The 57671-nt window shown below is 73.1% G+C and carries 46 protein-coding genes (1 of these 46 cut by a window edge); 18 read left to right on the forward strand and 28 right to left on the reverse strand.

Translation table 11 applies throughout. The features are described 5' to 3' along the window. The first annotated feature begins 178 nt into the window (after positions 1 to 178). The 4 genes from ACIA6B_RS03975 to ACIA6B_RS03990 all read left to right on the forward strand — a co-directional run bounded on the left by ACIA6B_RS03975 (position 179) and on the right by ACIA6B_RS03990 (position 6558). The gene (locus tag ACIA6B_RS03975; RefSeq protein WP_396770727.1) at positions 179 to 1756 is read left to right on the forward strand and encodes a glycosyltransferase family 4 protein; all 1578 of its coding nucleotides are present in this window, start codon (positions 179 to 181) and stop codon (positions 1754 to 1756) included. Continuing rightward, on the forward strand, positions 1753 to 3321 hold the full coding sequence (locus ACIA6B_RS03980) for a glycosyltransferase (protein WP_396770729.1): 1569 nt from the start codon (positions 1753 to 1755) through the stop codon (positions 3319 to 3321). The genes ACIA6B_RS03975 and ACIA6B_RS03980 overlap by 4 nt, the downstream gene beginning before the upstream one ends. A 3-nt stretch (positions 3322 to 3324) precedes the next feature. Next, positions 3325 to 4608, forward strand: coding sequence for a nucleotide sugar dehydrogenase (locus ACIA6B_RS03985; RefSeq protein ID WP_396770731.1), 1284 nt, complete (start codon positions 3325 to 3327; stop codon positions 4606 to 4608). A gap of 201 nt (positions 4609 to 4809) precedes the next feature. Continuing rightward, the gene (locus ACIA6B_RS03990) at positions 4810 to 6558 is read left to right on the forward strand and encodes a CDP-glycerol glycerophosphotransferase family protein (protein ID WP_396770733.1); all 1749 of its coding nucleotides are present in this window, start codon (positions 4810 to 4812) and stop codon (positions 6556 to 6558) included. Between the two features lie 57 nt (positions 6559 to 6615). Here ACIA6B_RS03990 and ACIA6B_RS03995 read toward each other — a convergent pair whose 3' ends face one another. Both ACIA6B_RS03995 and ACIA6B_RS04000 read right to left on the reverse strand, forming a co-directional pair. Continuing rightward, positions 6616 to 7158, reverse strand: a complete 543-nt coding sequence (locus ACIA6B_RS03995; protein ID WP_396770735.1) for an acyltransferase — start codon at positions 7156 to 7158, stop codon at positions 6616 to 6618. A 67-nt stretch (positions 7159 to 7225) separates the two neighbouring features. Then, the gene (locus tag ACIA6B_RS04000) at positions 7226 to 7564 is read right to left on the reverse strand and encodes a DUF952 domain-containing protein (protein ID WP_396770737.1); all 339 of its coding nucleotides are present in this window, start codon (positions 7562 to 7564) and stop codon (positions 7226 to 7228) included. 87 nt (positions 7565 to 7651) lie between these two features. Between ACIA6B_RS04000 and ACIA6B_RS04005 the strand changes: the two genes are divergently transcribed. Together ACIA6B_RS04005 and ACIA6B_RS04010 are read left to right on the forward strand one after the other, a co-directional pair. Next, on the forward strand, positions 7652 to 8308 hold the full coding sequence (locus ACIA6B_RS04005) for a response regulator transcription factor (protein ID WP_107156668.1): 657 nt from the start codon (positions 7652 to 7654) through the stop codon (positions 8306 to 8308). Between the two features lie 10 nt (positions 8309 to 8318). Further along, positions 8319 to 9761: a sensor histidine kinase gene (locus tag ACIA6B_RS04010; RefSeq protein WP_396770739.1), complete on the forward strand. Its 1443-nt coding sequence runs from the start codon at positions 8319 to 8321 to the stop codon at positions 9759 to 9761. Between the two features lie 39 nt (positions 9762 to 9800). On the opposite strand, the gene ACIA6B_RS04015 is transcribed toward ACIA6B_RS04010, so the two are convergent. From ACIA6B_RS04015 to ACIA6B_RS04030, 4 genes are all read right to left on the reverse strand, one after another. After that, entirely contained in the window at positions 9801 to 10754 is a 954-nt protein-coding gene (locus ACIA6B_RS04015) for a TAXI family TRAP transporter solute-binding subunit (RefSeq protein WP_396770741.1), read from the reverse strand. Between the two features lie 55 nt (positions 10755 to 10809). Continuing rightward, a complete protein-coding gene (locus ACIA6B_RS04020) occupies positions 10810 to 11460 on the reverse strand; it encodes a hypothetical protein (RefSeq protein WP_396770743.1) in 651 nt (216 codons plus the stop codon). A 107-nt stretch (positions 11461 to 11567) separates the two neighbouring features. Then, positions 11568 to 12365, reverse strand: a complete 798-nt coding sequence (gene yaaA, locus ACIA6B_RS04025; protein WP_396770745.1) for a peroxide stress protein YaaA — start codon at positions 12363 to 12365, stop codon at positions 11568 to 11570. A 22-nt stretch (positions 12366 to 12387) separates the two neighbouring features. Continuing rightward, positions 12388 to 13977 carry a hypothetical protein gene (locus tag ACIA6B_RS04030; protein WP_396770747.1) on the reverse strand — a complete coding sequence of 530 codons (1590 nt, stop codon included), beginning with the start codon at positions 13975 to 13977 and terminating at the stop codon, positions 12388 to 12390. Between the two features lie 120 nt (positions 13978 to 14097). Here ACIA6B_RS04030 and ACIA6B_RS04035 point away from each other — a divergent pair, with 120 nt between their 5' ends. Continuing rightward, positions 14098 to 15138, forward strand: a complete 1041-nt coding sequence (locus tag ACIA6B_RS04035; protein WP_281942593.1) for an App1 family protein — start codon at positions 14098 to 14100, stop codon at positions 15136 to 15138. 135 nt (positions 15139 to 15273) lie between these two features. On the opposite strand, the gene glgB is transcribed toward ACIA6B_RS04035, so the two are convergent. From glgB to glgA, 4 genes are all read right to left on the reverse strand, one after another. Then, positions 15274 to 17376, reverse strand: a complete 2103-nt coding sequence (gene glgB / locus ACIA6B_RS04040; protein ID WP_396770750.1) for a 1,4-alpha-glucan branching protein GlgB — start codon at positions 17374 to 17376, stop codon at positions 15274 to 15276. After that, positions 17364 to 19460: a maltotransferase domain-containing protein gene (locus ACIA6B_RS04045; RefSeq protein ID WP_396770752.1), complete on the reverse strand. Its 2097-nt coding sequence runs from the start codon at positions 19458 to 19460 to the stop codon at positions 17364 to 17366. Before ACIA6B_RS04045 ends, glgB begins: the two co-directional genes overlap by 13 nt. A gap of 288 nt (positions 19461 to 19748) precedes the next feature. Further along, entirely contained in the window at positions 19749 to 20522 is a 774-nt protein-coding gene (locus ACIA6B_RS04050) for a phosphotransferase family protein (protein WP_396770754.1), read from the reverse strand. Between the two features lie 99 nt (positions 20523 to 20621). Continuing rightward, complete coding sequence (gene glgA, locus ACIA6B_RS04055) at positions 20622 to 21827, reverse strand: glycogen synthase (RefSeq protein ID WP_396770756.1); 1206 nt, start codon at positions 21825 to 21827, stop codon at positions 20622 to 20624. Positions 21828 to 21921: 94 nt separating this feature from the next. On the opposite strand from glgA, the gene glgC reads away from it, so the two are divergent. Both glgC and pgm read left to right on the forward strand, forming a co-directional pair. Then, positions 21922 to 23154: a glucose-1-phosphate adenylyltransferase gene (glgC, locus tag ACIA6B_RS04060; RefSeq protein ID WP_396770758.1), complete on the forward strand. Its 1233-nt coding sequence runs from the start codon at positions 21922 to 21924 to the stop codon at positions 23152 to 23154. Positions 23155 to 23186: 32 nt separating this feature from the next. After that, positions 23187 to 24830: a phosphoglucomutase (alpha-D-glucose-1,6-bisphosphate-dependent) gene (pgm, locus tag ACIA6B_RS04065; RefSeq protein WP_396770760.1), complete on the forward strand. Its 1644-nt coding sequence runs from the start codon at positions 23187 to 23189 to the stop codon at positions 24828 to 24830. Positions 24831 to 24833: 3 nt separating this feature from the next. Here pgm and ACIA6B_RS04070 read toward each other — a convergent pair whose 3' ends face one another. Together ACIA6B_RS04070 and ACIA6B_RS04075 are read right to left on the reverse strand one after the other, a co-directional pair. Beyond that, entirely contained in the window at positions 24834 to 25700 is an 867-nt protein-coding gene (locus ACIA6B_RS04070; protein ID WP_396771217.1) for an NAD(+)/NADH kinase, read from the reverse strand. 122 nt (positions 25701 to 25822) lie between these two features. Then, positions 25823 to 26551, reverse strand: coding sequence for a class I SAM-dependent methyltransferase (locus ACIA6B_RS04075; RefSeq protein ID WP_396770762.1), 729 nt, complete (start codon positions 26549 to 26551; stop codon positions 25823 to 25825). 377 nt (positions 26552 to 26928) lie between these two features. Here ACIA6B_RS04075 and ACIA6B_RS04080 point away from each other — a divergent pair, with 377 nt between their 5' ends. From ACIA6B_RS04080 to ACIA6B_RS04090, 3 genes are read left to right on the forward strand one after another with little or no spacing between them, the layout of a single operon-like run. After that, on the forward strand, positions 26929 to 27627 hold the full coding sequence (locus tag ACIA6B_RS04080) for a sugar transferase (protein ID WP_396770764.1): 699 nt from the start codon (positions 26929 to 26931) through the stop codon (positions 27625 to 27627). A 21-nt stretch (positions 27628 to 27648) separates the two neighbouring features. Then, a complete protein-coding gene (locus ACIA6B_RS04085) occupies positions 27649 to 28587 on the forward strand; it encodes an NAD-dependent epimerase/dehydratase family protein (protein ID WP_396770766.1) in 939 nt (312 codons plus the stop codon). A gap of 33 nt (positions 28588 to 28620) precedes the next feature. Then, a complete protein-coding gene (locus ACIA6B_RS04090; RefSeq protein ID WP_396770768.1) occupies positions 28621 to 29631 on the forward strand; it encodes an NAD-dependent epimerase/dehydratase family protein in 1011 nt (336 codons plus the stop codon). Here ACIA6B_RS04090 and ACIA6B_RS04095 read toward each other — a convergent pair. Further along, positions 29580 to 30779: a glycosyltransferase gene (locus ACIA6B_RS04095; RefSeq protein ID WP_396770769.1), complete on the reverse strand. Its 1200-nt coding sequence runs from the start codon at positions 30777 to 30779 to the stop codon at positions 29580 to 29582. The genes ACIA6B_RS04090 and ACIA6B_RS04095 overlap by 52 nt on opposite strands. 263 nt (positions 30780 to 31042) lie before the next feature. On the opposite strand from ACIA6B_RS04095, the gene ACIA6B_RS04100 reads away from it, so the two are divergent. Next, positions 31043 to 32449, forward strand: a complete 1407-nt coding sequence (locus tag ACIA6B_RS04100) for a lipopolysaccharide biosynthesis protein (protein ID WP_396770771.1) — start codon at positions 31043 to 31045, stop codon at positions 32447 to 32449. Here the strand turns inward: ACIA6B_RS04100 and ACIA6B_RS04105 are convergent. From ACIA6B_RS04105 to ACIA6B_RS04120, 4 genes are all read right to left on the reverse strand, one after another. Then, a complete protein-coding gene (locus tag ACIA6B_RS04105; protein ID WP_396770773.1) occupies positions 32381 to 33634 on the reverse strand; it encodes a glycosyltransferase in 1254 nt (417 codons plus the stop codon). The two genes, ACIA6B_RS04100 and ACIA6B_RS04105, sit on opposite strands and share 69 nt — an antisense overlap. After that, positions 33631 to 34866: a glycosyltransferase family 4 protein gene (locus tag ACIA6B_RS04110; RefSeq protein ID WP_396770774.1), complete on the reverse strand. Its 1236-nt coding sequence runs from the start codon at positions 34864 to 34866 to the stop codon at positions 33631 to 33633. The genes ACIA6B_RS04105 and ACIA6B_RS04110 overlap by 4 nt, the downstream gene beginning before the upstream one ends. Before the next feature lie 76 nt (positions 34867 to 34942). Beyond that, complete coding sequence (locus ACIA6B_RS04115) at positions 34943 to 36073, reverse strand: DegT/DnrJ/EryC1/StrS family aminotransferase (RefSeq protein WP_396770776.1); 1131 nt, start codon at positions 36071 to 36073, stop codon at positions 34943 to 34945. A 170-nt stretch (positions 36074 to 36243) separates the two neighbouring features. Beyond that, the gene (locus ACIA6B_RS04120) at positions 36244 to 37803 is read right to left on the reverse strand and encodes a hypothetical protein (RefSeq protein ID WP_396770778.1); all 1560 of its coding nucleotides are present in this window, start codon (positions 37801 to 37803) and stop codon (positions 36244 to 36246) included. Between the two features lie 284 nt (positions 37804 to 38087). Here ACIA6B_RS04120 and ACIA6B_RS04125 point away from each other — a divergent pair, with 284 nt between their 5' ends. Beyond that, complete coding sequence (locus ACIA6B_RS04125) at positions 38088 to 39146, forward strand: glycosyltransferase (RefSeq protein ID WP_396770780.1); 1059 nt, start codon at positions 38088 to 38090, stop codon at positions 39144 to 39146. Positions 39147 to 39233: 87 nt separating this feature from the next. Continuing rightward, the gene (locus ACIA6B_RS04130; protein ID WP_396770782.1) at positions 39234 to 40241 is read left to right on the forward strand and encodes a DUF389 domain-containing protein; all 1008 of its coding nucleotides are present in this window, start codon (positions 39234 to 39236) and stop codon (positions 40239 to 40241) included. Here the strand turns inward: ACIA6B_RS04130 and ACIA6B_RS04135 are convergent. Both ACIA6B_RS04135 and ACIA6B_RS04140 read right to left on the reverse strand, forming a co-directional pair. After that, a complete protein-coding gene (locus tag ACIA6B_RS04135) occupies positions 40204 to 40638 on the reverse strand; it encodes a hypothetical protein (RefSeq protein WP_396770784.1) in 435 nt (144 codons plus the stop codon). The two genes, ACIA6B_RS04130 and ACIA6B_RS04135, sit on opposite strands and share 38 nt — an antisense overlap. A 254-nt stretch (positions 40639 to 40892) precedes the next feature. Further along, positions 40893 to 43415 (reverse strand): Tex family protein, encoded by a 2523-nt coding sequence (locus ACIA6B_RS04140; RefSeq protein WP_396770786.1) that lies wholly within the window; start codon positions 43413 to 43415, stop codon positions 40893 to 40895. Positions 43416 to 43586: 171 nt separating this feature from the next. On the opposite strand from ACIA6B_RS04140, the gene ACIA6B_RS04145 reads away from it, so the two are divergent. Beyond that, entirely contained in the window at positions 43587 to 44849 is a 1263-nt protein-coding gene (locus ACIA6B_RS04145; RefSeq protein WP_396770788.1) for a nucleotide sugar dehydrogenase, read from the forward strand. 45 nt (positions 44850 to 44894) lie between these two features. Continuing rightward, positions 44895 to 46406 (forward strand): deoxyguanosinetriphosphate triphosphohydrolase family protein, encoded by a 1512-nt coding sequence (locus ACIA6B_RS04150; RefSeq protein WP_396770790.1) that lies wholly within the window; start codon positions 44895 to 44897, stop codon positions 46404 to 46406. Positions 46407 to 46413: 7 nt separating this feature from the next. On the opposite strand, the gene ACIA6B_RS04155 is transcribed toward ACIA6B_RS04150, so the two are convergent. The 8 genes from ACIA6B_RS04155 to ACIA6B_RS04190 all read right to left on the reverse strand — a co-directional run bounded on the left by ACIA6B_RS04155 (position 46414) and on the right by ACIA6B_RS04190 (position 54993). Next, positions 46414 to 47058 carry a NeuD/PglB/VioB family sugar acetyltransferase gene (locus tag ACIA6B_RS04155; protein WP_396770792.1) on the reverse strand — a complete coding sequence of 215 codons (645 nt, stop codon included), beginning with the start codon at positions 47056 to 47058 and terminating at the stop codon, positions 46414 to 46416. A 5-nt stretch (positions 47059 to 47063) separates the two neighbouring features. After that, entirely contained in the window at positions 47064 to 47732 is a 669-nt protein-coding gene (locus tag ACIA6B_RS04160) for a sugar transferase (RefSeq protein WP_396770794.1), read from the reverse strand. A gap of 108 nt (positions 47733 to 47840) precedes the next feature. Then, positions 47841 to 48986: an MBL fold metallo-hydrolase gene (locus ACIA6B_RS04165; RefSeq protein WP_396770796.1), complete on the reverse strand. Its 1146-nt coding sequence runs from the start codon at positions 48984 to 48986 to the stop codon at positions 47841 to 47843. An 83-nt stretch (positions 48987 to 49069) separates the two neighbouring features. Further along, positions 49070 to 50017 carry an SDR family NAD(P)-dependent oxidoreductase gene (locus ACIA6B_RS04170; RefSeq protein ID WP_396770798.1) on the reverse strand — a complete coding sequence of 316 codons (948 nt, stop codon included), beginning with the start codon at positions 50015 to 50017 and terminating at the stop codon, positions 49070 to 49072. Then, positions 50014 to 51198: a zinc-dependent alcohol dehydrogenase gene (locus ACIA6B_RS04175; protein WP_396770800.1), complete on the reverse strand. Its 1185-nt coding sequence runs from the start codon at positions 51196 to 51198 to the stop codon at positions 50014 to 50016. Before ACIA6B_RS04175 ends, ACIA6B_RS04170 begins: the two co-directional genes overlap by 4 nt. Before the next feature lie 369 nt (positions 51199 to 51567). Beyond that, positions 51568 to 52329, reverse strand: a complete 762-nt coding sequence (locus ACIA6B_RS04180; RefSeq protein WP_396770802.1) for a succinate dehydrogenase/fumarate reductase iron-sulfur subunit — start codon at positions 52327 to 52329, stop codon at positions 51568 to 51570. After that, on the reverse strand, positions 52326 to 54260 hold the full coding sequence (locus tag ACIA6B_RS04185; protein WP_396770804.1) for a fumarate reductase/succinate dehydrogenase flavoprotein subunit: 1935 nt from the start codon (positions 54258 to 54260) through the stop codon (positions 52326 to 52328). The genes ACIA6B_RS04180 and ACIA6B_RS04185 overlap by 4 nt, the downstream gene beginning before the upstream one ends. 1 nt (position 54261) lies before the next feature. Continuing rightward, positions 54262 to 54993, reverse strand: a complete 732-nt coding sequence (locus tag ACIA6B_RS04190; protein ID WP_396770806.1) for a succinate dehydrogenase cytochrome b subunit — start codon at positions 54991 to 54993, stop codon at positions 54262 to 54264. A gap of 29 nt (positions 54994 to 55022) precedes the next feature. Between ACIA6B_RS04190 and ACIA6B_RS04195 the strand changes: the two genes are divergently transcribed. Further along, positions 55023 to 55961, forward strand: coding sequence for a LysR family transcriptional regulator (locus ACIA6B_RS04195; RefSeq protein ID WP_396771218.1), 939 nt, complete (start codon positions 55023 to 55025; stop codon positions 55959 to 55961). A 132-nt stretch (positions 55962 to 56093) separates the two neighbouring features. Here the strand turns inward: ACIA6B_RS04195 and hrpA are convergent, their stop codons facing one another. After that, positions 56094 to 57671 carry the 3' portion of an ATP-dependent RNA helicase HrpA gene (hrpA, locus tag ACIA6B_RS04200; RefSeq protein WP_396770808.1) on the reverse strand. It continues 2418 nt past the right edge of the window, so only the last 1578 of its 3996 coding nucleotides appear in the window; the start codon falls outside the window, past its right edge; its stop codon occupies positions 56094 to 56096.

Consider the following 57671-nt stretch of genomic DNA (forward strand, 5'->3'; position numbering starts at 1 on the left):
ATGGAGGGTAGCAATCGGCGCGACAGGTCACGGACCGCCGACGGCGGCCGGCGTGGCGGCCGGAACCCTTGTCGTAGACTCGCTCGGGTCCGCGGGCGCGGTGCTGGCGACGACGAAACGGGCAGGGATGGGATCTGACGGCACGAGCGCAGCGGCGGGCACCCGGGGACGGGTGGTCATGCTGGTGGACAACGGGGTCATCGGGGACTCCCGGGTGCAGAAGGCGGCACGGTCCGCCGCCGACGCCGGCTGGGACGTCGTCCTGCTCGGGCGCGCGCCGGTGGGCCAGCCGCAGAGCTGGCGGCTCGGCGCCGCCGAGGTGCGCCTGATCCCGATGGCCGAGCCGCTGTCCCGTCGCCGGCACGAGTTCCGCCGCGCCTGGCTGCGGCATCCGCTGGCGTACCCGCCGAGCGGCGTCGCCGCGCACCGCACCCAGACGGTCCGGGCGTGGCGCGCGGACCTGGCCGTCCGTCGGGCGGCGCTGACCACCGCCGCCCGCGAGTCCGGCGCCGGCCGTCCCGGCGGGCTGCCCTGGGCCACGCTGCGCGCCGAGGAGAAGCTGGCCGGCCTGACCCGTCGGTGGGTCGGGTTCCGCAACCGCCAGCTCACCCGCGCCCGCAAGGGCCGCAAGCTGGACGGCCCCTGGGACCGCGCGTACACGGCGTTCTGGCGGAAGCTGCGTGGCGACGGCGCGTGGCGCCGGCTGGAGCCCGGCCTCTGGGACTACGAACTGGCCTACGGCCCGGTCGTCGACGAGCTGGCGCCGGACCTGATCCACGCCAACGACTTCCGGATGCTCGGCGTCGGCGCCCGCGCGAAGATCCGGGCCGCCGCCAGGGGCCGGCGGATCGCGCTGGTGTGGGACGCCCACGAATACCTCCCCGGTGTGCAGCCGTGGCGGGACAACGCCCGCTGGCTGCCCGGCAACGTGGCGCACGAGCGGGAGTACGTGCCGTACGCGGACGCCACCACCACCGTCTCCGGCGGCCTGGCCGACCTGCTGCGCGAGGAGCACCGGCTGGCCGAGCGTCCGGCCGTCGTGCTCAACGCCCCCGCGGTCGACGAGGTGCCGGCCGACCCGACCGGGCCGGTGCCGGACATCCGCGCGCTGTGCGGGCTCGGGCCGGACGCCCCGCTGCTGGTCTACAGCGGGGTGGCCGCCGCCAAGCGCGGGCTGGGCGTGCTGGTCGAGGCGCTGCCCCGGCTGCCCGGCGCGCACGTCGCCCTGGTGGTCAACAAGCCCACCTCGGCGTACGTCAGGGGTCTGGTCACCCGGGCCGGCGAGCTGGACGTGGCGGACCGGCTGCACGTGCTGCCGTACGTGCCGCACCACCAGGTGGTCCGCTTCCTGGCCGGGGCGCAGGTCGGCGTCATCCCGATCCAGCACTGGCCGAACCACGAGATCGCGCTGATCACCAAGTTCTTCGAGTATTCACACGCCCGCCTGCCGCTCGTCGTCTCCGACGTGCGGACCATGGCCGAGACTGTCCGGGAGACCGGCCAGGGCGAGGTGTTCCGCGCCGAGGACGTGGCCGACTTCGTCCGGGCGGTCACCGCGGTGCTCGCCGACCCGGCGCGGTACCGCGCCGCGTACGACCGGCCGGGCCTGCTGGCCGACTGGACCTGGGAGGCGCAGGCGCGGGTGCTCGACGACGTCTACGCCCGGCTGCTGCCCGACGCGCCGCCCCGCCCGGCCACGCCGGCGTCCGCGCCGGCTCCGGGCGTGGTTCCGGCTTCGGTGGAGGTGGGCGCGTGAGCCAGCCGGACGTGACGGTGGTGGTGGCCGTCTACAACACCATGCCGTACCTCACCGCCTGCCTGGACTCGCTGGTCGGCCAGACCATCGGCCGGGACCGGCTGGAGGTCGTCGCGGTCGACGACGGCTCCACCGACGGCAGCGGCGCGGAGTTGGACCGTTACGCCACCCGCTACCCGGGGACGGTCCGGGTGCTGCACCAGGCCAACTCCGGTGGCCCGGCGGCGCCGAGCAACCTGGCGCTGGACCACGCCCGGGGCCGCTACGTCTTCTTCGTCGGCTCCGACGACCACCTCGGGCCGGAGGCCCTGGAGCGCCTGGTCGCCGCCGCCGACCGGTGGGACTCCGACGTGGTGCTCGGCCGGATGGTCGGCACCAACAAGCGCTACGTGCACCAGGCGGCGTACGCCTGCACCGCGGAGCGGCTCGACCTGTTCGACAGCGCGCTGCCCTGGTCGTTGTCGAACACCAAGCTGTTCCGGCGGGACCTCGTCGAGCAGCACGGGCTGCGGTTCCGCACCGACATGCCGATGGGCAGCGACCAGCCGTTCACGCTGGAGGCGTGCTTCCGGGCGAAGAAGGTCTCGGTCCTCGGCGACTACGACTACTACTTCGCCGTCAAGCGGGACAACGCCCAGAACATCACCTACGCCAGCCGCTTCGAGGAGCGGCTGCGCTGCGCCGAGGAGCTGGTCGCGTTCGTGGCCGGCCTGATCGGGCCGGGCCCGAAGCGGGACGCGGTGCTGGTGCGCCACTTCAGCTGGGAGGTGGCGAAGCTGCTCCGCGAGGAGTTCCTGGCCCTCTCCCCGGACGTGCAGCAGCACGTGCACGACCGGGTCCGGAAGCTGGCCGGGGCGTACCTCACCGAGGGTGTGCTCGCCCGGATGGAGCCGGCCCTGCGGGTGCGGCTGGCGGTGGCGCGCGACGGCGGGCTCGACGCGCTGCGCGAGCTGATCGGGCAGCAGGCCGACAAGACGCTGCCCGAGGTCACCGTGGACGACGGCCGCTGGTACGCCCACCATGTCGGGTTCCGCGACCCCGCGTTCGGCTACCCGGACGACTGGTACGACGTCACCGACCGGGCCGCCGCGCAGCTCGCGAAGCTGACCGCGACCGGGCTTGCCTGGGGGCGGGACGCGGCCGGCGCGCGGGCCCTGGTGGTCACCGCCCGGAGCCGGTGGGCGGAGCTGGCCGAGCTGAGCGCCGAGGCGCTGCGGGTGAGCGTGGGCGATCTCACGGGTGCCACGTCGGTGACGCCGGACGGGCCCGGTACCGTCGTACGGACCGACTTCGCGGTGGACCGGCTGTTGGCGGTCGTCGCGCCGAACGGGGAACGGCGGACGGTACGCGCCGAGGTGTCCGCGCTGGGCGGGGCCGGCTCGGCGCCGATGCGCACCGACCGACCCGTCGTCGCGCCCAAGCTGCTGGCCCGCCACGGCGCCCGGTTGCACCTCGTCACACCCACCACGAACCACAAGGGCCACGTGATCGTCGCGATCACGCCGGTGACCCCCGGTCGGTTCCTTGCCCGCCTGCGCCGCATCTGGCCCTCTGGAGGAAAGTAGTTCATGAACATCTGCGTCGTCGCGCTCGGAAAGATCGGCCTGCCGCTCGCCGTGCAGTTCGCCTCGAAGGGGCACCGGGTGATCGGTGCGGACGTCTCCGAGCGGGTCGTCCAGCTGGTCAACGACGGTGCCGTGCCCTTCCCGGGTGAGGCCGACCTGGACGTCAAGCTGAAGGAGGCGGTCGCCGCCGGGCTGCTGTCGGCCACCACCGACACCGCCGCCGCGGTCGCCGAGTCGGAGGCGGTCGTCGTGGTCGTGCCGCTGTTCGTGGACGCCGAGGGCGTACCGGACTTCGGCTGGATGGACGACGCCACCCGGGCCATCGCCCGTGGCCTGAAGCCGGGCACGCTGGTCAGCTACGAGACCACGCTGCCGGTCGGCACCACCCGCAGCCGCTGGGCGCCGATGCTGTCCGAGGGCTCCGGCCTCACCGCCGGCACCGACTTCCACCTGGTGTTCAGCCCCGAGCGGGTGCTCACCGGCCGGGTCTTCGCCGACCTGCGCCGCTACCCGAAGCTGGTCGGCGGCATCGACGAGGCGTCCGCCGCGCACGGCGTGCGGTTCTACGAGGCGGTGCTCGACTTCGACGAGCGAGCCGACCTGGACAAGCCCAACGGCGTGTGGGACCTCGGTTCGGCGGAGGCGTCCGAGCTGGCCAAGCTCGCCGAGACGACCTACCGGGATGTGAACATCGGCCTGGCGAACCAGTTCGCCCGCTTCGCGGACACGGTCGGCGTGGACGTCACCAAGGTGATCGAGGCGTGCAACACCCAGCCGTACAGCCACATCCACTCGCCGGGCATCGCGGTCGGCGGCCACTGCATCCCGATCTACCCGCGGATGTACCTGTGGAACGACCCGGCGGCCACCGTGGTCCGCTCGGCGCGCGAGGCCAACGCCGCGATGCCGGACTACGCGGTCGACCTGCTCGCCGCCGCGTACGGCGACCTGACCGGGGTGGGTGTGCTGGTGCTGGGCGCCGCCTACCGGGGCGGCGTGAAGGAGACCGCCTTCTCGGGCGTCTTCCCGACCGTGGAGGCGCTGCGTCGGCGGGGCGCGACCCCGTACGTCGCCGACCCGATGTACTCGAACGAGGAGCTGGCCGCGCACGGCCTGCCCGGTTACGCCGGTGAGCCGGTCGGCGCGGCGGTGATCCAGGCCGACCACGCGGAGTACCGCAACCTCACCCCGGCCGATCTGCCCGGCGTGACGGTGCTGGTGGACGGCCGTCGGGTCACCGACCCGGCCCGCTGGGCGGGCGTGCGCCGGGTGGTCATCGGCGGTTGATCAGGTTGCGCGGCGGGCCCCGGCCGGAACGGCCGGGGCCCGCTTCGCGTTGTGCCCCGGCGGGGACCGGGTGGGAAAGCCGTCGTCCGATGTTCACCTCTCGGACACCCCGGTAATACTTGCGTCACTTGACCCGTTTAGGGTCGCAGCCGTCCGGTATCGGGCCTCGCCGACACCGGCGGGCAGACAGGGAGCGTGTCGTTGTTCAGCAGAGTACGCAGCCAGCAGGGCCTCGCCGCGGTGGGCGCGACGCTCCTCGGGTACGGCGTCATGATCCTCGCCGGGGCGCTCGGCCTGGTGGTCCCGTACGCGGTGGCCGCGGTGGTCGCCCTCGCCGGTGAGGCGGCCCTGACCGTCCGGTACGCCGGGACGGCCGAGCTGCTCGCCAAGGCCGGTGTGGGCGCCACGTTCCGACGGTTGCTGCGGGACCTGTCGGTGGTCCTGCTGGTGCTCGCCGCCGTGCGTCCGGGCGTCGCCGGCACGGTCGCGGTGCTGCTGCTGCCCGCCGCGCTGTGGACCCTCGCCGTGCTCACCACCGCCGTGACGAAGACGATCGACGGGCGGGTCGACCCGCCGGCGTACACCCGCAACATCGACCTCGGCGCGCTGCGCCGCGTCCCGGTGCCGCCGGCCTGGGCACGCGGGCTGGCCGGGCTGCGGATGCCGCTGCTCAACGTGCTGCTGGTGCCGGCGGCGGTGGTGGCCGCCGCGCTGGACCGGGTCGCCCCCGTGGTGCTCACCGGCCTGGTCACGCTGGTCGCCGGTCTGGTCACCGCCGTGGTGCTGGCGCTGACCGCGCTGCGCGGCCGGGGCGGGTCGCCGGGCGTGCTGCCCGCCGTGCACGACTGGTTGGCCCGGGAACAGCCCGAGGTGGCGCTCTACTTCGCCGGCCCGGCCAAGGACGTCTACCAGGCCAACATGTGGCTCGCGCCGCTGGAGGCGACCGGCCGTCGCGCGGTGGTGCTGCTGCGCGCCGCGGACGCGTTCGGCCAGCTCGCCGACACCCGGCTGCCGGTGGTCTGCGTGCCGGCCGGCGTCGACTTCATGAACCTCGACCTGGGCTCGCTGCGGGTCGCGCTGTACGCGGCGAACGTCGGCGCCAACATCCACCTGCTGCGCGAGCCGGGCGTGAAGCACGTCTTCGTCGGCCACGGCGACAGCGACAAGGCGGCCAGCGTCAACCCGTACAGCAAGGTGTACGACGAGGTGTGGGTGGCCGGTCCCGCCGGCCGGGAGCGGTACGCCCGGGCCGGCGTCGGCGTGCTGGACCGCGACATCGTGGAGGTGGGCCGCCCGCAGCTCGCCGGCGTGCACACGTTCGGCTCCGGCGCGACCGACCACGCGTTCACCGTGCTCTACGCGCCGACCTGGGAGGGCTGGCTGGACGACGACCCCTACCACACCTCGCTGGTGCTGATGGGGGAGCGGATCGTGGCCGGGCTGCTGGCCGCCGGGAACCTGCGGGTGGTCTACAAGCCGCACCCGTTGACCGGCACCCGCTCGCCGAAGGCCAGGGCGGCGCACGAGCGGATCGTGGCCCGGATCCGGGCCGCCGGCGGCGACACCGACCCGACCTCGCTCGACGGTGCCGCGCACCTGGTGGTCACCGGCCGCACGCCGGCGCTGTTCGACTGCTTCAACGTCACCGACCTGCTGGTCAGCGACGTGTCCAGCGTGGTCTCCGACTTCGTGCAGAGCGAGCGGCCGTACGTGGTGGCGAACCCGGCCGGGCTGTCCGAGGACGACTTCCGCCGGCAGTTCCCCACCGCGCGGGCGGCGTACCTGCTCTCGGCGGACTGCGGCGAGCTGGCCAAGATCCTGGACGTGACCCGGGTCGGCGACGACCCGATGACCGAGGCGCGGCGGGAGCTGAAGGAATACCTGCTCGGCCCGGCCGGGTCCAACCCGATGGACCGGTTCCGGGACGAGATCGGCCGGCTCTGCGGCTGACCGGCGCACCGACGCGCGGGGGCGACGACCGGTCCGGTCGCCGCCCCCGTCGCGCGTTCAGCCCTGCCGCGGCGGGTTGTCGACGTCCCGGGAGACGACCTCGCCCTTGGCGTCGACCCAGCCCTTGGGGCGGGCCGGGTTGCCGGCCACGAGCTGGTACGGCTGGACGTCCCGGGTGACCACCGAACCGGCCGCGATCATCGCGTACTCGCCGACCTCGATGCCGCAGACCAGCGTGGCGTTGGCGCCGATCGACGCGCCGCGGCGGACCAGCGTCGGGGTGATCGTCCAGTCCGGATTCTGGGCGCGCGGCCGGAAGTCGTTGGTGAACACCGCGCACGGCCCGACGAAGACCTCGTCCTCGATGGTGACGCCCTGGTAGACCGAGACGTTGTTCTGGATCTTCACCCGGTCACCGACCGTGACGCTCGCGTCGACGTACACGTTGCGGCCGATCACGCAGCCGGCACCGACCTGGGCGCTCGACCGGATGTGGGCCAGGTGCCAGACCTTGGTGCCGTCGCCGACCCGGGCGCCGTCCTCGACGTCGGCCGTCGGGTGGACGAAGACGGAGGCGGACCGGTCGTTGCTGTCAGTCATTTCCACTCGCATCGTTGCGGGGCGCGTCGCGCCGTCGGGCGGGGCTCGACGCAGCATAACGAGCGCTTCAGGTGACCAGTTCGGCCACCGCGTCGGCGGCCGGCCGGTCCGCCGGCAGCGCGTGCGCGGCGAGCACCGCGTCGACCGGCAGCGCGGCGTACAGGTGCGGGAAGAGCGCGCCGTCGCGGGACTCCTCCCACCGCAACGCGTCGCCGAGCCGGGCCTCGTCCACCGCGAGCAGCGTGAGGCCGGTGACGCCGGCGAAGTACCGGCGCGCGGTCTCCACCACCTGCCCGGCGGCGGAGAGGTGGAGGTAGCCGTCCTGCCGGTCCAGGGCGGTGCCGGCGAAACTCCCGGCCGCCCGCGCCGCCCGCCACTCGTCGTCGGCGAGAATCTTGTAGATCACCACCGCAGCCTAGAACGGCCCTCGCGTCCGGGCGACGCGTCTGCCACCATTCCGGGGGCAACAGGTCGAGCGGACGGAGAGACACGGGTGCGGATCCTCCTGGTCGAGGACGACCGACGGGTCGCCGCGGCGCTGTCGTCCGCGCTCACCCGCCGGGGGTACCAGGTGGAGCACGCCGCCACGGTGGCCGCCGCGCTCTCCGCCGCTCCCTGCGACCTGGTGCTGCTGGACCTGACGCTGCCCGACGGCGACGGCACCGACCTGTGTCGCGAGCTGCGCCGGCGCAGCAGCCAGCTCGGCATCATCGCGGTGACCGCCCGGGGCGAGGAACGCGACCGGGTGCTGGGCCTGCGGCTGGGCGCCGACGACTACGTGGTCAAGCCGTTCTCGATGGTGGAGTTGCAGGCCCGGATCGAGGCGGTGCTGCGCCGGGCCGCGCACACCGTGCCGGAACGCCACCTGATCGAGGCGGGCGAGGTCCGCATCGACGTGGGCGGCCGGACGGTCAGCGTGGCCGGGCGGGCGGTGACGCTGACCCGTAAGGAGTTCGACATCCTGCTCTCGCTGGCCCGCCAGCCCGGGGTGGCGGTGCCCCGGGACCGCATCCTGCTCGACGTGTGGGGCACCACCTGGGCCGACCGGCACACCGTCGAGGTGCACGTCGGTTCGTTGCGCGGCAAGCTCGGCGACCCGACGCTGGTGGAGACCGTCCGCGGGGTCGGCTACCGGCTCCGCACCACGTGAGGAGGCCGCGGTGCGCCGCCGGTTGGTGATCAGCTACCTGCTGCTGATGGTGCTGGTGCTGCTCGCGCTGGAGACCCCGCTGGCGGTGACGCTGGCGTCCCGGGAGACCGATCGGGTCCGGGCCGATCGGCTCGCCGACGCCACCCGCTTCGCGTCGCTCGCCGGCCCGGCGCTGCGCGGCGGCAGTCCCGGCCCGCTGGACGGGGAGCTGGCCGCCTACGACGACCTCTACCGCATCGGCGCGGCGGTGGTGGACCGGGACCGCCGCACCGTGGCCGCGTCGTCCCGATGGGAGCCGGACGCCGGCACCGGCCCGGCGGTCGACACCGCGCTGTCCGGGCAGCAGTTCAGCGGCCCGGAGTCGGTCTGGCCCTGGGTGGACGGGCCGCTGGTGACGGCCGTCCCGATCAACGACGGCGGCGAGGTGCTCGGCGCGGTGGTCACCACCACCCCGGCCGACACGGTGCGCCGCACCGTCACGCTGTGGTGGCTGATGCTGGCCGGCATCGGCCTGCTCGCGGTGCTGGCCTGCGTCTCCACCGCGTTCGGGCTGGCCGGCTGGGTGCTGCGCCCGGTCACCGAGCTGGACGCGGCGACCCACGAGATCGCCGAGGGACGCCGCACCGCCCGGGTCCGGCCCCGCCTCGGCCCGCCGGAGCTGCGCCGGTTGGCGACCAGCTTCAACCACATGGCCGACGCGGTCTCCGACGTGATGGACCGGCAGCGGGCCTTCGTCGCGCACGCCAGCCACCAGCTCCGCAACCCGTTGACCGCGCTGCGGCTGCGGGTGGAGGAGCTGGGCCCCAGCCTCACCGACCCGGACGGCCGGGCCGAGCACCGACTGGCGCTGGAGGAGACCGACCGGCTGGCCACCGTGCTCGACGCGCTGCTGACGCTGGCCCGGGCCGAGCGGGAGGAGAACCAGCGGGTCACCGTGGACGCGGGCGCCGCCGCCGCGTCCCGGGTGGCGGCCTGGCTGCCGCTGGCCCGGCACCGGGCGGTCACGCTCCGACTCCACCCGGTCGACACGCCGGCGTACGCCCGGACCGTGCCGACCGCGATCGACCAGGCGCTCGACGCGCTGATCGACAACGCGGTCAAGTTCAGCGGCGCCGGGGGAGAGGTGACGGTGACCGTCCGCCCGGCCGACGGCGGGACGGCGCTGACCGTGGTCGACACCGGCCCCGGCATGACGGCCAGCCAGCTCGACCAGGCCACCGAGCGGTTCTGGCGGGCGCCGGACGCGCAGAACGTGGACGGCGCGGGGCTGGGCCTGACCATCGCCGCGGTGCTCGTCGACGCGTCCGACGGCCGGCTCACCATGCGCCAGGGGGAGCCGCGGGGCCTGGTCGCCGAGCTGTGGTTCCCGGCGCCGCCCGACGACGCCGGCGCCCTCGACCCGGCCGACCGGCCGGCCGCGCCGCAGCCCCACCACGAGCCGGTCGGCCGCTGAGCGGCCCGCATCAGCGGGCCGGAAGGCTCCGGTGTCCGGTCAGGGCTTGGCGTCGCGGTACCACCGGGCCGCGCCCGGGTGCAGCGGCAGCGGGGTGGTCACGATCGCCGACCGAGGGCTCATCCGGCCGGCCGCCGGATGCGCCGCGGCCAGCTCCTCCCGGCGTTCCATCAGCAACCGGGTCACCTCGCGTACCAGGTCGGCGGGGAGGCTGGCGCGGACGATCAGGTAGTTCGGGTTCGCCACCGTGCTGACCGGCTCCGCCTGGTAGACCGAGCGGGGAATGTCCCGGGTGACGTAGACCTGCCCGTACGCGCGCCGCAGCGGCTCGGTCCAGTCGCCCAGGTCGACCATCCGCAGCGCGCTGCGCTGGGCCAGCTCGGTGACGCCACGCACCGGCAGGCCGCCGGAGAAGAAGAACGCGTCGATCCGCCCCTCGCGCAGCGCGGCCACCGAGTCGTCCAGCCCCAGGTGCTCCTGGCGGATCCGGGCGCCGCCGAGCTGCGCCACCTCCAGCAGCCGGGTGGCGGTGACCTCGGTGCCGGAGCCGTCGGCGCCCACCGAGACCCGCCGCCCCCGCAGGTCGGCCAGCGTACGAACCGGGCCGCCGGCGGTGGTCACCAGGTGCAGCAGGTCGTCGTAGACCCGGGCCACGGCGAGCACGGCCGGGTGGGCCGGCTCCCGGGGCGGCAGCACGTCGGCCTGGGTGAAGCCCAGCTCCGCGTCGCCGGCGCCGACCAGCCGGACGTTCTGCGCGGAGGCGGCGGTCACCACCACGTCCGCCCGCACTCCGGGCAGCTCCCGGTTGAGCAGCGCGGCGAGCGACTGGCCGAAGGCATGGTAGACGGCGGTCGGGCTGCCGGTGGCGATGCGGATCCGCACCGGCTGGGTGGGCTCGTCCCGGCAACCGGCCACCCCGGCGACGAACAGCAGCAGCAACGCCAGCGGGGCCGCGGTCCGGCGCCGCCCGCGCGCAGACCAGTGTCGGTTCACGCGCTGCACTCTGCGCCGTGCGACCGCCGCCGCGCAAGCCCACCGCCGGGACCGGTCAGCCCAGGGCGGCGCTCTCGGTGATCCGGGCCCGGTGCTCGCCGTTGGCGACGCTCACCAGGAAACAGCCCGAACCCGGCCGCAACGCCGCCGGCACCTCCAGTAGCGCCGCGCCGCGCACCAGCACCGCCGCCAGGTCCCGGTCGGTGAGCCGGATGCCGAGGCAGTGCCGGCGTACGTGCCGGCCGCCGGCGAGCAGCGCGGCCCGCCAGACCGCGGTGGCCAGCCGGGGACGCCAGACGCGGCGGGCCGCCGACGCGCCCGGGAACGGCCCGCCGAGCAGCTCGCGACGGCCCTGCCGCCAGCCGGCCGCCAGCAGGTTCGCGTACGCCGAGCGGTGCTCCGGGAGCACCGACAGCCGGTGCAGCTCGTACCGGCGGCGCAGCCCACCGGTGGTCAGCTCGTGCGCGACCGGCACGTCCAGCCGGCGCAGCAAGTACCGCATCCGGTGCGCCGCGTCCTCCCGGTTGAACTCGGCGATCCCGCCCCGGTACGGGTCGACGTCGAGTCGGCGGACGTGCGCGGCCGGTGGCGTCGTGCAGCGCACCAGGCAGGCGAGTTCGAAGGCGTCGGTCAGGGTCGGCCAGTCCAGCGGCGGGGGCGACGACGGGCGCGGCCGGTCGAGCAGCGTGGTGGGCCCGGAGAGCATCGGCACAGCTCCTTGGTCGGCGTCGGGGCCCCTCTACCGTGGCCCGCGCCGCCGGGCCGGGGAACCGCTGCGCCCGAGCCTTGAGCAAAATTTGCGCGAAGCCGCGCTCAGAGTTCGGTGACGACCACGTCGAGCAGCCGGGGCCGGCCGGGCGTGCGGGGGGCCTCCTCGACCGTGTGCCCCAGCTCGCGCAGCGCCCCCACCAGCGCGGTGGCGCTGCGCGGGCGGGCGTCGGCGACGAGCAGGTCCCGGACCAGCCGGCCCTTGGTGGCCTTGTTGAAGTGGCTCACCACGGACCGGGACGGGGTGCCGTCCACCAGCCGCTCGTGCAGCACCCGCACCGTCACCGTCCGGTCGGCGAGTGGGCCCGCCGGTGTCCAGGTGGCCGCGTACGCGCCGGAGCGCAGGTCCAGCACCGGGCCGCGACCCGCCGCCGCCGTCACGGCCGGGTCCAGCGCGGCCCGCCAGTACGCCGACAGCGCCCCGATGCCCGGCAGCCGCGCCCCGACCGGGCAGCGGTACGGCGGCACCCGGTCGGTGAGCCGCACCGCGCCCCACAGGCCGGAGCTGATCAGCACCGACCGCCGGGCGGCCCGCTGCGCCGCCGGGGGGAGCGTGGCCAGGTCGAGCGCCTCGTAGAGCACCCCGGTGTAGAGCCGCCCGGCCGGCGCGGTCGCCGCCACCCGCAGGCGCGCGTTGCGGCGCAGCTCGCCGCGCTGCCCCTCGCTCAGCCCCAACGCCTCCCGGGCGGCGGCCTCGTCCGGCCCGGCGCAGAGCGCGACGAGCGCGTCCAGCACCGCGTCCCGGGCCGGGTTCAGCTCGGGCAGGGAGAGCCGGGACAGGTCCAGCCGGCGGCCGGTGCCGGCGTCGGCCTTGCCCTCGGACGGGGGCAGCAGGATGAGCATCGGCACAGCGTACGGGCGGGCGTCAGCGCCAAGGCCGCACGGCACGCTCCGGGTGGTACACGCGACTGTGCCCCACCTCGGCCACCACCGCCGCGTCGGCCCGGCCGCCCAGCAGCCGCCGCAGGGCGCGTTCGGCCGGCGACCCGACCGCCACCACGTACCCGGGGCGGGCCGCCCGAGCCACCCGCTGCCAGTACGCCGGGTAACGGTTCTGCCCGGGGGTCAGGTTGCCGTCCAGCACGCCGCAGGCCACCGCCTCGCCGGTGTTGAAGACCAGTCGGTTGCAGGTCCAGTAGTCGCCGTACACCTCGTGCAGCCCGGCCCGCCGCACCGCGCCGGCCAACCGGCGGGCGTCCCGCTCGTCGGCGCGGATCCCGGGCAGGCCGACCAGGAACGTCGCGGTGCCGGCCAGCGTGGCGGCGGTCAGCCCGGCCAGCACCACGGCGGCCGGCACGCCGCGCAGCCGGTCCGCCCGGCCGGCGGTGGCCCGCAGCGCGGGTACGGCGGCCCGCCAGAGCGGCCAGAGCACCGCCGGCAGCGACACCTGGAGCACCGACAGGTACCGCGCGTCGCCGAGCGGGTCGGTGGCGGCGAGCGGGCTGCGCACGTACGCCAGCAGCGTCAACGCGGCGCCGGCGACCAGCGCGAGGATCGCCGCGGCCCGGACCCGCGCGGCCGGGTCCCCGGCCCGGCGGTACGCGACCACGCCGAGCCCGGCGGCGGTCACCAGCAGCACCGGGTAGAGCACCCCGAACCACTGCGCCCAGCGCGCGCAGCCGTCCATCGGGCAGAGCCCGGACGCCAGCGGCACCCCCTCCAGCAGCCCGCCGTGCAGCCGCGCCGCGAGCGACGGCGCGACCCCCTCCTTCGTGCTGATCTCCCGGAACACCGACAGCGAGTCCTGCCCGTCCGGCGCCACCACGTTGTCCTTGATCATCGGTGCGACGCCGGCCAGGAAACCGACGACCAGCAGCACGCCCGGCCAGCCGATCAGGTCCCGGGGCGCGGCCAGCGCCAGCACCACGCCGGCCGCCAGCAGGTAGGGCGTGATCAGCCAGTCCGACCAGAGCGCCAGCCCGGTGAGCAGGCCGAACGCGCCGGTGGCGAGCCAGCGGTGCCGGACCCGCCGCTCGCCGAGCGCGACCGCGAGCAACAGCATCGCCAGCACCGCCGGTTTGACCTCCGGCCGGCCGCCGACCACGGTGAGCTGGTCCCGGACCACCCGCTCCGAGCCGAGCGCCAGCAGGCCCACCACGACCACCGCCAGCCACGGGGAGAACAGCCGGCGGGTCAACCGGTACGCCAACCACAGGAAGACCGCGTAGAGCGCGAGCAGTGGCAGCCGCAGCACCGGCCAGCTCGGTCCGGCCCAGCCCACCAGCGGCGCGGCCAGGTACGACTCCAGCATCCCCATGTAGCGCTGGCCGTAGAGGAAGACCGGCCGTTCGTGGCCGCCGGCGATGTGCAGCGCGGCCAGGCCGAACGTGGCCTCGTCGCTGTTCGACGCGGGCACCGTGAACAGCGTCAGCACCAGCCGGTAGCCGACCCCGGCCGCGCCGAGCAGCAACGCCACCAGCGCCGGCGCGTCCGGGTTGCGCTTCGCTGTCGACACGACCCAGGCCCCCGTCGTCGCCCTCGACCGCAGTCTGACACGCCGCTCACCCGGTGCCGGGGCGGATCGGCGGAGATCACTCGCGTGGCCGGGCCCGGCCGGTTGTGGCAGGGTTGGCACGTGCCGCCCACACCACCGGACCAGCTCGCCGTGCCCCAACTGCACCGCGCCGCGCGCATCGAGGACGCGCTGCACGGCCTGGTGGAGCGCCGGTTGCGGCGCACCGGGTGGCAGCCCAACATCATCGCGTACGCCGGCTACGGCGCGCCGGGCTGGGCGCGGGTGCTCTGCCGCGTGCTGCTGGGCCGACCGGACACCCGCCGCCGCGGCCGGCTGGACAAGGTGCGCGGCTGGCGCAGCTTCGCCACCCTGCCGGCCAAGCACGCCCGGGTGACCGTCGAGGTCAACGGCGTGCGCCACGAGGTGACCGCGGACCGCAGCGGCTTCGTCGACACCGTCGTCGAGGGCGACTTCACGCCCGGCTGGGGCTGCGTACGCCTGAGCGTGGCGGACGCCGAGCCGGTGGAGGCGCTGGTGCGCGTCCTCGACCCGAACGTCCGGTTCGGCATCCTCTCCGACATCGACGACACGGTCATGGTGACCGCGCTGCCCCGGCCGATGCTCGCCGCGTGGAACACGTTCGTGCTCGACGAGCACGCCCGCAACGCCGTGCCCGGCATGGCGGTGCTCTACGAGCGCCTGGCCACCGCCCACCCCGGCGCGCCGGTCTTCTACCTCTCCACCGGCGCGTGGAACGTCGCGCCCACGCTGACCCGGTTCCTGTCCCGGCACCTCTACCCGGCCGGGCCGCTGCTGCTCACCGACTGGGGGCCGACCGCCGACCGCTGGTTCCGCAGCGGGCGGGAGCACAAGCGGGCCACGCTGGCCCGGCTGTCCCGCGAGTTCCCCGAGGTGCGCTGGCTGCTCATCGGCGACGACGGGCAGCACGACCCGGAGATCTACCGGGAGTTCGCCGCCGCCCACCCGGACAACGTGGCCGGCGTGGCGATCCGACGACTCTCGCCGACGCAGTCCGTGCTCGCCGGCAGCCTCCCCGCGCCGCAGGGACGGTCCTCCTCCGGCCCGGTCGGCCAGAAGTGGCTCAGCGCCCCCGACGGCGCCGGCCTGTGGAAACTCCTCCGCGAAGCCGACCTGGTCTAACCGCCGTTCTCACCCGCACCCCGCACCCTTCACCCCTTTTCGCGCGCTGATTCACGGAAAGCGTGGCCATTTCGCGTCGCATGGCCACGCTTTCCGTGAATCAGCGCGGTGGGTGGGTGGTGGGGTGGGGTGGGGTCAGTTCTGGCGGAGCCAGAGGACGCCCAGCGGGGGGACCTGGAGGGCCGCGGAGGCGGGCAGGCCGTGCCACGGAGTGTTCTCCGCGTGCACCTCGCCCAGGTTCCCCACCCCCGACCCGCCGTAGTGGTGGGCGTCGGTGTTCAGCGCCTCGGTCCAGGTGCCACCCGCCGGCAGGCCGATCCGGTAGTCCGCCAGCGGCGTCGCGGAGAAGTTCGCCACGCACACCAGCGTCCCGCCGTCCGGGGCGATCCGGATGAACGAGACCGCGTTGTTGGCGACGTCGTCGCCGGCGATCCAGCGGAACCCGGCCGGGTCGGTGTCCTGCGCCCAGAGCGCCGGGGTGGCCCGGTAGGCGCGGTTCAGGTCGGCGACCAGGCGCTGCACGCCGGCGCGGGCCGGGTCGTGGGTGAGGTACCAGTCGAGGCCGCGTTCCTCGCTCCACTCCCGGTCGTCGGCCAGTTCGCAGCCCATGAAGAGCAACTGCTTGCCCGGGTGCGCCCACATGTACGCCAGCAACGCCCGCACGTTCGCCAGCCGCTGCCAGGTGTCGCCCGGCATCTTCCCGGCGAGCGACCCCTTGCCGTGCACCACCTCGTCGTGGCTGATCGGCAGCACGTAGTTCTCGCTCCACGCGTACGCCAGGGAGAACGTGAGCTGGTGGTGGTGGTGCTGGCGGTAGATCGGGTCCTTCGACGTGTAGAGCAGGGTGTCGTGCATCCAGCCCATGTTCCACTTGAAGCCGAAGCCCAGCCCGCCGTCCGAGGTCGGCCGCGTCACGCCCGGCCAGGCGGTGGACTCCTCGGCGACCATCAGCACGCCCGGATGGTGCCGGTAGACGGTGGCGTTGACCTCCTGGAGCAGCGCGATGGCCTCCAGGTTCTCCCGGCCGCCGTGCACGTTCGGGGCCCACTGCCCCTCCGGCCGGGAGTAGTCGAGGTACAGCATCGAGGCGACCGCGTCGACGCGCAGCCCGTCGACGTGGAACTCGTCCAGCCAGTACAGCGCGTTGGCGACCAGGAAGTTGCGCACCTCGTTGCGGCCGAAGTCGAACACGTACGTGCCCCAGTCGGGGTGCTCGCCCCGACGCGGGTCCGGGTGCTCGTAGAGCGGGGTGCCGTCGAAGCGGGCCAGGGCCCACTCGTCCTTGGGGAAGTGCGCCGGCACCCAGTCGAGGATCACCCCGATGCCGGCGGCGTGCAGCCGGTCCACCAGGTGCCGGAAGTCGTCCGGGTCGCCGAACCGCGCGGTGGGCGCGTAGTAGCCGGTGACCTGGTAGCCCCACGAGCCGCCGAACGGGTGCTCCATCACCGGCAGCAGCTCCACGTGCGTGAAGCCCATCTCGGTGACGTACGCGGTCAACTGCTCGGCCAGCTCGCGGTAGCCGAGGCCGGGCCGCCAGGAGCCCAGGTGCACCTCGTACACGCTCATCGGCTCCTCGTGCGGCCGCCGCGTCGCCCGGCGCTCCAGCCACTCCGCGTCGCCCCACGCGTACGCCGAATGGTGCACCACCGACGCGGTGGCCGGCGGCACCTCGGTGCGGGTGGCCATCGGGTCGGCCTTGTCCCGCCACCGACCGTCGGCGCCGAGGACGCGGTACTTGTAGCGGCTGCCGGCCGGCACACCGGGCAGGAAGACCTCCCACACGCCGCTGGACCCGAGCGAGCGCATCGGCCAGCCGTCGTCCGGCCCCCAGCCGGTGAAGTCGCCGACCACCCGCACGCCACGGGCGTTGGGCGCCCAGACCGTGAACGCCACGCCCTCGTCGAAGACCCGGGCGCCGAGCGCCGCCCAGAGCCGTTCGTGCCGCCCCTCGCCGATCAGGTGCAGGTCCAGGTCGCCCAGCGTGGGCGGGTATCGGTACGGGTCGTCGAGCGTCGCGCCGTCCACCTCGACCCGGTAGTCGAGCACCTCGCCGGGCACCACCGACTCGAAGACGCCGACGTCGTGCACCCGCTTCATCGGGTGCCGTTCCCCGTCGACGAGCAGCGTCACCTCGCCGGCGCCCCGGCGCAGCGTGCGGATCGTGGTGCTCCCGTCGGCCGGGTGCGCGCCGAGCACGGCGTGCGGGTCGTGCGCCTCGCCGGCGATCAGCTGGTCCATCGTGCGTCGTCCTTCTCGGCCGGTGCGGTCGGGGCGGTGCCGCCGGAGAGGTCGGCGGGTACGTCTTCGACGGTCAGGTCGGGCGTCGCCGGGTGCGCCGGCTCGGCGTCGGCCGGTGGCGTCGGGCGGCGCACGGTGAGCACGTGCGCCGGTTGCAGGTACGGGTCGAGGCGCACCGCGTTGCGCTGCCCCCAGTCGTACTCCGCGCCGGTCAGCTCGTCACGCACGGTGAACCGCTCGTGCCAGTCGAACCCGAGCGCCGGCATGTCGAGCGTGGTGTTGCCCCACTGCACGGCGCGGGAGTCGAACGAGCAGACCACGATCACCGTGTTGCCGGTCGCCGGGTCGTGCTTCGACCAGCACAGCAGCGCCGGGTTGTCGATGTCGTGGAAACGCAGGTTGCGGAGCTGGTGCAGGGCCGGGTTGTCGCGCCGGACCCGGTTGAGCGTGGTGATGAACGGCGCCAGCGACCGCCCGCGCGCCAGCGCGCCGGCCCAGTCGCGGGGCCGCAGCTCGTACTTCTCGTTGTCCAGGTACTCCTCGGCGCCGGGCCGCGCGACGTGCTCGAACAGCTCGAAGCCGGCGTACATGCCCCAGGACGGGCTGAGCAGCGCGGCCAGCACCGCCCGGATCTTGAACATCGGCGGCCCGCCGTGCTGCAACGACTCGTGCAGGATGTCGGGCGTGTTGGGCCAGAAGTTCGGCCGCATCCAGTCCGCCGAGGCGACCAGCTCCTCGCAGTACTCCCGCATCTCGGCCGCCGTCGTGCGCCAGGTGAAATAGGTGTACGACTGGGTGAAGCCGACCTTGCCCAGCCCGTGCATGATCGCCGGGCGGGTGAACGCCTCGGCCAGGAACAACACGTCCGGGTCGACGCGCTTGACCTCGGCGATCAGCCAGTGCCAGAAGTCGAACGGCTTGGTGTGCGGGTTGTCGACCCGGAAGATCTTCACGCCCTCGCCGACCCAGTGCAGGACCACCCGCAGCACCTCGGCCCGGATGCCCTCCGGGTCGTTGTCGAAGTTCACCGGGTAGATGTCCTGGTACTTCTTCGGCGGGTTCTCCGCGTACGCGATGCTGCCGTCGGCGCGGGTGGTGAACCACTCCGGGTGCTCGGTGACCCACGGGTGGTCCGGCGCGCACTGCAACGCCAGGTCCATCGCCACCTCCAGGCCCTGCTCGGCGGCGGCGGCGACGAAGTCGCGGAAGTCCTCCGGCGTACCCAGGTCGGGGTGGATGGCGTCGTGGCCACCCTCGGCCGCGCCGATCGCCCACGGCGAGCCCACGTCGTCCGGCCCGGCGGTGAGCGCGTTGTTGCGGCCCTTGCGGTTGACCCGGCCGATCGGGTGGATCGGCGGCAGGTAGAGCACGTCGAAGCCCATCGCGGCGACGCCGGGCAGCCGGTCGAGCGCGGTGACGAACGTGCCGGAGCGGGCCGGCGCGTCCACGGTGGCCGGGATCGCGCCCTCGGAACGGGGGAAGAACTCGTACCAGGCGGAGAACAAGGCGCGCGGCCGGTCCACCCACAGCGTCCGCTCGTCGCCGGTGGTGACCAGCTCACGGACCGGGTGCGCCCAGAGCAGCGGCGCGAGGTCCAGCGCCGGGCTGACCCGGCGGGGCAGGTCCTCGTCGTCGTCGCGCAACGCCTTGACGGCTGCCCGCACGCGTTCCTGGTCGGTCGTCGGCACCAGGTCGAGCGCGGCGGTCAGCACCCGCGCGCCCTCGGCCAGGTCGTTGGCCAGCTCGGCCGGCCCCTGCCCGGCGGCCAGCTTCTTGGTCACCGCGTTCTGCCAGGTGAGGTACGGATCCTGGAACGCCTCGACGGTGAACCGCCACTCGCCGACCGCGTCCGGGCAGATGGCGGCGTGCCAGCGGTCCTGCCCCGGCTCGCCGGGACGCATCCGGGTGAACGGGCGGGCCGCGCCGTCCGGGCCGAGCCAGACCACGTTGCAGCCGAGCGCGTCGTGGCCCTCACGGTAGGCGCGGGCCGACACCGGCACGACCTCGCCGACCACCGCCTTGGCCGGGTAGCGACCGCAGGCGACGACGGGGGAGACGTCTTCGATCGGGAACCGTCCAGTCACCCGCCCAACCTACTGCGCGAGATCGTCTCGCGCTCGGCAGCGCCCCCCGATGCCCCCGTCGGTGCCCCACCGCCGCGCGATGGTCGTCTCCGGCGCGCGCAGGCACCCATCGCGTGCCGGCCTGCCAACTTGATGGCGTGGACGGTTCGCCTCGTGACTCGTCCACGCCATCACGTTCGTAGCGGCGCGAGCGCACCACCGCCCAGCGCGGCCCCGAAGCCTCCGATCGCTGCGAAGTCCCGCACCCGGCTCAGCCGGCCCGCCCCGTCCCGCCGCCGGCCGGCCCGCCTAGGGCTCCCGCATCCGGGCCCGGAGCACGTCGAACTCGCATCCCGGCGCGTCCGGGTCGAAGCCGTGCTCGATCAGCCAGCGCGACGCCACCAGGCTGCGCAGCGACCACCAGGCGCGGATCGCCTCCCGGTCCGCGCCGGGGCCGTAGCCCGCGAGCAGGTCGTCCAGGCGTTCCTCGTGCCCGAGCGTCAGCGTCGCGAGGTCGGCCATGGCGTCCCCGGGAGCCGCCTCGGACCAGTCGATGACGCCGGTGACCTCGTCGCCGTCGACGAACACGTGGGTGATCTGGAGGTCGCCGTGGACGAACACCGGCCGCCGCGGGCGGAGCGCGGCCCCGGCGATCTCCCGGTTGCGCCGGACCACCTCGGCGGGCAGGACGGCGTTGGCGAGCAGCCACGCGCACTCGCGGTCGAGTTCGGCCGCCACGCCGTCGAGCCGGCGTCCCGGCCAGGGCGGCAACGGCGCGTCGTGCAGCCGCCGGACGGCGGCGCCCGTGGCGGCCCACGCCGCCGGCGACGCGGCCGACGGTTCGCCGAGGAGGCCGAGCGCCGTGCCGGGCACGGCGGCGATCGCGAGCACGGGCGGCTCGTGCCAGCGGACCGCCGGGGTCGGTATCGGCGCGAGGGCCATCGCCCGCACCTCGATGTCGGCGTGCGCCGGGTCGCCGTCGATCTTGAGGAACACGTCGCCGACGCGCAGCGTCACGCGCTGGCGGTGGGCGACGACGACTTCGACGTCCTGCGTGCCGGACGTCCCGGCGGGCTCTGCCATGTCGGCCATCCTGGCCCGGACGGCCGCCGATGTCGCCGGAGTTTGGCGGCGGGACGCGTCCGCCGACCCGTGAGAGGGGCCCCGGCGCTACCGGAGGCGTCAGGAAGGGGCCCCGCCTTTCACGGAGTGGTAGAGGGCGAGCGTCTGATCGGCGATTGCCGTCCACGAGAAGTGCTCGACCGCGCGTCGCCGGCCCGCCGCGCCGAACGCCGCGATCCGCGCCGGGTCGGCCAGCAGCTCGTTCATCCGGTCGGCCAGGTCGGCCACGAAGCGTTCCGGGTCACGTGGCGTGCCGGAGCCGTCGGCGGCCTGCTCGATCGGCACCAGCAGCCCGGTCTCGCCGTCGGCGACGACCTCCGGGATGCCGCCGGTGGCGGTGGCCACCACGGCCGTCTCGCAGGCCATCGCCTCCAGGTTGACGATGCCCATCGGCTCGTAGACGGACGGGCAGACGAAGATCGTGGCGTGCGTGAGCACCTGGATCACCTCGTGCTTGGGCAGCATCGCCGCCACCCAGACCACGCCCGAGCGCGTCGCCCGCAGCTCGGCGGCCAGCTCCTCCACCTCGGCGCCGATCTCCGGCGTGTCCGGCGCGCCGGCCAGCAGCACGAGCTGGGTGTCGGCGGGTAGCTCCCGGGCCGCGCGCAGCAGGTACGGCAGGCCCTTCTGCCGGGTGATCCGCCCGACGTAGACCACGCTGGGCCGGGCCGGGTCGATGCCGAGCCGGTCGAGCACGTCGGTGTTCCGGTCCGGGGCGTACTGCGCGGTGTCGATGCCGTTGTAGACCACCCGGACCCGGTCCGGGTCCACCGCCGGGTACGCGGTGAGCACGTCGCGCCGCATGCCCTCGCTCACCGCGATGATCGCGTCGGCGCTCTCGTACGCGGTCCGCTCGCACCAGGAGGAGAGCGCGTACCCGCCGCCGAGCTGCTCGGCCTTCCACGGGCGCAGCGGCTCCAGGCTGTGCGCGCTCACCACGTGCGGCACCCCGTGCAGCAGCTTCGCGGTGTGCCCGGCGAGGTTGGCGTACCAGGTGTGGCTGTGCACCACGTCGGTGCCGGCGGTGCCGGCGGCCATCTCCAGGTCGACGCCCATGACGCGCAGCGCGGCGTTCGCGCCGGCCAACCCGGTCGGCTCGGCGTACGCGGTGACGCCCGGGGAGTCGCGCGGCGCGCCGAAGCAGTGCACCCGCACGTCGGCGAGGCGGCGCAGCTCGCGGGCCAGGTACTCCACGTGCACCCCGGCCCCGCCGTAGACCTCCGGCGGGTATTCACGGGTGAGCAGGTCGACGCGCATCGGTGCCATGCCCGCACCCTAGTGCAGACCGCCGGATCGCACCCGGTACGCAAGTGTGGCCGTCCGAGTGGTGAAGTCGCGCCCGGGTGGATAGCGTCTGACCATGGCTGCCAAGGTGCTCGCGATCGTCCTGGCCGGCGGGGAGGGCAAGCGCCTGATGCCCCTGACCACCGACCGGGCGAAGCCGGCCGTCCCCTTCGGCGGGATGTACCGCATGGTCGACTTCGTCCTCTCCAACCTGGCGAACGCCGGCTTTCTCAAGATCGTCGTGCTGACCCAGTACAAGTCCCACTCCCTGGACCGTCACATCACCAAGACCTGGCGGATGTCGACGCTGCTCGGCAACTACGTCACGCCGGTGCCGGCGCAGCAGCGCCGCGGCCCGTGGTGGTTCGCCGGCTCGGCCGACGCGATCTACCAGAGCTTCAACCTGATCAACGACGAGCAGCCCGACTACGTGATCGTCTTCGGCGCCGACCACATCTACCGGATGGACCCCCGGCAGATGGTGGAGGACCACATCGCCTCCGGCGCCGGGGTGACCGTGGCCGGCATCCGCCAGCCGCTGAACATGGCCGACCAGTTCGGCGTGATCGAGGTCGGCGAGGACGGCAAGCGGATCCGGGCGTTCCGGGAGAAGCCGACCGACGCGGTGGGGCTGCCCGACGCGCCCGACCAGATCTACGCCTCGATGGGCAACTACGTGTTCTCCACCGGCGCGCTCTGCGAGGCGGTCGAGCGCGACGCGGAGGACAAGACGAGCAAGCACGACATGGGCGGCAGCATCATCCCGATGCTTGTCGAGCGCGGCGAGGCCAACGTCTACGACTTCAAGGACAACGAGGTGCCGGGCAGCACCGACCGGGACCGTGGCTACTGGCGCGACGTGGGGACGCTCGACTCGTTCTACGACGCGCACATGGATCTGATCAACGTGCACCCGGTGTTCAACCTCTACAACTTCGACTGGCCGATCTACACCGACCAGCCGCCGTACCCGCCGGCCAAGTTCGTGCACCAGTGGGGCGAGCGGGTCGGCCGGGCGGTCGGCTCGATGGTCTCGCCCGGCGCGGTGATCTCCGGCTCGCTGGTGGAGAACTCGGTCGTCTCGCCGAAGGTCAAGGTGCACTCCTGGGCACACGTCGACGGCGCGGTGCTGATGGAGGGCGTCGAGATCGGCCGGCACGCGGTCGTCCGCCGCGCGATCCTGGACAAGAACGTCTACGTTCCGGAGGGCGCCGAGATCGGCGTCGACCTGGAGAAGGACCGCCAGCGCTACACCGTCTCCGACAACGGCATCGTCGTCATCGGCAAGGGCCAGCGCGTCGAGCCCTGACCGGCCCCATCCCACCCGAGGAGGATCCCGCAGTGGCCCACCCCCGTGCCGGGCAGCCCGCCGAGCCCGCCGACCTGGTCGACGTGCCCCGGCTGGTCACCGCCTACTACGCCGAGCACCCGGACCCGGACGACCCGGCGCAGCAGGTCTCCTTCGGCACCTCCGGGCACCGCGGGTCGAGCCTGCGCAACGCGTTCAACTCCGACCACATCCTCGCCGTGACCCAGGCGCTCTGCGACTACCGGCGGGAGCACGGCGTGGACGGGCCGCTGTTCCTGGCCCGGGACACCCACGCGCTCTCCGCGCCGGCCGAGGCCGACGCGCTGGAGGTGCTGGCCGCGAACGAGGTCACCGTGCTGCGCGACAGCCGGGACGGCTACACCCCGACCCCAGCGGCGTCGCACGCCATCCTCACCCACAACCGGGGCCGCAGGTCCGGGCTCGCCGACGGCATCGCGATCACGCCGTCGCACAACCCGCCGTCCGACGGCGGGTTCAAGTACAACCCCACCAACGGCGGGCCGGCCGACACCGACGTCACGAAGTGGATCCAGGACCGCGCGAACGCCATCCTCGCCGCCGGGCTCAAGGAGGTGAAGCGCATCCCGTATGCGCGGGCCCGCGCCGCCGACACCACCGGGGAGTACGACTTCCTCGCCCGGTACGTCGACGACCTGCCCGCCGTGCTGGACATCGACGCGATCCGGGACGCCGGGGTGCGCGTCGGGGCCGACCCGATGGGCGGGGCGAGCGTGGCGTACTGGGGGGAGATCGCCGAGCGGCACCGCCTCGACCTGACGGTGATCAACCCGGAGGTGGACCCGACCTGGCGGTTCATGACGCTCGACGGCGACGGCAAGATCCGGATGGACTGCTCCTCGCCGAACGCGATGGCCTCGCTGATCGCCGCCCGGGACCGCTTCGCGGTCTCCACCGGCAACGACGCCGACGCCGACCGCCACGGCATCGTCACGCCCGACGGCGGGCTGATGAACCCCAACCACTACCTTGCGGTGGCGATCGGCCACCTGTTCCGTACCCGGGAGCGGTGGAGCCCGGCCGCGGCGGTGGGCAAGACGCTCGTCTCCTCCTCGATGATCGACCGGGTCGCGGCCGACCTGGGCCGGCCGCTGCTGGAGGTGCCGGTCGGCTTCAAGTGGTTCGTGCCCGGCCTGCTCGACGGCACGGTCGGCTTCGGCGGCGAGGAGAGCGCCGGCGCGTCCTTCCTGCGCCGCGACGGCAGCACCTGGACCACCGACAAGGACGGCATCCTGCTCTGCCTGCTGGCCGCCGAGATCATCGCGGTGACCGGGCGCACGCCCAGCGAACACTGGGTCGAGCTGGCCGAGCGGTTCGGCGCGCCCGCCTACGCCCGGATCGACGCCCCGGCCAGCCGGGAGCAGAAGGCCGTGCTCGGCAAGCTCTCGCCGGAGCAGGTGACCGCCACCGAGCTGGCCGGCGAGCCGATCACCGCCACGCTCACCAGCGCGCCGGGCAACGGCGCGTCGATCGGCGGGCTGAAGGTGACCACCGAGTCGGGCTGGTTCGCGGCCCGGCCGTCGGGCACCGAGGACGTCTACAAGATCTATGCCGAGTCGTTCCAGGGGCCGGCGCACCTGGCCCGCATCCAGGACGAGGCGAAGTCACTCGTCGACGGCGTGCTCGGCACGGCCTGACGGTCAGCGGTCCGGGGGCAGCTCACGGCGGTTGAGCTGCTCCCGCAGCCCGTCCGGCAGCAGCTCGCGGAGCTGGTCGGGCAGCAGCGGCAGGTCCAGCAGGCTCAGCTTGAGCTGGTTGCGTTCCTGGTAGCGGCGCGGGTCGAGGCGGACCACCCGGCCGGCGTCGCGGACGTACCGGACGTGCACCGAACCGCCGGTCGCCGCCTCGCGGATCAGCAGCCCGTCCATCTCCACCGCCACCGGCGCCGAGTCCGGCCGCAGCTCCAGGTGGACGCTCTCGTGCGGGGAGAGCAGCACCGACCGGGAGATCCCGGCCATCGGCGCCGACGGCGTCACCACCACCGCCTCCGTGGCCGGCGAGACCAGCGGACCGCCGGCGGCGTAGCTGTACGCGGTCGAGCCGGTCGGCGTGCTCACCACGATCGCGTCGCACCGGTAGTAGCCGTACCGCTGACCGTCCACCGCGAGCGTGGCGGTGACGAAGCCGGCCCCCGGCTGCCGGACCAGCGCGATGTCGTTGAACGCCACCACGTCGTCGCCGCACACGTCACAGGCCAGGCAGGCGTGCGACTCGATGGTGAAGTCGTGCGCCACCAGCCGTTCCAGCGCCCGGGGTAGATCGGGCGGCTGCACCTCGACCAGGAAACCGACCCGGCCCAGGTGCACCCCGAGCACCGGTTTCGGGTCCCGCACGGCCAGCCGCAACGCGCCGAGCATGGTGCCGTCCCCGCCGATGCTGATCAGCGCGTCGCTCTGCGCGGCCAGCGCGTCGGCGGCCACCGCCGCCACCGAGGGCGGCACGCGGTGCCGGTCCTCGGCGCGTACGGCAAGCGTCTTGCCGTGCCGGGTGGCCCAACCCACGACCATCTCCACCACCTCGGAGACGTCCCGAGTCGGGTGCAGCACCAGCCCGAACACATACCCCGCCACCGAGACAGCTCACCACACCGGCGGGCGGCCCGCCGGGTGTACGGCCGCGACCGCGCGGCTCAGCGGGAGGTGACGAAGACGAGCTGCTCACCGGGCCAGGGCTCGGTGATGCGCTGGCGGTCCAGGAGCGTCATGCCACGGGCCTCGATCGCCTTGACCAGGTCGTCGGTCTCTTTCCAGGCGGTGGCGGCCCACGCGTCGAAGGCAGCCGCGTCGGCGACGCCCTGCTGCGCGTCCACGATCAGCCGGCCGTCGGGCCGGAGCACCCGCCGGATCTCGTCGACCGTGCGGTCCAGGTCGAGCGCGTGGTCCAGGGCGTTGCAGTAGACGGCGTCCACGCACCGGTTGGGGAAGACCAGATGGTGGAAATCGCCGTGCAGCACCCACGGGTTCTCCTCGCCGGGGTTCAGGTCGATGCCGACGGCGAAGGCGCCCACGTCGTGGAACGCCTTGACCTCGGTGCCGAGCCGGGCGGCGAGGCAGAGCACCGATCGGCCCGTCCAGTCCTCCCCGGCCAGCCTCGCGGCCAGCGCGGCGCGGAACCTCCGGTCGTACTCCGACAGGTCCAGCAGCGCGAGCTTGCTGCGCTGGTGGGCCACGTACGCCTTGTACGAGCGGTAGCGGCGGCTGGTCACGAGCTGGTCGGCGTCCGCTGGTTGCCAGGACCGGGCGTCGCGGACGAACCAGGCCAGGCCGGCCCAGGCCCGGCGGTCCAGCAGGACCCGGGTGGTACGCACGGGGCGTCGGACGGCCTTGGTGACGGTCCTGGCGAGGGTGCGCGCGCTCATCGTGCTCCTTCCGGGTGATCGCGATGCGGGCGTGGATCACCATCCGACCTGCGGGCGGCGTTCGACCCGCTCCTGTCGTCCTACCAACGGACGCCGTCCGGTCCGGTGATGGGCACCCGAAGGATTTGTCCCTTTAGTGCGGTTGCGCCGCCTCGGTCGCCCGGGTCGCCGGACGTGACCTCCCGCCGCGGTGGTCGTTAGGTGGTGGGTCGGGTGGGAACGGATCAGCGTTCTCGGGGACCAAAACTCCCGCTTTGCACCACTTGGTGGCGTTTTATCGCACAGAATGTCCACGGTGTGCATCGCAGGAGACGACAAGGAGAGTCCACGTGCCAGGTGACGGTGGGTCGCTGCGGCATCAGCCGCCGACGCGGCCGATGACTGCACACGCTCGCCCGCAGCGGCGGTCCCGCCCGTACGACACGGTCAAGCGGATCATGGACGTCGCGCTGGCCGTCGTCCTGCTCGTCCTCGCGGCCCCGCTCATGCTGCTGGTGGCGGGCGTGATCCTGGCGACGCACGGGCGCCCGGTGCTGTTCCGGCACACCCGGCCGGGCCGGGACGGCGCATTGTTCGACGTCGTCAAGTTCCGCACCATGCTGCCGTTGGACCCCCGCCGTGGCCTGGTCACCGACGCCGACCGGCTGACCCGGCTCGGGGCCTGGCTCCGCGCCAGCAGCCTGGACGAGCTGCCGGAGCTGTGGAACGTGCTCCGCGGCGAGATGAGCCTGGTGGGCCCCCGCCCGCACCTGGTCAGCTACCTGGAGCGGTACACCCCGGAACAGGCCCGCCGCCACGAGGTCCGCCCCGGTCTGACCGGTCTCGCGCAGGTGCGCGGGCGCAACGCGTTGAGCTGGGAGAAGAAGTTCGAGTACGACCTGGAGTACGTCGACCGGCGGTCCCTCGCCCTGGACCTGCGGATCCTCGCCGAGACCGTCAAGGTGGTGCTGCGTCGGGAGGGCATCTCGGCGCCCGGCACCGTCACCTGGCACGAGTTCATGGGCACCCCGAGCGAGCGTGAGGCCAGTGACCGTCGCCCGTCCCCGGCGGCGACATCGGCACGTTCGTCCGGCTGATCTCGACACGACGGGAGCCCCATGGTCAGGATCCTGCTCTTCGGCGCGTCCGGCTTCATCGGCCGTGCGGTCCGGGTCGTCCTCGCGGAGCACTTCACGGTCGTCGCGCCGAGCCGGCGGGAATGCGACCTCGTCGCGCTGGACCGGGCGGACCTGATCGCCTTCCTGCGACGGGTACGACCCGACGCGGTGGTCAACTGCGCCGGGCGGATCGTCGGCACCGCCGCCCAGTTCATCGAGGCGCACACGCTGGTCACCGCCAAGCTGATCGAGGGGGTCGAGGCCGTCTCGCCGCGGACCCGGCTGGTCCGGATCGGCTCGGCGGCCGAGTACGGGATCATCCCGTACGGCGGCGACGCGGCCGAGACCGATCCGGCCCACCCGGTGAGCGAGTACGGGATCAGTCAGCTCGCCGCGACCGACCTGGTGCGGCTGGCCGCCGGTCGTCCCCAGGTCGACGCCGTGGTGCTGCGGGTCTTCAACCCGGTCGGACCGGGTTCGCCCCACGGCACGGTGCTGGGGCGAGCCGCCGACCTGCTGAAAGCCGCGTCGGCCAGCGGAGCCGGACAGATCGAGCTGGGGCTCAGCGACGCCCACCGCGATTTCGTCGACGTCCGCGACGTGGCGGGGGCGGTGCTGGCGGCGCTGCGGGCCGATCGTCTGCCGGCGCCCGTCTTCAACGTGGGCAGCGGTCGGGCGGTCGCCGTCCGGGAGGCCGTCGAGATGCTCGCCCGCCAGGCCGGGTTCACCGGGCACATCGTCGACGGGCTGCGATCGCCGGCCGCCGAGCGGTCCTCGGCGGTGCCCTGGACCCGCGCCGACATCAGCCGGGCCGCCGACGCGCTGGGGTGGTCTCCCCGGCACTCGCTGGCCGACTCCCTGGCCGGACTGTGGGCCGGCCGGCTGGGTGCCCCGGCCGCGCCGAACGACACCCTCGCGTTCGAGTCGGTCACCTCCTGACACCCACTTCCACCTCGACGAAAGAGGACAGTGTTGAGTACGACCCGCGTACTGGTCACCGGCGGTGGCGGCTTCGTCGGAAGCAACCTCGTCCGGGCCGCCCTGGCCCGGGGCGCGTTCGCCGACATCCGGGTGATCGACGACTTCTCCGTCGGCCTGGAGAGCAACCTGGACGGTTGCGACGTTGAGGTGATCCGCGGCTCGATCCTCGACCCGTCGGCGCTGCACCGGGCGATGGCCGACCGGGACGCCGTCGTGCACCTGGCCGCCCTGCCGAGCGTGCCGCGCTCGCTGCGCGACCCGATGGCCTCGCATGCCGCCAACGCCACCGGCACGTTGGCGGTCCTCGACGCCGCACGGCACGCCCAGGTGGGCCACGTGATCGTCGCCTCCTCGTCGTCGGTGTACGGCAGCAATCCGGCGCTGCCCAAGAGCGAGACGGACTGGACCCGGCCGCTGAGCCCGTACAGCGCCAGCAAACTCGCCACCGAGGCGTACGCGTTGGCGTTCCAGTCCAGCTTCGGCCTGCCCGCCCTGGCCTTCCGCTTCTTCAACATCTACGGCCCCGGCCAACGTCACGACCACGCCTACGCCGCGGTGATCCCCCGCTTCGCGTACGCGGCACTCGTCGGTGAGCCGCTCACCGTGCACGGTGACGGCGGCCAGTCCCGGGACTTCACCTACGTGGAGACCGTCTGCCAGGTGCTGATCGACGCGGTGCTCCGCCGGGTCGCGCATCCGCAACCGGTGAACCTCGCCTTCGGCACCCGCACCGACCTGCGCACCGTGCTGGACGAACTCCGCCTGCTCGTGGACCGGCCGCTCACCGTCCGGCACGAGCCGCCCCGGCCCGGGGACGTGCGGCACTCCCAGGCCGACAACCTGCTGCTACGAGAGCTGTTCCCCGGCATCCGCCCGGCGCCGTTCGCCGACGGCCTGCGCCAGACGGTGGACTGGCTGCGGTCCCGGCTCGGCCCGCTCACCGCCCGGGTTCACGGCGAGGTGGCCCCCAGCGGTTCGCTCAGCGCGCGTACCGTGCGGTAGAAGTCGGACCGGCGGGTGTCGAGCACCTCGGCGCGGTAGTCCTGGGCGCGCCGCAGGTTCCGCCGCGACGCCTCGGTCAGCCGCGCCGGATCGGCCACCAGCGCCCGGATGCGCTCCGCCAGCGCCGCCGGGTCGTCCGGCCGGACCAGGACGTCCTCGGCCAGCAGCTCCGGGATGCCCCCGGCGGTCGAGCCGATCGCCGGCAGGCCCCGCGCCATCGCCTCGATCAACGCCCGGGGCAGCCCCTCCGTGCGCGACGGCATCACGAACACGTCCGCCCGGTCCAGCACCGCGCGCAGGGCCGTGGGGGAGGACACCCAACCGGCGAACGTGACCTGCCCGGCCACTCCTCGTTCGTCGGCGTACCGGCGTAGCTGGTCGGCGAACCGCCCCACGCCGACATGGGTCAGCTCGTGCCGCTCGCCGGTGCGGTTCAGTTCGACGAGCGCGTCGATCAGGGTGTCGACGCCCTTGTACATCTGGTCGAGCGAGCCGACGCAGAGCAGTCGGGCCGCCGGCAGGGCCGCGGCGTGCACCCGCGGTGCGTCGACGTACGCCTCCGCGGGCAGGTCCACCGACGAGATGCTGACCGAGGGCGCGCCGGCCGCGGCCGGATACCGTCGTTGGAGCACGTGCTCGGTCTCGTAGGAGACGGCGGTGGCGGAGCGGCACTGCTGCTGCATGGTGGTGGTGGCCCAGTAGCGCAGGGCCGGCCGCGCCGGGTGCTGCACCCCGCCGGGGGCGAACAGGTCGTAGGGATCCCCGATGACCTCGACGGCATACGGCCGGCCCCGCCGCCGCAACCGACCGCTGGCGACCGCGGCGATCGGTGAGGGCACCCGGAGGATGACCGAGTCGGCGTCCACCACCGCCCGGGCGATCGACTGCCGGATCGCCACGTGGTGCCGGGCGAACTGGGCCGGGCCCTCGTAGTACGGAACCGCCCACACCTCGACACCGGGTCCGTCCACCCGGCCGGCGTCGGGCGGCGCGGCGTCGACATGGCGTACCCGGGACACCAACCGGACCTCGTCGAAGGCGGCCAGATAGCGGGACCAGATCGAATGGTCGGGTCCGGCCTCGATCCAGGTGCGACCGTCGGGCGTTCGCAGCAGCCGATACTCCGACGTGACGACGACTGTGGACATCAGTTCTCCCGTCGAGAGTCGGACAGGCGTGTTACCGGGACGCCATCAGCGTTCTATCAGAAGAGGCAGGCACTTGTTGTCGCTTCCTCGAAAAAGGGCGGACATCCGTTCCCCTGAACGATTTCCGTGGTGCTGCCCGTCACTTTCCGCGTGACAAGATCGTTGCACCGGACGGTGCGGCAGGCTGGGCGTGGCCGACATTCCATCTCGGGGGCTCAAAGGGGGAATTCGGTGTTCTCGTTCGTCGGACTGCCAGGAAGGCCGTGAACCGGGGCTACGCCGGCGCGCACGCCGCCACCGCCGAGGTGGCCACGCGGCGGGACCGCGCCGCTCAGCGGGTCGACGGAGCCCGGATAGCTGACCCGGGCAAGGTGCTCTGGGCCATGCTCGGCCTGGGCGTGGCGTCGGTGGCCCAGTGGGCGGTCATCACGTTGCTCGCCCGCTTCGGCACCCCGCACATGGTGGGCCAGTACGCACTCGGTCTCGCGGTCAGCGCGCCGGTGATGCTGGTGGCCGGCCTCGGCCTGCGTACCGTCCTGGTCACCGAGACGCAGGGGCGCTTCGACTTCGACGACTACCTGCGGCTGGGTGTCGTCGCGGCGCTGGCCGGGCTCGTGCCGCTCACCCTCGTCGCCGGTGTGCGAGGATCCGCCGACGGCGTGATCATCATGCTCGTCGGGCTCGCCAAGGCGATCGACGGGATCGGTGAGATCTACTTCGGGTTCTTCCAGCGGCGGCTGCTCATTCGAACGATCAGTATCGCGATGATGGTCAACAGCTTTCTCACGCTGCTGTTGATGGGATTCCTGCTGCTGCTCACCGGCAATGCGGCGTGGGCGACGCTCGGCTCGGTCATCGGGTCGACCATCGGGTCGATCGCCTACTCCCGCCGGGCGGCCCGTCGACTGACCGAACCCTCGGCGCCGGGCGTCGGTGGAAAGGCATGGCGGCGCTCTCGGCTGCTCCTGGTGATCGCCTTTCCGGTGGGGCTGTCCGTGGGGCTCAATTCGTTCACCACAAACATTCCTCGATATATTCTGGAGCGGCAGCAGGGCACCGCCGCACTCGGAATCTTCGCCGCGCTCAGCTACGTGGTGCTGGCCGCCAACACATTCTTCTCGGCGGTGTCGCAGACGGTGTTGCCCCGGATGGCTCAGCTCCACCAGGACGGTCATCACCGCCGGCTGGCGGCGCTGACCGGGCGGCTGGTTCTCGCCTGCCTGGTGCTCGGCGCCTGCGCCTGTCTCGTCGCCGCGGTGGTCGGTGGGCCGGCGCTGAGGTTGCTGTACGGGGCCGAGTATGCCGACTACACGGGCGTCCTCGTCATCCTCACCGTCGCGGTGGCGTTCAGCGGGACGCTGTTCTTCATCAACACCGCGTTGCTCGCCGCCCGACGGTTCGGCACCCAGTTGACGGCGAGTGTCGCGATGCTGGGGCTCACCATGGCCGTCAGCGTCCTGCTGGTTCCGGCGTACGGCCTCGTCGGCGCCGCGTGGACGGTGGTGGTCGCGCTCGTCGTCGAGACCCTGATCAAGGTGGTGATGCTGGTCCGGTCGCTCTCGATCCGCCCCGGGCCGAGGGCTCCGCGTTCCGGCCGACGGTCAGGTCCGGATCCTGGCGGGGCCCGGCACGTCGGCCCGCAGCATCGGCGGGGACGGATCCGTGCCTGAGGACGGCCGGGGCATCGCGTCCCTCACCAGCCGGTAGAAGCCGTCGCGTCGAGGCTCCAGGATCTCCCGGGAGAACTGACGGGCCCGTGCCAGGTTCCGTGCCGAGGCCGCATCCATTCGAGCGGGGTCGTCGAGCATCAGGGCAATGGCCGTGGCCAGAGCCGAAGGATCCCCTGGAAGCACCGTGTCAGCCGCGGGCAGCAGTTCGGGGATGCCACCGACCCGCGTGCCGATGGCCGGCAGCGCGCGTGCCATGGCCTCGATCAGCGCGCGCGGCAACCCTTCCGTCCGCGACGGCATCACGAACAGGTCCGCGCGGTCGAGCTGGTCCCGAAGCGGGGTACCGGGGGCGACCCATCCGGCGAGGGTCACCCGGTCGGCCACGCCGTGCTCGGTGATCAGACGACGCAGCCGGTTCCGGTACTGACCGTCCCCGAGGTGCACGAGTCGCACCCGCACCCCGCGGGCGGCGAGCTGCGCCACCGCGAGGACGAGCGTGTCGACCCCCTTGTACATCTGCTCCAGCGTGCCCACCGCGACGATGGTGGGCACGACACCGGCCTGCCTGACGAAGCGTCGAGGACGAGCCACGAATGCCTCGGCCGGCAGATCGATGCTGGACACGGCGACGGTCGGCGCACCCGGCGCGCTGGGATACCGGGCCTGGAGGTGCGACTCCGTCACGTACGACACGGCTGCCGCGGCACGGCACTCCCGCCGCAGCCGCCCTGTTGCCCGGCGCCGCAACAGCGGACGGAGGGGATGCCGGATGACGCCCTTGGCGAAGACGTCCCAGGGATCACCCACGACCTCCACGGCGAACGGTAGTCCCTGCCGGACGCGGGCCGCGCACAGCAGCGTTCCGAGGACGGACGGGACCCGGAGGATCACGGCGTCGTCCGCGGTGGCGGCGGCCCCGACGGCGCGGCGTACCGCGCGACGTCGACGCAGATACTGCCAGGGACCGAGGTAGTAGGGCACCGCATGGACCTCGACGCCCTCGCCGTCGACCCGTCGTGGGTCGGCCGGAGGCTCCCGCTGGTCCCGGACCCGGGCCACGACTCGGACCTGGTCGAAGGCGCTGAGGTAGCGTCGCCAGAAGCGGTAGTCGGCTGTCGTGGACGTCCACACCCGGCCGTCCGGAGTGCGGACGAGCCTGCTCTCCGTGGTGACCACGACCCTCACTCGGCGGTCTCCAGGGAAGAACGCCGAGTGCCGGCTACCGGGCGTCGCGTGCGGTCGGGCGCATGTCGCTCGACGGCCTCCTCGATGAGGTCGACCATCCGGTGTTCCGCCCGCTGCCTGTCGAAATGCTGCTCGGCGTAGCGGCGGGCATGGTCGCCACGGGCGTCCAGCCGCCCCGCCGCGTACTCGCGGTACGCCACCTCCAGGCCCTCGACCAGGGCGTCGACGTCGTCTCGGGGCACCACCCAGCCGGACCGCCCGTCCACCGTCTCCGGCAGTCCACCCGCATCGCTGACCACACTCGGCACCGACATGGCGCTGGCCTCCACCGGGGCCCCGTGCCCCTCGGACAGGGATGGGCTGACGCTGAGATTCGCCGCCCGGTAGGCCGGGCGCACATCCTCGACCGAGTTCAGCCACGTCACGCTCGGATCGGCGGTGACGTCGAACCGCCGGATCAGCTCGTTCCGATGCGCCACCCCGACCCGGTTGGTGCCACCGCCGACCAGCAGGAGGTGCGCGTCGGGCCGGCGGGCCCGGAACGACCGCCATGCCTCCAGCAGCACGTCGTGGCCCTTGATGCCCCGTCGGCTCGTGCCCACCCACCGTGGTGGATAGACGAAGGCGACCATGATGACCACGAAGCCCGACAGCGGCAGGCCGAGGTCGGCCCGGGCCTTGGCCCGCTCCCGGTCCCGGTGTGACGGGGGCCGGTAGCGGGAGATGTCGACCCCCACCGTCACCGCGGGGCGGCGCTCGCTCGACAGGCCGAGCTCTCCGTAGAGTCGGGAGGTGTAGGCGGTACCGCAGATCACGAGCTGGTCCAGCCGGCAGAGCACCCGTTCCACCGCGCGGATCACGGGCGACTCGAGGAACAGCGGGCCGACCACCGTGTGCACCCGGCAGAACCCGAGCCCCAGGGAGGCGATTCGGGCGGCGAGGGCGGCGGCGTACAGGTGGTGGTTCACCACGTCGGGACGCAGCTCGCGCAGGAGCCGGCGGAGCCGCCACAGTTGGCGCACCGTGGCGGGAGTCGGCCGGAAGCGGAAGCCGAAGGGGGACGGCACGGTCCGTACGCCGATCTCGTGCAGGCGTTCGGTGAGCCGGCCGGGGCCGGCCGGAAGGACGACGACGGGCTCGTGCCCACGGTCGCGCAGGGTCGCTGCCTGCGTGGCGACCCAGGCGCCGCCCACGTTGGTCTTGACGACGATGGCGATGCGCAGACCGCTCATGGGGTACCTCCTCGGGCGAGGGCCGCGAAACGTCCGACGGGCACGGCGTCGGGCTCGGCTGGAGCCGTCACCACGTTCACCCACGCTCCAGGAACCGCTCGATGGTCCGGAAAACGTGTGCCTCCTGTGAGTCGTCCATGGCCGAGCCGCTCGGCAGCGCCAGACCGTGGGCGAAGAGTCGGTCCGACACCCCGTTCAACGCTGCTCGGGCGCCTGCGTAGACCGGCTGGCGGTGCATCGGCTTCCACAGCGGACGGGTCTCGATGTCGGCGCGGGAGAGTGCCGCCGCGAGGTCGGCGGCCGGCCAACTCGACCGTTCGGGATCGACCACGACACAGGTCAGCCAACAGTTGCTCTCGACGTCACCCTCGCCGAGCAGGCGCACTCCGGGTACGGCGGCGAAGAACTTGGCGTACCGCTCGCGCAGTTGCCGGCGGCGTGACCTCATCTCGTCGAGCCGGGTCAGTTGGGCCCGGCCGAGAGCGGCCAGCAGGTTGCTCAGCCGGTAGTTGTAGCCGACCTCGTGGTGCTCGTAGTGCACGACCGGCTGCCGGGACTGGGTGGCCAGATGCCGGCACCGCTCCACCAACTCGCCGTCGTCGGAGACCAGCATCCCGCCACCGGAGGTGGTGATTATCTTGTTGCCGTTGAAGGAGAAGACTCCGGCACGTCCGAACGAACCGGCCGGGCGTCCGCCGTGGGCCGCGCCCAACGACTCGGCGGCATCCTCCAGCAACGGAACGCCGGCCGCGTCGCACACCGGGACCAGGCGGGTGTAGTCGGCGCAGGCGCCGAAGAGGTCGACCGCCATGACCGCCGCGACGCTTCGGCCCTCAGCCCGCAGCGTCTCCAGCAGCGCGGCGAGAAGCGCGGGATCGATGTTGCCGGTGTTGGGCTCGCTGTCGACGAAGACGGGCTCGGCGCCGGTGTAGACCACCGCGTTCGCGCTGGCCACGAACGTCATGGTGGGTACGACGACGACCTGGCCCGGGCGGACGCCCAAGGCGAGCAGCGCGAGGTGCAGCGCCGCGGTGCCCGAGCTGACGGCCACGGCATGGGCGCAGCCGGCCCGCTCCGCGATGTCCCGCTCGAAAGCGGTCACCTCGGGACCTACCGGCGCGATCCAGCCGGACCGCAGGGCGTTGATGAGGTAGGACTCCTCGAGCTGCCCCACGTCGGGCGGGGACAGATGGACCCGGCCGCTCATGCAGTCTCCCGTCACGATGGTGGACACCCTCGGGGGTTCATACAGGGATGAACAAATCTTATCCGACATAAACCTTTAAACCGGTCATAATTCCCTCAACGGGTAACCGAAAGATGATCGGCCCACTTCCCGTGGTGGCCCGACACTCGCGGCGGCATCCGGCCCTGCGGCTAGACGGCCGACGTGACCGATGCGCGCCGGTGCCGGCCCGTCAGTTCGTCGCGAACGGGCCCCGGTGGCGAGGGCGGGACGCGAGCGGGATCGCGTGGAGAGGCGTGGTGGGTTCGGCGGGAGAAGAAGACGACGGTGATCAGCGGCAGCGCGATCTTCACGAGGTACCAGAGCAGATTGTCGAGGTCGCTGCCGAGGGCAAGGATCACGATCACCCCGGCGATGCCGCTCATCACCGCCACCCCGGATTCTCTGCTCAACCGGGCGCCGAGGTAACGGCGGCGGGCGGTCCGGACCACGGCGGCCAGCACGGCGAACGACGCTACCGAGCCGGCCGGACCGAAGTTCAGCAGCGCCTCCCCGGCAAGGCCGTAGATGCGGGACGATCGCCAGCCGGAGTCGAAGGCGCCCGCGCCCATCAGCATGTCGGTCCCGGCCTGCACCTTGTCGTGCATCCACTCTGGACGTGAGGCGTCGGGAATCATGAACGCCGCGGCGCCGACATAGGTGAGGCCGTAGCTCAGCGGCGCGTATCCGGCTTGTTCGTGGTGGAGAAGTACCGCTTGGATATCGGACCGGCCGAGGTCGCCGAGCAGCATGGTCGGCATGGTCCGCCCCGTCTCGTCGCCCAGTTCGGTGACCGAGGTGGCTCCTCTGGTCGCGAACAGGATCTCGCTACCGGCGCTCTTGTAGACGCCATAGGCGTACATGAAGACCAGGAACGAGATGCCCATCGCGGCGAGGGCGCGTCGAGTGACCGGCCGCACCGCCAGGTGTACGACGATCAGTCCGATGAGCAGGGGCCAGATCGTGTTGCTGCGGGAGCCGCGCAGGCCGCCGACGGCGAACTGCGTGATCGCGAACACCAGGAACAGTGCCGACAGGGCGGCTGGCCGCCCCGTCAGTGCCACCCGGAATCGCACCACCGCCACGACGAATCCGACAAGCGGGAACGACTCACCGATGAGGAGCAACCACCCGTAGCCGATGAAGGAATCGCGATCGTCGGCGGCTGCCGACACGTATCCGCTGAGGCCGCCGAAATGGATGATGACGGCGATGAAGCCGGCCAGGCCGACCGCGAACGCCAACCATCCGAGCTGGACGAACACCCGATCGTTCAGCTTCCGGGCGATGCGCGGGCTCCGTGTCGACGGCACCCGCAGGTTCAGCACCACGCGGTAGACAGCCAGGCCCAACACGTTCAGCACGGCCATCGCGCCGAGCCCGGCCTTCCAGTCGGGAAGCGGTTCGATGAACCTGGGCCAGTAATCGAGCATGACGTGCAGGATCGGCGCCAGATAGAAGAAGTGGAATCCGAACAGGCCGACCAGCGCCCGCGGGTCGAACGTGTCCAGACGCCGCGCCGCCCAGTTCACCACGTCCGGCGCGATCAGCATGCCGCAGACGGTGACCGGGATCATGTACCAGTGCAGGAGTCGGGCATCGAATGCCATGAGGACCAGGCTGATCAGGGTGGGCAGGATGACGGCGAAGGGCCAGGGGTCACCGCCCCTGGTGGTCCTCATCATGCCGTTGTTGCCGATCATCAGCGCCATCCCCGTGTGCGTCCTGCCGTCTTCCCGCACCGACGACCGTGATCGCAGACGCGGCCTGCCGTATGGCTAACGGAACCAGGCGTGGAAAGTTGTGAGGGAATCTGCGACGAACGGAAATCGCGAAAGGGGCCGTCTGCCCGCACCTCTCCCTCTACCCTCCGACCAGGTCGAGTCGTGTGTGACGATCAGCAGGGAGGGCCGAGATGGCCACCGTCATCCCCACCGGGGCCGCGGCGGCGACGCCCCCGACCGCTGGCCGAGGCGCCACTCGCACGGTCGTCTTCGTGGCGGGCGTCGGAATGACGCTCACCAACATCGTCGCGCCCGTCGCACGCTCGCTCGCCGACCGTGGCATCCGGCGGGTGGCGGTGGCCGGGCGTGGTTCCGTCGGCCCCGAACTGCTGGCTTCCTTCGACGAGGTCCGCGAGGTGACGCCGTTCCGCCGGGGGCGACCGGCGGAGATCGTCCGGGCGGCCGGGGAACTGCGTCGCATCGTCCGCGAGGAACGGGCGGCCCTGCTGCACCTGCACTCGCCGTTCGGCATCGCGGTGGGCCGGCTCGTCGCCCGCAGCAGCCGGACCCGCCATCTGGCGGTGGTGAGCGGTACCCTCTTCGGCGTCCCGGGGATGTCCGGCCGCGTCTTCACCGTGGCCGAGGCGGTGTCCGCGTGGTGCACGCCCACCTACGTCACCCTCAACCCGGAGGACGAGCGCACCTACCGCCGTCTCGCGCCCTGGAGCCAGGTCCACCGTGCGCCGTGCGGAGCGGCCGGGGTGGACCCGACGCAACTGCGCCTCGACGACGCCGCGGACCCGGCGCCGAGGGTCCGGCCGCCCCGGGTGCTGGTGCTCGGCCGCCTCACCCCGGACAAGAACCTCGACCTGGCGGTCGCGGCGTGGCGCCGGGCCCGGTCCCACCTGCCGGATCTCGAACTGCGCATCGTGGGGTCGTCGCCGCCCGGCGAGAGGGCGTGGACGCCACCTGCCGAGCCGGGGGTGAGTGTCGGTCCGTGGACCTCCCGGCCGGGCGCGGAGCTCGCCCGGGCCGACGTGCTGCTCTCCACCAGTGGCCGGGAGGGCCTGCCGATGACCCAGGTGGAGGCGCTCAGCCTCGGCACGCCGGTGGTGGCGGTGCAGAACCGGGGCAGCCGCGCGTTGGCCGACCAGGTGGAGGCGGGGTTCACGCTGGTGCCGGCCGGCGCCGAGGCGGTGGCGGACGCGCTGCTGGACCAGCTGCGGGCCAAGCGGGTGGTGGTTCCGGCCCAGGTGCTGCGGAACTGGGAACGGCAGTCGGTGGTCGACTTCCACGTCCGGCTGATCCTGCGGGAGCTCGGGGTCGGGTGATCGGGCTGGCGGACCGTCCGCGGGGTCCGGCGGCGCGGTGTAGGGTGCGACGACCTGTGTCCCGACCGGCCGTCCTGGAGTTTGCCCGTGCTGCACCTGAGGGTGATCGCGCCCGGCGACCGGTCGTCGGCCGTCGTCGACCTGTTGGCCGCCGACCCCGGCGTGACGCACCTCGTGGTGCTCCCCGGCGCCGCCCGGGAACCGGCCGGCGACTACGTCACCTGCGACGTGGTCCGGGAGAGCGCGGACGGGGTGCTGCACAAGCTGCGGGAACTCGGCGTCGAGGCGCACGGGGCGATCGCCGCCGAGGACGTGGAGCTGACGCTCTCCGCGGCGGCCGACCGGGCCGCCGACGAGGCTCCGGGGCACGGCGAGGACGCGGTGGTCTGGGACGAGATCGCGGCGAAGACAGGTGAGCAGACGGTGCTCACCGGCACCTTCCTCGCGCTGATCACCGTGGCCACCATGATCGCCGGTATCGGCGTGCTGCTCGACCAGCCCATCCTGATCGTCGGCGCGATGGTGGTCGGCCCCGAGTTCGGCCCGCTCGCCGCGCTCTGCGTGGCGCTGCTGCGCCGTCAGCCCGGCGTCGTCGGCCGCTCGGTGCAGGCCCTGACCGTCGGCTTCCTCGTCGCCATGGTGGCCACCGTGTTGAGCACCTGGGCGCTCACCGCGGCCGGTCTGGTCAGCCGGGACATGCTGCTCGCCGAGCGCCCGCTCACCGACTTCATCTGGCGCCCGGACGCGCTCTCCTGGGTGGTCGGGCTGCTCGCCGGTGTCGCCGGCATGCTGTCCCTGACCTCGAAGAAGTCCGGCTCGCTCGTCGGCGTGCTGATCTCGGTGACCACCGTCCCGGCGGCTGCGAACGTGGCGGTCGCGGCGGGCTACGGAGTGTGGCACGAGGCGGCCGGCTCCGCCCTCCAACTGGTGATCAACCTGGCCGCCATCGTGCTGGCCGGGCTGCTCACGCTGGTGGTGCAGTTGTGCTGGTGGCGGCGGGTGGCGCGGCGGGCCGGGCGGGGAGTGCCGCGGCAGCGGGCCGACCGGCCGACGCCGGTCACCGCCAGTCGTCGCCCGCCTCGAGACGCCGGCTGAGCAGCGTCGCCAGCGGAACGGACTCGCCGTCCCGGCCGCCCCGCCCGACCACCAGCGGGGGCGCGCTCGGCGGCGGCTCGGCCCCGAACAGCCGCGCCCCCAGGCTCGGCGGCACGCTGAGCAGGTAGAAACGCCCGTCGGTGTCCACGGCCCGGCTGCGCGCCCGATCCACGTACCAACCGGTGATCCGGGTGCGGTAGCGACCGCGGCCGTCGTGGGCGGTCGCGACCAGCCGGTCGGTCGCCAGGCCGCGCCGTCGCGCCTCGGCGGCGAACGCGGCCACCAGCTTCGCGGCCTCCGCCTGCTCCGCGGCGCGTTCCCGGGCGTCGGCCGCCGCGTGCGCCGCCACGGCCCGACGTTGCCGCTCCCGCCACTGCGCGTCGTCGTCCACACCCACGACCGCGAGGGTACGCCCGCGCCGCGCGCCCGCGCGCGTCCCACGACCGCCGGGCCGGGCGGCCCCGCTCGTGTGGGCGGGGTCCGGCGCGGTCGCGGTCCACCGGCCGGGTCCGCGGTGCTGGCCGGGTCGCGGGACCCGCCCGGCGTGGGCGGGCGCCACCCGCCTCGCGGCGCTGTCGGGCTGAGTCGTTCGTGACATCACCGCCGAGTCGTTCGCGCTCTCAGCTCGGCAGGGCCGCGACCGGCGACGGGTCAGGCCAGCCCGGCGCGGCGCAACGCCTCCGCCATGGCGTCGTTGACCGGCGCGGAGGCGCCACCGCCGCGCCCCTGACGCGGCTGTGAGCCGCCCCGGTCCCCACGCTGACGGCCGCCGCCCTGCCCGCGGTCCTGTCCGCCGCTTTGGCCGCCGCGCTGGCCGCCGCCCTGCCCACGGTCCTGCCCGGCCTGCCCGCCGCCGGCCTGCCCGCCACCCGGACGGCCACCGCCCGCACCGCCTCGGCCACCGCCCGCACCGCCTCGGCTGCCGTCCGCACCGCCTCGGCCGTCGCGGTCCCGCCGGCCCTCGCCGCCGGCCGGGCGTCCGCCGGTCGGCGCCTCGTCGTCCAGACGCAGCGTCAACGAGATCCGCTTGCGCGGCACGTCCACGTCGAGCACCCGCACCCGGACCACGTCGCCGGACTTCACCACGTCGCGCGGGTCCTTGACGAACGTGTGCGACATGGCGGAGACGTGCACCAGACCGTCCTGGTGCACGCCCACGTCGACGAACGCGCCGAACGCGGCCACGTTGGTGACCACACCCTCCAGCACCATGCCGGGCGTCAGGTCGCCGATCTTCTCGACACCCTCGACGAACGTCGCGGTGCGGAACTCCGGCCGCGGGTCGCGACCGGGCTTCTCCAGCTCGGCCAGGATGTCGGTGACGGTGGGCAGGCCGAACGTGTCGTCCACGAAGTCGGTCGCCCGCAGGCCGCGCAGGATCGCGGACCGGCCGATCAGCGCGCGCAGGTCCTGCCCGGTGGAGGCGAGGATGCGGCGCACCACCGGGTACGACTCGGGGTGCACGCTTGACGAGTCGAGCGGGTCGTCGCCGCCCGGGATGCGCAGGAAGCCGGCGCACTGCTCGAACGCCTTCGGGCCGAGCCGGGCCACCTTCTTCAGCTCGGTCCGGGTGCGGAACGGCCCGTTCGCGTCCCGGTGCAGCACGATGTTCTCCGCCAGCCCGGCGCCGATCCCGGAGACCCGGGTGAGCAGCGGCGCGGAGGCGGTGTTGACGTCCACGCCGACCGCGTTGACGCAGTCCTCGACGACGGCGTCCAGCGAGCGGGACAGTTTCACCTCGGACAGGTCGTGCTGGTACTGCCCGACGCCTATCGAACGCGGGTCGATCTTCACGAGTTCGGCGAGCGGGTCCTGGAGACGCCGGGCGATGGAGACCGCCCCGCGCAGCGACACGTCCAGCCCCGGCAGCTCCTGCGAGGCGTACGCGGAGGCGGAGTAGACCGACGCGCCCGCCTCGGAGACCACCACCTTGGTCAGTGTCAGCTCGGGGTGCTGCTTGATCAGCTCACCGGCCAGCTTGTCGGTCTCCCGGCTGGCGGTGCCGTTGCCGATCGCCACCAGCTCGACGCCGTGCGTCGCGGCCAGCGTGGCGAGCGTGTGCAGCGACGCGTCCCACTGCCGGCGCGGCTCGTGCGGGTAGATCGTGTCGGTGGCGACCACCTTGCCGGTCGCGTCGACCACGGCCACCTTGACGCCGGTGCGCAGGCCCGGGTCGAGACCCATGGTGGGCCGCGCGCCGGCGGGCGCGGCGAGCAGCAGGTCCCGCAGGTTGGTGGCGAAGACCCGGACCGCCTCCTCCTCGGCCGCCTGCCAGAGCCGCGTCCGCAGGTCGGCGGCGAGGTGGATGAGGATGCGGGTACGCCAGGCCCAGCGCACCGTGTCGGCCAGCCACCGGTCGGCGGGGCGGCCCCGGTCGCTGACGCCGAACCGGCCGGCCACGGCGGCCTCGTAGCGGCTGGGCCCGGTGACGGTGTCGGCGTCGTCCTCGGCGTCCGGAGCCATGGTCAGCTCCAGCACGCCCTCCTTCTCGCCGCGGAACATGGCGAGGATCCGGTGCGACGGCAGTTTCGGGTACGGCTCGGCGAAGTCGAAGTAGTCGGCGAACTTGGCGCCGGCCGCCTCCTGGCCCTCGCGTACCCGGGAGACCAGCCGGCCCCGCGACCACATCTGCTCGCGGAGCGTGCCGATCAGGTCGGCGTCCTCGGCGAAGCGCTCGATCAGGATGGCCCGTGCCCCGTCCAGCGCGGCGGCGGCGTCGGCCACGCCCTTCTCCGCGTCGACGAAGCCGGCCGCGGTGGCGCGCGGGTCCTGCGTCGGGTCGGTGAGGAGCGTGTCGGCCAGCGGCTCCAGCCCGGCCTCGCGGGCGATCTGCGCGCGGGTCCGCCGCTTCGGCTTGAACGGCAGGTAGATGTCCTCCAGCCGGGACTTCGAGTCCGCCGCCAGGATCTGGGCTTCCAGCGCGTCGTCGAGCTTGCCCTGACCGCGGATCGACTCCAGCACCGCGGCCCGCCGCTCGTCCAGCTCCCGCAGGTAGCGCAGCCGCTCTTCGAGCGTGCGTAGCTGCGCGTCGTCGAGGGTGCCGGTGGCCTCCTTGCGGTAGCGGGCGATGAACGGCACGGTGGCGCCGCCGTCGAGCAGCTCCACGGCCGCCCGCACCTGACGCTCGGCGACGCCGAGTTCCTCGGCGATCCGCTGGTGCACAGACTGAGTCACGATCTTGCTCCGCCTCTTCCCGGTGAGTTCGTCGTGCATTCTGCCCGCCGGTGCCGACGGTCGCGCAGCCGCCCGATGGCAAAGCCGACGAATAACATGAAAGCGCCCCTGCGCTGCCAACGGTGCCTCTAGCCTCCAACCAGGAATTTCTACTCCTGTCTGGAGAACCGGGTGATCACGGAGAAAGTAGTCGTCATCGGTCAGGGCTACGTCGGTCTGCCGCTGGCCGTACGCGCCGTCGAGGCCGGCTTCGACGTGGTGGGCCTGGACGTGGACGCCGACCGGGTCAAGCGGCTCGCCTCGGGGGAGTCCTACGTGGAGGACATCCCGGCCGAGCGCCTCGGCCGGGCCCTCGGCAGCGGCCGTTACCGCCCGAGCACCGAGTACGCCGACGCCGAGGGCTTCGACGTCTGCGTGATCACGGTGCCGACCCCGCTCCGGGACGGCACCCCGGATCTGAGCTTCGTCGAACAGGCCGGCCACCACGTCGGCCCGTACGTGCGGCCGGGCGCCACGGTGGTGCTGGAGTCGACGACGTACCCGGGCACCACCGAGGAGCTGTTGCGCCCGCTCCTGGAGACGGCGAGCGGACTGCAGGCGCCCGGGGACTTCCACCTCGGCTACAGCCCGGAACGCATCGACCCGGGCAACCCGACCTGGCGGTTGGAGAACACCCCCAAGGTGGTCTCCGGCGTGGACGCCGCCGCGCTGGAACGGGTGGACGGCTTCTACCGCCGGATCGTGGCCCGCACGGTGCCGGTGCCGTCCACCCGGGTCGCGGAGCTGACCAAGCTGATCGAGAACACGTTCCGCCAGGTGAACCTCGGGTTGATCAACGAGCTCACGATCCTCTCCCACCACCTCGGCATCGACGTCTGGCAGGCGATCGACGCCGCCGAGACGAAGCCGTTCGGCTTCATGCCGTTCCGGCCCGGGCCCGGCGTCGGCGGCCACTGCCTCCCGATCGACCCCTGCTACCTGTCCTGGCAGGTCAAACGGCGGCTGGGCCGGCAGTTCCGGTTCATCGAGCTGGCCAACGACGTCAACCACGAGATGCCCGAGCACGTCACCCAGCGGATCATGGCCGGCCTCAACCGGGCCGGCCGGGCGGTCAGCGGCGCCCGGCTGCTGATGCTCGGCCTGGCGTACAAGAAGAACACCGGCGACATGCGTGACTCGCCGGCGGTGGACGTCGCGCGCCGGCTGTGCGACCTCGGCGCGGACGTGCGGGCCGCCGAGCCGTACGCCGAGCCGCACCAGATACCCGCCGGCGTGCTGGTCGTGCCGCTCACCGAACACGAGGTCGACGCCGCCGACGCGGTGATCGTCGCGACCGACCACGACGTCTTCGACTACGAGATGGTGGCCGGCCGGGCCCGTTACGTCTTCGACGCGCGGAACCGGTGTTCGGGACCGACAGTGGAGCGGCTCTAGGAGCACCCCGACCCGACCGCCGACGGCTGCGCTAGCGTGGCGATCATGGAGGCACCTGCGGATCCACGGGCCCGGCGACTCTTCGGGGGCAGCGCCCGGGCGCTCGGCGACCTGGCCGCCGGTCCGTTCCGGGCCGACCGGGACCGGATCGTCGGCTCGCCGTTCTTCGCCCGGCTGAACGGCGTCACCCAGGTGATCAGTCCGGGCGGCTCCGGCCTGCTGGTGCACAACCGGCTCACGCACAGCCTGAAGGTGGCCCAGGTGGCCCGCGCGATCGCCGAACGGCTGACCGCCGACCCGGCGCACCGGGACCTGCTGGAGAAGCTGGGCGGCTGCGACCCGGACGTGGTCGAGGCCGCCGCGCTCGCCCACGACCTCGGGCATCCGCCGTTCGGGCACCTGGGGGAGCGGGTCCTCGACCGGCTGGCCCGGCAGCGGCTGGGGCTGCCGGACGGCTTCGAGGGCAACGCCCAGTCGTACCGGATCGTCACCAGCACCGAGATCCGCGGCGCCGCGACCACCGGGCTGGACCTGACCGCCGCGGTCCGGGCGGCGATGCTGAAGTATCCGTGGACCCGGCTGGACCATCCCGACCCGCATCCGCGGCACCTCGACCCGACGCCCCGGGGCGCCGCGCCGCCGCCGGACGACCCGGAGAGCGGGTCGCTGAAGTTCGGCGCGTACCGCACCGAGCTGGACGACCTGCGGGCGGCCCGGGAGCCGTTCGCCGGGCGGATCCCGGACTGGCAGCAGACGCCGGAGGCGTCCGTGATGGACACCGCCGACGACATCGCGTACGCCATCCACGACGTGGAGGACTTCTACCGCGTCGGGGTGCTCCAGCAGGGCGCGGTGGCCGCCGAGCTGATGGCCTGGCAACGTGAGTGCGGGCACCTGCGGTCGATCACCGCCTCGGCGCTGGACACCGCGGGCCGGCGGCCCGGCACGGCGATCGAGCGGCTGCGCCGCCAACTGCACCGCAAGGACGGCTGGATCGCCGACGACGAGGCGTTCGCCGCAGCGGTCGAACACGTCCGCGAGGAGCTGGTGGAGGGGCTGCTGGCGTTGCCGTTCGACGGCTCGATCGAGGCGGAGCAGTACGTCGCCCGCTTCTCCGCCCGCTGGTCCACCCGCTTCGTGGACGCCATCACGGTGACCCCGGAGCCGGACGTCCGCTCCGGGTACGTGCTGCTGGGCAAGGCGCAGTGGCACGAGGTGCAGGTGCTCAAGTTCGTCCACCACCGGTTCGTGCTGGCCCGTCCCGACCTGGCGCTGCACCAGCGCGGCCAGGCGCGGCTGCTGGACACGCTGGTCGAGGCGCTCTGGGAGTGGCTGCTGGACCCGGAGGAGGAGTCCCGGCTGCCCCGCCGGCTGCACGACCTGGTGGAGCTGGCCGAGGCCGAGCTGCACCCGCGTACCCCGGACCGGATCGGCCGGGCCCGGGGCCGGGCCATCGTCGACTTCGTCGCGCAGCTCACCGACGGTCAGGCGGTGGCGATGCTGGACGCGCTCTCCGGGCGTTCCGGCGCGTTGTGGACCGACGCGTTCGTGCTCTGAGGCCCGCTCAGCGCGCCGGTACTCCCTTGACCACGAGGCCCGGCGCCACGTCGCGCACCACGCAGGCACCGGCGCCGACTGTCGCGCCGGCCCCCACCCGGACGCCCGGCAGCACCACGGCGCCCGCTCCGACCAGCGCTGCGGTGTCGATGCGGCAGTCGCCCGACACGGCCGCGAGAGGGTGCAGGGAGACGTAGTCACCGACCACACAGTCGTGGGCGAGGGTGGCGTTCTGGTTGACGTGCAGGTGCCGGCCGGCGGTGACTCCGGTGGTGATCCGGCCGCCGGCGAACACCACCAGACCCTCGGCCGACACCAGGTCCGGGCCGACGGTCGCGTCCGGGTGGACGAGGCTGGCCGCGGGCAGGCCGAACACGTCGACCCGCGTGCCGACGACCCGCCGGATCCGTGGGTCGCCGAGGCCGAGGACGACGTGGGTCGCCGGCGACAGGCGGCCGAGTGTGGCCACGGTCCCGAGGTAGCTGACACCTGTCGACTCGACGCGCTTACGGTTCCGCTCCGACGGGTCGTCGTCGACGAAGCCGACCAGTCGCCAGGGCGGCCGGTTCGCGGCGGCGTTGACCGCGGCCACGACCTGCGCGATCTCCCGACCGTGGCCGCCGCATCCGACGATGACGAGGTCGAGACCCATCTCCGCTACCGTCCCGCCGTCGCCGGTTCGGGCTGCTCCGGGGCGGTGCCGCGGAACTCGTGCGCGGTGGCGGTGCCAGGTGCGTTGATTCCCCGCCGGCGGAGCACGGCCACCGCCGTCCGGGCCAGGATGCGGGCATCGAGGCTGAGGCTCCAGTGGTCCACGTACCGGAGGTCGTAGGCGAACCGCTTCTCCCAGTCGAGCTCGTTGCGGCCGTTGACCTGCGCCAGGCCGGTCAGCCCCGGTCGGACGGCGTGGCGCCGGAACTGCTCCGGCGTGTAGAGATCGCGGTAGCCGGTCGGGAACGGGCGAGGACCCACGAGGCTCATGTCCCCTCGCAGGATGTTCCAGAGGCTGGGCAGTTCGTCCAGGCTGGTGGACCGCAGCCACCGCCCCAACGGGGTCAGCCGGAGCTGGTCGTCGTCGGGCGAGAAGGCGTGGCCGCCGCCGGCCATGGAACGAAACTTCACGATGGTGAACTCGCGGCCCCGCCAGCCGATCCGCCGTTGCCGGAAGAGCACCGGGCGGCCCAGGCCGAGCAGCACCGCGACCGCCACCACGGCCAGCACCGGGGCCATGACCACCAGCGCGGTCGAGGCGACGACGACGTCGACGACCCGCTTGACGACCGCGACGCCGCCCCGGGGTGAGGTGGGTGTCGCGGGATCTACCACGCTTGGGGAGAGGCGAACCTGCATGCTGTCCTCCGGCCGCTGACTCGTCAGCGAACAGAGTACGCAAAAACGGACCGAAGAGTGCCTTGTCTGTCTTTTTCCGCCAAGTCAGGCGATCGCCTGCCACCAGCCGTCCACCGCCGGCGGCTCGTCCACCGCGACCCGCTCGCCGGGGCGCGGCACCGCCAGCCGGACGCCCCGCGCCTTCGCCTCGGCCCAGAGCCGGTCCACCGGCTCCGACCAGTCGTGCAGGGCCAGGTTGAACGTGCCCCAGTGCACCGGCACCAGCAGCTCGCCACGGACGTCGAGGTGGGCGGCGACCGCCTCCTCCGGGAACATGTGGATGTTCGGCCAGGCCCGGTCGTACGCGCCGATCTGCATGAGCGTGACGTCGAACGGGCCGTGTTCGGCGCCGATCGCGGCGTAACCGTCGAAGTAGCCGGAGTCGCCGGTGTAGAACACCTTCCGCCGCGCGCCGGCCACCACCCAGGAACTCCAGAGCGTGCCGTCGCGGCGCAGCCCGCGCCCGGAGAAGTGCTGCGCGGCGGTGGCGGTGAGCGTCACGCCGCCGACCCGGTGGCGCTCCGACCAGTCCAGCTCGACGATGCGGTCCGCCGGCACGCCCCAGCGTTCCAGGTGGGCGCCGACGCCGAGCGGCACCAGGAACGGCGCGGACTGGTGGGCCAGCAGCCCCCGGATCGTCGCCATGTCCAGGTGGTCGTAGTGGTCGTGCGAGATCAGGACGGCGTCGAGCCGGGGCAGTTCGTCGAGGCGGACCGGCGGCTCGTGGATGCGGCGCGGGCCGACCAGCGCCGACGGTGAGCACCTGTCGCTCCACACCGGGTCGAGCAGCACCCGGTGGCCCTCGATCTCCACCAGCGTGGAGGCGTGGCCGTACCAGATCACGTTCAGCTCGTCGGCCGGGTCGGCGGGCGCGGCGTCGGTCGGGCGCAGCAGCGGCACGGCGCTGCCCGGCCGCCGCTTCTGCTTGCCGAAGATCAGCTCCCGGACCAGGTTGCGGCCCGGGTCGGCGACCATTGTGGCGTTCGTGCCGGTCGGGTTGTGGAACGTGCCGTCGCGGAACCGCGGTGACCGGGCGGCCCGTTCCGCCCGGGCGCCGGTGAGCCGGCCCCCGAGCTGGGCCGGCACGTCACGCGCCGCCCACGCCAGCCCGGCCACGGCGGCCAGCCCGGCGAGCCGCCACCCCCGCCCGCCGCCCGCCGTGCCCGGTTCGCGTTCCGTCGGTGCCCGCATGGTCGTCCCCTCCGCCGTGTCCCGCAGTACACGGTAGCCACCACCGTCCCCGTTCGTGGAACGACGGGGGTGGGGACGCTGACTCAGCTCAACCGCCGCCGTACCGCCGACCCGACCATCGCGGTCGCCCCGCCCACGGTCCGGACCACCCGCGACAGGTCGGGCAGCCAGCCGCCCCGGACCGCCTCGCCGGCCGGGTTGGGCGTGAACACCGCGCCCTCGGTCGGCGGCACCGGCCGGCCGGTGAGCCCGCCGAGCCGCATCAGTGGGCCGACCAGCACGTCGTAGACGGCCGGCAGCGCGGTGAAACCGACCCGCATGACCAGGTTGACCCGGCCCACCGAGATCTCCCGACGGGGCTTGTCGGCGCAGTGCGCGATGGCCCGGGCCACCCGTTCCGGGGTGGTGATCGGCAGCGGGGGCCGCCCGATCCGTCCCACGTAGTTCGCCGCCTGCTGGTAGACCGGGGTGTCCACGCTGCCGGGGGTGACCAGGCAGACGTTGACGCCGGGCAGGTCCCGGGACTCCTGCTGCAACGCCCGGGCCAGCCCTTGCAGGCCCCACTTGCTGGTGACGTACCCGCTCATGTAGGGCGCGGTGATGTGACCGAGCACGGAACCGGTGAGGATCAGCGTGCCCGCACCGGCCTCCTTGAAGTGCCGCAGCGCCACCCGAGCCACCCCGGCGGAGCCCAGCAGGTCGGTGCGGACCACCTGCTCGAAGACCTCCGCCGGGATCTCCTCGAAGCGCCCGTACGCCATCACGGCGGCGGTGTGCACCCAGACGTCGATCCGGCCGAACCCGGTGACCGCGGTCGCCGTGAGCGCGTCCAGCGCGCCCGGTTCGGTGACGTCGGTGGGCACGACGCGCACCTCCGCCGCGCCGGCGGCGGCGCACTCCCGGCGTACCTGCTCCAGGGTTTCGGGCGCGCGGGCCGCGAGGACCAACCGGTCCCCGCGGCCCGCGAACTCCCGGGCCGCCGCCCGGCCGATCCCGCTGGTCGCGCCGGTGACGACCACCGTCCGGGTCACGGTGCGAGCACGACCTTGACGCAGCCGTCCTCCTTCTTCTGGAACATCTCGTACGCCTGCGGCGCCTGCGCCAGCGGCAGCCGGTGGGTCCGCAGGTCCTCGACGCCCAGCGGGTCGTCGTCGCCCTCCAGCAGCGGAATGATCTCGTCCACCCAGCGGCGCACGTGGCACTGGCCCATCCGCAACTGGATGCCCCGATCGAACATCTCCATCAGCGGCATCGGGTCCTGCTCGCCGCCGTACACCCCGGAGATCGAGACGGTGCCGCCGCGCCGGACCGCCTTGAGCGCGGCGTGCAGCACCACCAGCCGGTCCACGCCGGCCGCGTCGATCATCGGCTGGGCCAGCTTGTCCGGGAGCAGCCCGGCGGCGGCCTGCGCGATCTTGCCGACCGGCGCGCCGTGCGCCTCCATGCCGACCGCGTCGATCACCGCGTCCGGGCCCCGCCCGTCGACCAGGTCGATGAGCGCGCCCGGCACGTCGTCGAGCTGGCTGACGTCGAGCACCTCGATGCCGTGCCGGCGGGCCATCTCCAGCCGCTCCGGCACCAGGTCCAGGCCGATCACCCGGCCGGCGCCGAGGTGCCGGCCGATCCGGGCGGAGAACTGCCCGACCGGGCCGAGGCCGAACACGGCCAGCGTGCCGCCGGGCGGGGTGTCCGCGTACTTCACCGCCTGCCAGGCAGTGGGCAGGATGTCGGAGAGGTAGAGCCAACGCTCGTCCGGCCCGGTGTCGGGAATCTTGATCGGGCCGAACTGGGCCTGCGGGACGCGCAGGTACTCGGCCTGGCCGCCCGGGACCGAGCCGTAGAGCGAGGTGTAGCCGAACAGCGACGCGCCCTTGCCCTCGGCCGTCACCTGGGTGGTCTCGCACTGGGCGTAGAGCTGCCGCTCACACATCCAGCAGTGCCCGCAGGAGATGTTGAAGGGGACGACCACCCGGTCGCCCTTCTTCAGCCGGGTCACCCCGGGGCCGACCTCCTCGACGATGCCCATCGGCTCGTGGCCGAGGATGTCGCCGGGCTTCAGGTACGGCCCGAGCACCTCGTACAGGTGCAGGTCGGAACCGCAGATGGCGGTCGAGGTGATCCGGACGATCGCGTCGGTCGGCTCCTCGATCCGGGGGTCCGGGACGTCCTCGACCCGGACGTCACGCTTGCCTTGCCAGGTCAGTGCCTTCATGCCTGAATGTCCCTCCTCGGTGCCGTCCATGGGACTGCTACCCGCGCGAAGTGACTTGAACCGGCGGCGTTTCCTCGCTGTCCACCGCCGCTGCTCCGCGGCCGTCCCGCTCGGGCCCGGCGCGCCGGTGCGGGCCAGCCCGATGGGTGCCCCGAGAGTGCCTACGAACTTGATGACGAATGTGGTTCAGCCCCACGCCCGTGCCGCGCCGTGCGGGCCGGCTGTGCCCATACCAAGATCGGCCGGGGCCAGGGCCGGGGCCAGGGCCGGGGCCGGGGCCGGGGCCGGCGGGGCTGCGTACGCCGGAAAGGGCCGACCGCCGCGCCCCTGGCTGCGGGGCGCGGCGGTCGGGTGGTTCGGCGGCGAAGGTCAGGAGCCGGGGGTGCCGGCCCGCTTCGTGGTCGCCTTGAGGTAGTCCCGGTTGAGGCGGCCGATGGTGTTCAGCGGAATGCCCTTCGGGCAGGCCGAGGCGCACTCGCCGATGTTGGTGCAGCCGCCGAAGCCGGCCTCGTCGTGCGCGTCCACCATGCCGATCACCCGGGTGTAGCGCTCGGGCTGCCCCTGGGGCAGCAGCGAGAGCTGGGTGATCTTGGCGGCGGTGAACAGCATGCCGGAGCCGTTCGGGCAGGCCGCGACGCAGGCGCCGCAGCCGATGCAGGCGGCCGAGGAGAACGCGGCGTCCGCGTCGTCCTTCGGCACCGGGGTGGAGTGCGCCTCCGGGGCGCTGCCGGTCGGCGCGGTGACGTAGCCACCGGCGGCGATGATCTTGTCGAACGCGTTCCGGTTCACCACCAGGTCCTTGACGACCGGGAAGGCCCGGGCCCGCCAGGGCTCGATGTCGATCGTGTCGCCGTCGGAGAACTGCCGCATGTGCAGCTGGCAGGCGGTGGTGCCGCGCTGCGGGCCGTGCGCCTCGCCGTTGATCATGAGGCTGCACGCGCCGCAGATGCCCTCACGGCAGTCGTGGTCGAACGCGACCGGCTCCTCGCCGTCGAGGATCAGCCGCTCGTTGAGCACGTCGAGCATCTCCAGGAAGGACATGTCCGGGGACACGTCCGGCACCGGGTAGGTCACCATCCGACCCTTGTCCTCGGGGCCGGTCTGGCGCCAGATGCGCAGGGTCAGGTTCACTTGTAGCTCCGCTGCGAGGGGTGGACGTATTCGAAGGTCAGGTCTTCCTTGTGCAGCACGGGCTCGCCGGTGCCGGTGTACTCCCAGGCGGCCACGTACGCGAACCGGTCGTCGTCGCGCTGCGCCTCGCCGTCCGGGGTCTGGTGCTCGGCCCGGAAGTGGCCGCCGCAGGACTCCTCGCGGTGCAGGGCGTCGATGCACATCAGCTCGGCCAGCTCGAAGAAGTCGGCCACCCGGCCGGCCTTCTCCAGCGACTGGTTGAGCCCCTCGCCGTCGCCCGGGACGCGGACCCGCTGCCAGAACTGCTCGCGCAGCGCCCGGATCTCGGCGATGGCCTTGCGCAGCCCGGCGTCGGAGCGCTCCATGCCGCAGTGCTCCCACATGATCTGGCCCAGCTCCCGGTGGAACGAGTCCACCGTGCGGTCGCCGTTGACCGCGAGCAGCCGCGTGATCCGGTCCTCGACGTCGGTACGTGCCGCGACCGCCTCCGGGTGGCTGGCGTCGACCTTCTCCATCGGGTTGGCGGCCAGGTAGTTCGCGAGCGTGCTCGGCAGCACGAAGTAGCCGTCGGCCAGGCCCTGCATCAGCGCCGAGGCGCCGAGCCGGTTCGCGCCGTGGTCGGAGAAGTTCGCCTCGCCGATCACGAACAGGCCGGGGATGGTCGACTGGAGGTCGTAGTCGACCCAGAGACCGCCCATCGTGTAGTGCACGGCGGGGTAGATCCGCATCGGCACCTGGTACGGGTCCTCGCCGGTGATCCGCTCGTACATCTCGAAGAGGTTGCCGTACTTGGCCTCGATGGCCTTGCGGCCGAGCCGGTCGATGGCGTCGGCGAAGTCGAGGTAGACGCCGAGGCCGGTGGGGCCGACGCCGCGTCCCTCGTCGCACACGTTCTTCGCGGCGCGGGAGGCGATGTCGCGGGGGACCAGGTTGCCGAAGGACGGGTAGATCCGCTCCAGGTAGTAGTCCCGCTCGTCCTCGGGGATGTCCCGCGGGCCACGGTCGTCGCCCTTGGCCTTCGGCACCCACACCCGGCCGTCGTTGCGCAGCGACTCGCTCATCAGGGTCAGCTTCGACTGGTGGTCGCCGGAGACCGGGATGCAGGTCGGGTGGATCTGGGTGTAGCAGGGGTTGGCGAAGTACGCGCCCTTGCGGTGCGCCCGCCAGGAGGCGGTGACGTTGCAGCCCTTGGCGTTGGTGGAGAGGTAGAAGACGTTGCCGTAGCCGCCGGAGGCGAGCACCACCGCGTCCGCCATCTCGGTGCTGATCTCGCCGGTGACCATGTCGCGGACCACGATGCCGCGCGCCCGGCCGTCGACGACCACCAGTTCGAGCATCTCGTGGCGGGCGTTCATCTCCACGTTGCCCAGGCCGATCTGCCGTTCGAGGGCCTGGTACGCGCCGAGCAGGAGCTGCTGGCCGGTCTGGCCCCGGGCGTAGAAGGTGCGCTGCACCTGGGCGCCGCCGAACGAGCGGGTGTCGAGCAGGCCGCCGTACTCGCGGGCGAACGGGACGCCCTGGGCGACGCACTGGTCGATGATGTTGACCGAGACCTCGGCCAGCCGGTGCACGTTCGACTCCCGGGAGCGGAAGTCGCCGCCCTTGACCGTGTCGTAGAAGAGGCGGTGCACCGAGTCGCCGTCGTTGCGGTAGTTCTTGGCGGCGTTGATGCCGCCCTGCGCGGCGATCGAGTGGGCCCGGCGCGGGCTGTCCTGGTAGCAGTAGGACTTCACGTGGTAGCCCTGCTCGGCCAGCGTCGCAGCGGCGGAGCCGCCGGCCAGGCCGGTGCCGACCACGATCACGGTCAGCTTCCGGCGGTTGGCCGGGTTCACCAGCTTCATGTCGAAGCGGTGGCGGTCCCACCGGGTCTCCACCGGGCCGTCCGGGGCCCGGGTGTCGGCGATCGGGTCGCCCTCGGTGTACAGATCCATGTCAGGCCACCAATCCGGTGAGTACGGCGAACGGGACCACCAGGTAGCCGGCGCAGAGCACGACGGCGAAGACGAGCGCGGCGGCGCGGGCCCGGCGCTCGACCCGCGGCGTCTGCTGGCCGAGGCTGCGGAACGCGCTGAACGCGCCGTGCCGCAGGTGGAAGCCGAGGGTCACGATGGCGAGCGTGTAGAAGAGGGTGACGTACCAGCGTTCCGGGGCGAAGTCGGCGACCACGTTGCCGTACGGGTTGGCCGGGTCGCCCTGCGGGTTCAGGTGACCGGTGGTCAGGTCCAGGATGTGGTAGATCACGAAGAGCAGGATGATCACACCACCCCAGCGCATGGTGCGGGCCGCGTAGTTCACGTGGATCTTTCGCCGGTGCGCGTACGCCACCGGGCGGGCGGCCCGGGCCCGCATGGCGAGCACGACGGCCGCGCCGATGTGGGCGAGCACCGCCACGGTGAGGACGGCGCGCTGGATCCACAGGTACCAGGTGCTGGGCAGCAGCGGCGTGCCGAGGTCCCGCAGCCAGTGCGCGTAGTGGTCGAACGACGTCTCGCCCGTGAAGATCTTCAGGTTCCCGAGCATGTGCACGATCAGGAACAGCACCAGGAGGATGCCCGTCACCGCCATGACGGCCTTCAGGCCGACGTTCGAGCGGATGGGCGACCGAGTTTTCGTGATTACCACACGACCGACGCTAGGAGCACTTCGATCAGGCGTCCAATGCATCGAAATCACAGTCTTGATAGCCGTAAGCTATAGAGATGCAGCTCCATCAGCTCCGGTACTTCGTGGCGGTCGCAGAAGTACGACATTTCACCCAGGCGGCCGATGTCGTCGGCATAACGCAGCCCTCGTTGAGTAAGCAAATTCACGCCCTGGAGGCCGACCTCGGGGCGCCGCTCTTCGAGCGGGTAAGGGGCAACATCACGCTCACCACGGCTGGCGACGTGCTGCTGCCGCTGGCCAAGCGGATCCTCGCCGACGTGGACACCGCGACGCGCGAGGTGCAGGAGCTGGTCGGGCTGCGCCGGGGGCGGGTCCGGCTCGGCGCCACGCCCAGCCTGGCCACCTCGCTGGCGCCCCCGGTGCTGCGCCGGTTCCGTGACGCCCACCCCACCGTCGACCTGCGCGTCGAGGAGGGCGGCTCACAGGATCTCGTCCGCGACATGCTCCGCGGCGACCTCGACCTCGCCCTGATCATCATGCCGTCCGGTGGCGCCGATCCGGGGTTGCGCGTCGACCCGATCCTGCGGGAGAGCCTGGTGGTCGCCTCGGTCGACCCGCTGCCGGGCGTCTCGGCCGGCGGCGAGCTGCGCATCACCGACCTGCGGGACCAGCCACTCGTCATGTTCCGCGAGGGCTACGACCTGCGCGACGCCACGCTCCAGGCGTGCCGGGCGGCCGGCTTCGAGCCGGCCCTGTCGGTGGACGGCGGGGAGATGGACGCCGTGCTCAGTTTCGTCGAGGCCGGGCTCGGCGTCGCGCTGGTGCCCGGCATCGTGGTGGCCCGCCGGCCCGGCATCCGGGTCACCCGGCTCGCGCCGCCCGGCGTGCGCCGCACCATCGCGGTGGCCCGCCGCCGGGACGTGGTGCCCACCCACGCCGGCCGCGAGCTGCGCCGGATCCTCCTGGAGTACGTGCACGACGCGACCGCTACCGACCGGCTCCCGGCCGGGGTGGAGCCGCTGGCCTAGCTGCCGCCGTCAGCGCGTCGATCTTGCACTCGGCGCCCCGGCATACGGGGCGAATGCCCCGGATCGAAGGCCGCGAGTGCAAGATCGACGAGGCGGGGGCGGGGGCGGGGCGGGGGCGGGTAGGGAAGGGGGTCAGCGGGCCTCGGCGTCGTCCATGGCGCGGTAGATGCGTTGCTCGGAGACCGGGTAGGGGGTGCCCAGGGCCTGGGCGAACACGTTCACCCGCAGCTCCTCGATCATCCAGCGGATCTGGCGGGCCGCCGTCGAGCCGCGCCGGGCCGGCGGCAACGCGGCCAGCATGTCCTGGTACTCCTTCTGCACCACCGCGATGCGGTCCTGCTGCTGCTTGTCGCGCTGCGGGTTGCCGGGCAACCGGTCCAGCCGGCGCTCGATCGCAGTCAGGTAGCGCAGCAGGTCGGGCAGGCGCGCGTAACCGGCCTCGGTCAGGAAGCCGGCGTGCACCAGGCCGGTGAGCTGGGCGCGGATGTCGGCGAGCGCGGCCACCACGGCCAGGTTGCGGGTGGCGCCGAGTCGCTGCTCCACCGCGTACGCGGCGGCCAGCACCTGCCGGGCCCGGGCCATCATCTCGACCACGGTGTCGACCAGGTCGGCGCGGACCCGCTCACGTAGTGCGGCGAAGCCGTCGGCGTCCCAGGCCGGGCCGCCCGCGTCCGCCATCAGCTTGTCGATGGCGGCGCCGGTGGCGTCCTCGATCAGCGCCGGCACCCCGCCGTGCGGGTTGCGGGACAGCGCCAGCTTCGCCTCGTTGCTCAGCCGCCCCTGAAGGAACCGCGCCGGCGACGGCATGGTCAGCCGCAGCAGTCGACGGGTGCCGGCCCAGTGCGCGGCCTCCTGCTCGCCGGCGGAGTCGAACACCTTCACCCCGACGGTCGCGCCCTCGTCCACCAGCGCCGGGTACGCGGTCACCGCGAAACCGGCGCGCACCTGCTCGATGGTGCGGGGCAGGCTGCCGATCGACCACTCGGTGAGCCCGCTGCGGGCCACGTCCGGCGCGGCGGCGGCGACGACCTGGCGTACCTCCTGGCGGAGCCGGCGTTGCAGCGCCGGCAGGTCCTTGCCCTCGGCGACCGGCTTGTCGTCGTCGCCGAGCACCCGGAACGTGACCCGCAGGTGCGGCGGCAGCTTGCCGACGTCCCACGCGTCCGGCGGCACGGTCACCCCGGTCATCCGGCGCAGTTGCCGGGTCAGCGCGGCCAGCAGCGGCTCCTCGCCGGGCGTGATGGCGGCCAGCGCCGCCCGCGCGTAGTCGGGCACCGGCACGAAGTTGCGCCGCACCGGCTTGGGCAGCGAGCGGATCAACGCGATGACCAGTTCCTCGCGCAGCCCCGGCACCTGCCAGTCGAAGCTCTCCGCCGGCACCTGGTTGAGCAGCGGCAGCGGGATGTCCACGGTGACGCCGTCGGTGGGCGCGGTCGGGTCGAACGTGTACGTCAGCGGCAGCGTGACGCCGTCGGCCCGCCACTCGTCCGGGTAGTCCTCCTCGTCGACGCCGCCGCGCCCGGCGTTGACCAGCAGCTCGCGGGTGAACGTGAGCAGGTCCGGCTGCTCCCGGCGGGTCTTCTTCCACCAGGTGTCGAAGTGCCGGCCGGAGACCACGTCGGCGGGAATCCGCTGGTCGTAGAAGGCGAAGATGGTCTCGTCGTCGACCAGGATGTCGCGTCGTCGGGCCCGGTTCTCCAGCTCCTCGAC

This window comes from Micromonospora sp. NPDC051141, from assembly GCF_044455765.1.
In the GTDB taxonomy this organism is placed as follows: Bacteria; Actinomycetota; Actinomycetes; order Mycobacteriales; family Micromonosporaceae; genus Micromonospora.

Bases quoted from the DNA above. Each gene is read 5' to 3' on its own strand.
- ACIA6B_RS04095 (WP_396770769.1), bottom strand. From the start codon at position 30,779: ATGTCCACAGTCGTCGTCACGTCGGAGTATCGGCTGCTGCGAACGCCC.
- glgB (WP_396770750.1), bottom strand. From the start codon at position 17,376: ATGGACCAGCTGATCGCCGGCGAGGCGCACGACCCGCACGCCGTGCTC.
- glgC (WP_396770758.1), top strand. From the start codon at position 21,922: ATGGCTGCCAAGGTGCTCGCGATCGTCCTGGCCGGCGGGGAGGGCAAG.
- ACIA6B_RS04120 (WP_396770778.1), bottom strand. From the start codon at position 37,803: ATGGCGCTGATGATCGGCAACAACGGCATGATGAGGACCACCAGGGGC.
- ACIA6B_RS04080 (WP_396770764.1), top strand. From the start codon at position 26,929: ATGACTGCACACGCTCGCCCGCAGCGGCGGTCCCGCCCGTACGACACG.
- ACIA6B_RS03995 (WP_396770735.1), bottom strand. From the start codon at position 7,158: ATGACTGACAGCAACGACCGGTCCGCCTCCGTCTTCGTCCACCCGACG.
- ACIA6B_RS03975 (WP_396770727.1), top strand. From the start codon at position 179: ATGCTGGTGGACAACGGGGTCATCGGGGACTCCCGGGTGCAGAAGGCG.
- ACIA6B_RS04110 (WP_396770774.1), bottom strand. From the start codon at position 34,866: ATGAGCGGTCTGCGCATCGCCATCGTCGTCAAGACCAACGTGGGCGGC.
- ACIA6B_RS03985 (WP_396770731.1), top strand. From the start codon at position 3,325: ATGAACATCTGCGTCGTCGCGCTCGGAAAGATCGGCCTGCCGCTCGCC.
- ACIA6B_RS04165 (WP_396770796.1), bottom strand. From the start codon at position 48,986: ATGCGGGCACCGACGGAACGCGAACCGGGCACGGCGGGCGGCGGGCGG.
- ACIA6B_RS04085 (WP_396770766.1), top strand. From the start codon at position 27,649: ATGGTCAGGATCCTGCTCTTCGGCGCGTCCGGCTTCATCGGCCGTGCG.
- yaaA (WP_396770745.1), bottom strand. From the start codon at position 12,365: ATGCTCATCCTGCTGCCCCCGTCCGAGGGCAAGGCCGACGCCGGCACC.
- ACIA6B_RS04070 (WP_396771217.1), bottom strand. From the start codon at position 25,700: ATGGTCGTGGGTTGGGCCACCCGGCACGGCAAGACGCTTGCCGTACGC.
- ACIA6B_RS04190 (WP_396770806.1), bottom strand. From the start codon at position 54,993: ATGCATTGGACGCCTGATCGAAGTGCTCCTAGCGTCGGTCGTGTGGTA.
- ACIA6B_RS04185 (WP_396770804.1), bottom strand. From the start codon at position 54,260: ATGGATCTGTACACCGAGGGCGACCCGATCGCCGACACCCGGGCCCCG.
- glgA (WP_396770756.1), bottom strand. From the start codon at position 21,827: ATGGCACCGATGCGCGTCGACCTGCTCACCCGTGAATACCCGCCGGAG.
- ACIA6B_RS04175 (WP_396770800.1), bottom strand. From the start codon at position 51,198: ATGAAGGCACTGACCTGGCAAGGCAAGCGTGACGTCCGGGTCGAGGAC.
- ACIA6B_RS04115 (WP_396770776.1), bottom strand. From the start codon at position 36,073: ATGAGCGGCCGGGTCCATCTGTCCCCGCCCGACGTGGGGCAGCTCGAG.
- ACIA6B_RS04050 (WP_396770754.1), bottom strand. From the start codon at position 20,522: ATGGCAGAGCCCGCCGGGACGTCCGGCACGCAGGACGTCGAAGTCGTC.
- ACIA6B_RS04075 (WP_396770762.1), bottom strand. From the start codon at position 26,551: ATGAGCGCGCGCACCCTCGCCAGGACCGTCACCAAGGCCGTCCGACGC.
- ACIA6B_RS04020 (WP_396770743.1), bottom strand. From the start codon at position 11,460: ATGCTCTCCGGGCCCACCACGCTGCTCGACCGGCCGCGCCCGTCGTCG.
- ACIA6B_RS04155 (WP_396770792.1), bottom strand. From the start codon at position 47,058: ATGGGTCTCGACCTCGTCATCGTCGGATGCGGCGGCCACGGTCGGGAG.
- ACIA6B_RS04150 (WP_396770790.1), top strand. From the start codon at position 44,895: ATGGAGGCACCTGCGGATCCACGGGCCCGGCGACTCTTCGGGGGCAGC.